Here is a 57671-nt window from a genome sequence, read left to right as displayed (position 1 = left end):
CGCGCCGATGAGCCAGCCCTGCCCGACGATATCGAGGCCGCCGACCTCGACGCCGACGTCCGTCGCGACCTGCGCAGCCTTGACAAGTCGAACGCGGAAACAGTCGCCAAGCACCTGGTCGCCGCCATGCACCTCGTCGACGACGACCCGCAGCTCGCTCTGGCGCACGGCCGCGCCGCCAAGAACCGCGCCGGCCGCATCGGCGTCGTCCGCGAGACCCTCGGCGTCCTGGCCTACCGTGCCGGCGAGTGGTCCGAGGCGCTCAGCGAGCTCCGGGCCGCCCGACGCATCTCCGGCGGGCCCGGTCTGCTCGCGATGATGGCCGACTGCGAGCGCGGGCTCGAGCGCCCGCAGCGCGCCATAGAACTCGCCCGCGGTGACGAGTCGCGGATGCTCGACGCCGACGAGCTGATCGAACTGCGCATCGTCGAGGCGGGAGCCCGTGTCGACATGGGCCAGCTCGACGCCGCCCTCGTGACCCTGCAGGACGCCGGCGTCGACGCCGACGCCCGCGGCGAGTCCGCCGCCCGGCTCGACTACGCCTACGCGGAGGTCCTCCTGGCCTCCGACCGCAGGGACGAGGCGGCGGAGTGGTTCCGCCACGCACTCTCCGCCGACCCCGAGGACGTCACCGGCGCCGCGCCTCGTCTGGCCGAACTGGAGGACTGATCGCGGTGAGCGTCACCACCCTGGCCGAGGCCCACGATGCACTCCTCGTGGACCTCGACGGCACACTGATCCGCGGCACTGAGCCGATCCCCGGCGCCGCCGACGCGCTCGAGCGGGCGGGCCTGCCCGTGGTGTACGTGACCAACAACGCTAGCCGGTCCCCGGAGGACACCGCCGCCCACCTCCGCGAACTGGGATTCACCACGCGGCCCGACGAGGTCATGACCAGCGCACAGGCCGCCGTGGTCATGCTGCGCGACCACGTCGCCCCGGGCTCGAGGGTCCTGGTCGTCGGTCACGATAGTTTCCGGGAACTCGCCCGGGAGGGCGGCTACGATGTCGTCCTCTCCGCCGACGACCGGCCCGACGCCGTGCTGCAGGGCCTGTCGCGAGAGTTGACCTGGGCCGACCTCGCGGAGGGCTGCCTCGCGATCCGCCGAGGCGTGCCCTGGATCGCCTCTAACGTCGACACGACCCTTCCGACCGAACGGGGTCTGCTCCCCGGCAACGGATCCCTCGTCGCTGCCTTGCGGGCCGCCACGGATCGCGAGCCCGTCGTCGCCGGGAAGCCCGCGGCTGGCGTGCTGCGTGCTGCCGCGGACCGCGTCGGGTCCACACGCCCCCTGGTGATAGGCGACCGACTCGACACGGACATTGAGGGAGCCGTCGCCGCCGGGATGCCCGCGCTGATGGTCCTCACCGGCGTCCACGACCAGACCCACCTGCTGTCGGCGGATCCGCACCGGCGCCCCACCCATCTCGCGCCCGACCTGTCGGCTCTCGCCGAGCCCGCCGACGCGTCCCGGATCCCGCACACCGCTGAGTTCGACGGCGCGGTCGAGGCCGGGGTGCTACACCTCTCCGTAGTCCCGGACCATCTGCACGGGTTGGATCTGGCCCGAGCCGTGATCGCACTGGCGTGGCGTCACGACGTGTCGCAGGTGTCCGCGGGCGGAGACGGCCTCCGATCCCGGCTCGCGGATGCGGGACTCGTCGTCGGCTAGCGTGTAGGCCGTGACCACCCCCGGACCCCATCCACGTCCCGGGCCCACGGGGCCCGACATCGACGAGCTCCGCTCGGCGTTCGACGACCTGCTCGGCGACTCGGTCGGCGCGCCGGGGACCGACGCCGGCGGCGGGGCGGTCCGCGACGACCAGGTCGCCGCGCTCGACGCCGCCCACGAGCTCCTCGCGCAGGCTCTCACGGCCCTGGACAACCGACGCTGATGGCGGCCAGACGCATGCGGCTCGACGCCGAACTGGTACGTCGCAAGATGTGCGACAGTCGCGAACGGGCGCGGGACCTCATCGACTCCGGGCGCGTCATCGTCAACGGGGTGGCCGCCACCAAACCCGCCACCCAGGTCGAACCCACCACCTCGATCGCGCTCACCGCATCCGACGAGCCGGACTGGGCGTCCCGCGGCGCCCACAAGCTGGTCGGCGCCCTCGACACCTTCGCCGGCGTGACCGTCGACGGGGCGCGCTGTCTCGACGCCGGAGCCTCCACCGGCGGCTTCACCGACGTGCTGTTGAGCCGGGGCGCAGCCCGTGTCGAAGCCGTCGACGTGGGGTACGGACAACTGGTGTGGCGACTGCGCAGCGACGAGCGCGTCGGCGTCCACGACAAGACCAACGTCCGGTCGCTCACCCCGGGGGACATCGGTGGGGAGGTCGATCTCGTGGTGTCCGACCTGTCGTTCATCTCCCTGCCGCTCGTGCTGCCGGCGCTCGCTCTGTGCACGCGGCCGGGCGGGCATCTCCTCCCGATGGTCAAGCCACAGTTCGAGGTGGGGCGCGACCGCGTCGGGCAGGGCGGCGTCGTCCGTGACCCCGAGCTGCGGATCGAGGCCGTCACCGGTGTCGCCCACGCGGCCGCGGGACTGGGGCTCGAACTCCTGGGCTGCGTGGCCAGTCCGCTTCCCGGCCCGTCCGGCAACGTCGAGTATTTCCTGCACCTGCGCAGGTCCGCATCGGGAGAGCCGGCGGACCTCACCGACGAGTCGCGACACGCGATCCGCACGGCAGTCGAGGAGGGCCCACGATGAATGACATCCCCGGATCCGAGCAGCCCCGGCGCATCCTGCTCGAACCCAACATCGCCCGACCGGACATCGTCGCGACGGTCGCGCAGGTGGTCGACGCGTGCGCGGAGCGGGGCATCGCCGTCCGGGTTCTCGAGGACACCCGGGACCGGGTCGCCACCGGCGGTGGAGTGGAGTGCGTCCCCGACACGCCCGCCGCCGCTGAGGGATGCGAGCTCGTCCTGGTCCTGGGCGGGGACGGGACGTTCCTGCGCGCCTGCCAGTACGCCCACGCAGCGGACGTGCCCGTGCTAGGGGTCAACCTCGGACACATCGGCTTCCTCGCCGAGTCCGAGGTCTCCTCTCTGAGCGGCGTCGTGGAGCAGATCGCCGCACGCGACTACCGCGTCGTGGAGAGGATGACGGTCGAGGCGACGGTCATCAACGGCGAGACCCGGCTCGCGCACGACTGGGCGCTCAACGAGGTCAGCATCGAGAAGGTGGCACGACAGGGCGTGCTCGAGGCCTCCGTCGAGATCGACGGCCGCCCCGTCAGCGACTACGGTTGCGACGGCATGTTGGTCTCCACCCCCACGGGATCCACCGCATACGCGTTCTCCGCCGGGGGCCCCATCGTCTGGCCCGAGCTCGACGCCATCCTCGTCGTGCCGAACAACGCCCACGCGCTCTTCGCCCGGCCCATGGTCGTGGCGCCCACCTCCAGGGTCGCGGTGGAGACCGGAGTGCACTCGGGCCCGGCCGTGGTCGTCCTCGACGGGCGGCGCCTGGTCGACGCACCGCCGGGTAGCCGCGTCGAAGTGGTCCGCGGTCGACGCCCGGTCAAGTGGGTGCGGCTCGACGATTCGCCGTTCACCGATCGCCTGGTCACCAAGTTCCAGTTGCCGGTGACCGGGTGGCGCGGACGATCGGGTGTCCGGCCGCTCACCTAGGGTGGGTGCGTGCTCACGGAACTCCGGATCAGCGGCCTCGGCGTCATCGACGAGGCCGTCGCCGACTTCTCGCCAGGACTGTCCGTCCTCACCGGAGAGACGGGCGCGGGCAAGACGATGGTCGTCACCGGTCTGAGGCTGCTGGCCGGGGGTCGCGCCGACCCCGGCCGTGTGCGCCGGGGAACGGACAAGGCGGTCGTCGAGGGGCGCTTCGACCTGTCCGCGACCGCCACGATGGACCCGGCCGATCGCCGGGATCTCGACGACCTCCTCGAGGACACCGACGTCGACCTCGACGAGGACGGCAGCGTGATAGCCGCCCGACGGGTCGGCGCGGACGGTCGCTCGCGCGCCCGGCTCGGCGGTCGTTCCGTCCCTGCCGGCACCCTCGCCCGCTTCTGCGCGCCGGTCCTCGCCGTACACGGACAGAACGACCAACTCCGTCTGCTGCGCCCGGACCGGCAGCGCGACGCCGTCGACGCGCACGGCGGTGACGACGCCCGCGCCGCGCTCGAGGCGTACCGCGAGACCTACAGGCGGTGGCGTCAGGCCGAACGCTCACTGGCCGAGCGCACCGGTAGGGCCCGCGAGCTCGCCCGCGAGGCGGACCTGCTGCGCATGGGGCTCGAGGAGATCGACTCCCTCGACCCACAGCCTGGCGAGGAGGCCGAACTCGATGCGCTCATCCGCCGCCTGACCGATTCCGAGGAGCTACGCGAGGTGGCCGGGCGGGCCCACGAGGCGCTCACCGGTGACGGCGAGACCACTGAGCCGATGGTGGGTGTGCTCGACCAGCTGCGGCAGCGGCTGGCAGGCGCCGGGGACCCTGCGCTCGACCCCATCGCCACGAGCATCGGACAGGCCGTCGCCGCGCTCGGGGACGCGGCCACCGAGCTCGGCCTGTACCTCGCCGAGCTGCCCGTCGACTCCGCCGACCTGGATTCGGCGATGGAGAGACGACACGATCTCCGCGCGCTGACGCGCAAGTACGGTACGGACGTCGACGACGTCATCGCCTGGGCCGCCAGAGCCCGGACCCGACTGGGGGAGGTCGACACCTCCGAGACCGCCGTCGCCGAGCTGCGCGCCACGGTGGAGCGGCTCGCGGCGGAACTGTGCGAACGCGGCGCCGCGCTGACCGCCGTCCGGCGCGCGGCGGGGGAGGACCTCGCCGCCCGGGTGACGGCCGAGCTCGCCGAGTTGTCGATGGGTGGCGCCCGCCTCACCGTCCGCGTCACCCCGTCGGGGGACGGGCTCGACGGCGCCACCGAGAGCGGGCTCGACGACGTCGAACTGGCGCTCGACGGGCCCTCGGGGCCGGTGCCTCTCGGCAAGGGCGCGTCAGGCGGCGAGCTGTCGAGGGTCATGCTCGCGCTCGAAGTGGTCCTGGCCGAACGCTCGGGCGGGGGCACGCTGGTGTTCGACGAGGTCGACGCCGGCGTCGGAGGCCGGGCCGCGTTGAGCATCGGCAAGCGACTGGCCCGCCTGGCGCGGACCCACCAGGTCATCGCCGTCACCCACCTCGCGCAGGTCGCGGCCTACGCCGATACCCACCTGGTCGTTCACAAGGACGCCGACCCCGCGGGCGCCGACACCGGGAGTTCCGGTGTCGTCGTCTCCGGGGTCACGGCGGTCGCGGACGCCGACCGCGTAACCGAACTGGCACGGATGCTCGCGGGACTCGAGGACACCGATACCGGACTCGCCCACGCGAGGGAGCTGCTGGAGAAGGCCCAGTACGAAAAGTCTCAAGCTGAGATCGACCGTTAAGGCGACACGCCGGGGTGACCTCCCTCGTCACTCGAATCACACGCGTGATACTCGTGCGCATGAAGATGTCGGGTCTGCTCAATCGTCGCTCCCAGGACCTCGCCGGTGTCGTGGGCACCGTGCGCCGGATCGAGCCGGGGACTCCGGTACCGAGGAGGCTCGGCGCCAAGGACGTCGCCGTCCTCGACCTCAACCGCACCACGGCGGAGACGGCCCACGCACTCGTCGAGGCGGAGGTGGCGGCCGTGGTGCACGTCCCCGCCGCGGGTGAGGAGATGCTGCCCCGGGCGGCCTTCCGCACCCTGGCCGCCTCGACGGTGCCCGTCATCGAGGACGCCGACCTGGCCGATGTCACCGACGGGACCCGGGTCCGCATCGACGACGGGGTCATCTACTCCGTCAAGTCCGAGGACGAACTCGCCGGTGGCCGCGAGGTCGACTCCGCGACCCTGCTCGCCGAGGTCGACCGCGCGGAGAAGAACTACGTCGAGTCGGCGCTGGCGCACCTGGCCAACGCGACCGAGTTCCTCAGCCTCGAGCATCCACTCCTGCTCGACGGCGAGGGGCTGCCCGAGATCGATGTCGAGTTCACCGACCGTCACGTCGTGGTGGTCACGGGCGACGCGTCCTCGCGTGCCCAGCTGGCCGAGCTCAAGCCGTTCATCCGGGAGTACCGCCCGCTCCTCGTGGGCGTCGACGGGGGCGCCGAGCTGCTGCGCTCGGCCCGGTTGGCGGCCGACGTCGTCGTCGCCACCCCCACCGAGGTCTCCGACGAGGTCCTCACCGACGGCGCCGTCCTCGTCGTGCCGGCGGATCGTGACGGCCGGGCCGAGGGGCTGGAGAAGATCACCGAGCTCGGGGTCGGCGCCACGACGTTCCCGGCCGCCGCGACGGCGCGGGACATGGCGCTCCTGCTGGCCTACCACGGCGGGGCGGAGATGATCGTGGTCACCGGGGACGACCGGGGCCTGGAGAACGTTTTCCGCCCGGCCTCCGCGCCGTCGTCGACCATGGTCGACACGACCGTCTCCTCGCGACTCGTGCACGCCCACGCCTGCGCCACCCTCTACCGCTCCCGCGGTTCGGGGATCGGCCTCGCGCTGATCGTGCTCGCCGCCCTGGTCGCTGTCGCCGCCGTCGTGGTGGCCCGCGACGCCGCCCAGGACCTCCTGCTCTGGGCCATCGAGACCTGGAACTCCTTCGCGCTGTGGGTCCAGGGGCTCGTCCGTTGATCTCGATGCGCCGCCATGTCCTGACGTTGGTGGCCGTTTTCCTCGCCCTCGCGGTGGGGGTCGTCCTCGGGTCCACGTCCGTCGCGACGTCGATCCGGGACGCGGTCGTCGACCGCGAGGAGACCACGGCGGCGCGGCTCGAGGCGGCGCAGGACGACCTCGCCGCCGAGCGCAGGGCGGTCGACCGGCTGGACGGCCTGGCGGCGGACCTGACGCCGGCCGTCCTGGACGGTCGGCTCGACGGTCGGCCGGTCCTCATCGTCGTGGCACCCGGTGCGGCCGAGGAGGACGTCACGGCGGCGGGTGACGTCATCGCCGCGGCGGGCGGCATCGACGCCGGCCGCGTGACCCTCACCGACAAGGCCGTGGACCCGGCCGCCGACTCGGAGCTGCAGGCACTCGTGGCCAACCTGCCGATCGGCACCGCCCCGGCCGCCGACGCCGACCTGGGCACCCAGCTCGGCACCGCGCTCGGCCGCGCGGGGCTGCTGCGCGCCGAGGACGCCGAGCCGCATCTGGGGGACGAGGACCGGGCGACCGTGCTCACCACCCTCGCGGACGCGGACGTCATCGACTTCGAACCCGGCACTCTCCGGCCCGGTCAGCTGGCGCTCGTCGTCACCGGCCCGCAGGAGCAGGAGTCGACCGCCGTCCGCGTGGCCGCCCTGGCCCGGACGCTCGACCGTGAAGGCGCGGGAACCGTGGTCTCCGCCCGCCTCGGAGAGGGCGCCGGCCACGACGCGGTGGGCGTGCTGCGATCCTCCGGCGAGGAGGACGTCTCGACCGTCGACGACGCGGGAACGGACGCCGGCCGGCTGGCGACGGCGTTAGCGCTGGCCGAACAACTCGCCCGTGAGCAGGGTCACTACGGTCTCGCGCCGGATGCGTCGGCCGCGGCGCCGCCGCTCCCCCCGACGCCGTAGCGGTGATAGCCTGAAGCCCCGTGGGGTGCACCGGAGCCGCACCAGCATTCATCCATTCCGGCGTATGGACACGGGAGTCCCCTTGGCACTGAATCGAGCCGCATCGCGGTCCGCGACCAAGCACATCTTCGTCACCGGCGGCGTGGCGTCGTCGCTGGGCAAGGGGCTGACCGCCTCGAGCCTCGGGCAGCTGCTCACCGCCCGCGGACTCCGCGTCACCATGCAGAAGCTCGACCCGTACATCAACGTCGACCCGGGCACGATGAACCCCTTCCAGCACGGTGAGGTGTTCGTCACCGAGGACGGCGCGGAGGCCGATCTCGACCTCGGCCACTACGAGCGGTTCCTCGACCGCGACCTCAACGCCAAGGCCAACGTCACCACCGGCCAGGTCTACTCGGCGGTCATCGCCAAGGAGCGGCGCGGCGAGTACCTCGGCGACACCGTCCAGGTGATCCCGCACATCACCGACGCCATCAAGGAACGCATCATCGCGATGGGGGACCCTGATGATCAGGGTCGCCGTCCCGACGTGGTGATCACCGAGGTCGGTGGCACCGTCGGAGACATCGAGTCGCAGCCCTTCCTCGAGGCCTGCCGACAGGTCCGCCACGAGGTCGGCCGGGAGAACATCTTCTTCCTCCACGTCTCCCTCGTGCCGTACCTGGCGCCCTCGGGCGAGCTCAAGACCAAGCCGACCCAGCACTCCGTCGCCGCGCTGCGGTCGATCGGCATCGTGCCCGACGGGCTGATCCTGCGCTCGGACCGGAACGTGCCGGACGGCCTCAAGGCCAAGATCGCGCTCATGTGCGACGTCGACCTCGAGGGCGTCGTGTCCACGCCGGACGCGCCGAGCATCTACGACATCCCCAAGGTGCTGTTCAACGAGCACCTCGACACCCACGTCATCCGCCGCCTCAACCTGCCGTTCCGTGACGTCGACTGGACCGTGTGGGGCGACCTGCTCACGCGCGTGCACGAGCCGCGCGAGGAGGTCGAGATCGCCCTCGTCGGCAAGTACATCGACCTGCCCGACGCCTACCTGTCCGTGACCGAGGCCCTGCGGGCGGGCGGCTTCGCCCACCACGCGCGGGTCAACATCCGGTGGGTCGAGTCGGACGCCTGCACGACCGAGGCCGGCGCGCGCGAGGCGCTGCACGGCGTCGACGGCATGCTCATCCCGGGTGGCTTCGGCATCCGCGGCATCGAGGGCAAGCTCGGGGCGATCTCCTGGTCGCGCAAGAACAAGATCCCGCTGCTCGGGCTGTGCCTCGGACTGCAGTGCTCGGTCATCGAGGCGGCCCGCTCGGTCGGCCTCGAGGGCGCCTCCTCCAGCGAGTTCGAGCCCGACGGCGCGCACCCGGTGATCTCGACCATGGCCGACCAGGTCGACGCGGTCGCCGGCAACGCCGACCTCGGCGGGACGATGCGCCTGGGGTCCTACCCGGCCGTCCTCGCCAAGGGGTCGATCGTCGCCGAGGCGTACGGGACCACCGAGATCACCGAGCGCCACCGGCACCGCTACGAGGTCAACAACGCCTACCGCGACACGATCGCCGAGTCCGGTCTGCAGTTCTCCGGCACCTCCCCGGACGGCCACCTGGTGGAGTTCGTCGAGTACCCGCGCGAGCAGCATCCGTTCTTCGTGGCCACCCAGGCGCACCCGGAGTACAAGTCGCGTCCGACCCGGCCGCACCCGCTGTTCGTGGCCTTCATCAAGGCGGCCCTGGACTACGAGAACGAGATGCGGCTGCCTGTCGAGCCGTGGCGCTCCGGTCAGGCGGGGGAGAACTCCGCCGGCGTCGTCGACGCCCCGGACGCCAAGACCTCGACGGTCCGCGCCGACGAGGTCGACTCCGAGTCGGCCGCCGGCGCCTCCGCGGACGGGAACTGAGCGCAGATGACCGACAGCGGTGCCCCCGGGTCCCACGACTACCGGACCGTCTCCAGCCGGGAGATCTTCGACGGTCGGGTGGTGCGCCTCCGTGTCGACACCCTGACCATGCCGGGCGGGGGCACCGCCGAGCGGGAGGTCTGCGGCCACGACGACGCGGTCGCGGTGGTGGCGCTGGACGACGAGCAGCGCATCACGCTGGTGCGGCAGTACCGTCACGCGGTGGGGGAGCGACTCTGGGAGCTTCCCGCCGGCCTGTGCGACGTCGAGGGTGAGGACCCCCTGGGGACCGCGCGCCGCGAGCTCGTCGAGGAGACCGGGCTCGAGGCCGAGCACTGGCGGCCGGTCATCGAGATGATCCCCTCGCCGGGGTTCTGCACCGAGCGCGTGCACGTGTACCTGGCCACGGGTCTGCGCGAGGTCGGGCGCCCTGAGGCCGAACACGAGGAGGCGGACATGGAGGTCGCGAGCATCCCGTTCGCGGAGGCCGTCGACTCCGTCCTCGACGGACGGATCGTCAACGGCATCGCGGTGGCCGGCATCCTCGCGGCCCGCGCGGTGATCGACCGGCCCTGACGCGGCGGGCATCGTCGATGACCTCCGGGGGCGGGGCGACCGCTCGGATCCGTGAGTACCTGGACCACCTCGCCGTCGAGAAGGGCGCGTCGGCCCACACCCTCGCCGCCTACCGTCGCGACCTGGACAGGTACCGCCGCCACCTCGCCGCGGTGGGCGTCGACGACCTCACCGCCGTCACGGAGGCGCACGTCGAGGACTTCCGCGCCCGGCTGGCCACCGGTGACCCGGACGAGGGCCGCCCCCCGCTGGCCCCGAGCTCGGTCGCGCGGACCCTCGCGGCGGTCCGCGGCTTGCACCGGTTCGCCACCCACGACGGAGTGACCGACACCGACGTCGCGGCGGCGGTCACCCCGCCCCGCCCGCCGCGCCGGCTGCCCAAGGCGCTGCCCGTCGATCGGATGATCGCCGTGATCGAGGCGGCGGGCGACACGGGCGTCGACACCGACCCGGCGCGACTGCGGGACCGGGCGATGCTCGAACTGCTCTACGCGACCGGGGCCCGGGCCGCCGAGCTGATCGGCCTGGACGTCGACGACCTCGACGGCCTGGACCACCCCGACGGCGGGACGGTGATCCTGCGCGGCAAGGGCGGCAAGGAGCGACTCGTCCCCGTGGGCCGCCCGGCGTGCGAGGCGGTGGGCGCCTACCTCACGCGCGCCCGGCCCGCGCTGGCGAAGCGAGGTGGACCCGCGTTGTTCCTCAACACGCGCGGCGGCCGGGTCTCGCGGCAGACCCTGTGGAACGTGGTCTCGGCGGCCGCGGCACGCGCGGGCGTGACGCAGGAGGTGTCCCCGCACTCGTTCCGGCACTCGTTCGCCACCCACCTGCTCGACGGCGGAGCGGACATCCGTGTGGTGCAGGAGCTGCTGGGACACGCCTCGGTCACCACCACGCAGGTGTACACCCTCGTCACGGTCGACACGCTCCGCGAGGTCTGGGCCGAGTGCCACCCCCGCGCACGGTAACGTGACCGTGGGTACGGCGCGGGCCGCGAGACAGGCGGGTCCGGGTGAGACGGTGACGAGAGGAGACGCGGGTGGCGCAGGACACTGGGGCGATGGATCCCGCGTTGTTCTCGCGCGCGGAGCTGCTGGGCGCGGACGACCCCGCCGCCGGTGAGGGCTTCTCCGCGATCCCCGAGCCCGAGCCCCTGACCTCGCACGGGCCCGCCGTGGTGGTGTCGATGTGCAACCAGAAGGGCGGCGTCGGGAAGACCACCAGCACCATCAACCTCGCCGCCGCGTTGGCCGAGTACGGGCGTCGCGTGCTCGTGGTGGACCTCGACCCGCAGGGCGCGCTGTCGGCCGGTCTGGGCATCCCGCACCACCAGCTCGACCTGACCGTCTACAACCTGCTCGTGGACAACTCCGTGTCCACCGAGGAGGTCCTGGTCCGGACGCGCGTCGAGGGCGTGGACCTCATCCCCGCGAACATCGACCTGTCGGCCGCGGAGATCCAGCTGGTCAACGAGGTGGGGCGCGAGCAGGCCCTGGGCCGGGCGCTGTACCCGGTTCTCGACCGCTACGACTACGTGCTGATCGACTGCCAGCCGTCGCTGGGCCTGCTCACGGTCAACGCGCTGGCCTGCTCGGACGGGGTGCTCATCCCCATGGAGTGCGAGTACTTCTCCCTGCGCGGGCTCGCGCTGCTGACGGACACGATCGACAAGGTCCGCGACCGGATCAACCCGCGGCTGCACCTGACCGGCATCCTCATCACGATGTTCGACCGGCGCACGGTCCACGCCCGCGACGTCCTGGGCCGGGTGGTCGAGGTGTTCGGCGACAAGGTCTTCGACACGCTCGTGACCCGCACGGTCCGCTTCCCGGAGACCACCGTCGCCGGGGAACCGATCACCACGTGGGCCCCGAGGTCCGCGGGTGCCCAGGCCTACCGTGCCCTGGCGCGCGAGGTCATCCAACGCGGCAGGTGAGCGCGCGGTGACCGGGGCGGGGGCGCGGTCCCCTGAGAGGGAAGGCGCCGGGGACATCACCGCCCCGGAGGCCGGCGACCCGCGGGCGTTCACCGTTCACCTCACGAACTTCACGGGCCCGTTCGACCTGCTGCTGGGGCTCATCGACTCGCGCAGGCTGGACGTCACCGAGGTCGCGCTCCACGCCGTGACCGACGAGTTCATCGCCCACACGCGCCGGCTGGGCGAGGAGGCGGGGCTGGAGGAGGTCACCGAGTTCCTCGTGGTGGCGGCGACGCTGTTGGACCTCAAGACCGCGCGGCTGGTGCCGTCGGGTGAGGTGCAGGACCCCGAGGACCTGGCGCTGCTGCAGGCCCGCGACCTGCTGTTCGCGCGGTTGCTGCAGTTCCGGGCGTTCAGACGGGTGGCGGAGCTGTTCGCCGAGCTCGACCGGACCGCGCGGCACTCGTATCCCCGGACCGCCGGGCCGGACGAGGAGTTCCTCGGACTGCTGCCCGAGGTCGAGCTCGGGGTGGATCCGGAGCAGTTCGCCACCATCGCCGCGGTGGCGTTCCGGCCGCGGCCGGTGGAGGAGGTGGGGGTGGGGCACGTCCACGCTCCCGTGGTCTCGGTCCCCGAGCAGGCTGCCCGCGTCCTCGAGCTGCTGCGGTTCCACGGCGAGGGCCGGTGGGTGGATTTCCGCGAACTGATCTCGGGTTGTGACGACTCCCTCGTCGTCGTCGCCAGGTTCCTCGCCTTGTTGGAGTTGTACCGGGCGCGCGCGGTCGCGCTCTCCCAGGACGAGGCGCTGGGGGAGTTGTCGGTGAGCTGGACCGGCGGCGAGGCCGACGAGGTGACGAGGGGGAGGGACGAGTGGACGTGAGTGGTGACGTGGGCGCTCCCGGCGACGTGGGTCGGGTGGGCGCGGTGGGACCGGACGGCGACGACGACGAGCCCGGTGGCCCCGGAACGGACGTCCCGCCCCTGCGGGCGCGGCTCGAGGCCCTGTTGCTCGTGGTGGACCAGCCGACGGCGGAGAACGCGCTGGCGGCGGCTGCCGGGTCCACGGTCACGGAGGTCGAGGCGGAGTTGCAGGCGTGGCGCGAGGAGCTCACCGCGGCGGGCAGTGGGATCGACCTGAGACGCACCGGTGACGGCTGGCGCCTCTACACGCGTCGCGAGCTGGCGCCGTACGTCGAGCGGCTCCTCACGGACGGGACGAGCTCGCGGCTGACCCGCGCCGCGTTGGAGACGCTCGCGGTGATCGCCTACCGCCAGCCGGTGACCCGCTCCCGCATCGCGGCGGTCCGCGGCGTCAACGTCGACGGCGTCATGCGGACCCTCGTGGCGCGCGGACTGGCGGTCGAATGCGGCACCGACGCCGACACCGGGGGCATGCTGTATAGGACGACGGAACTATTTCTGGAAAGATTGGGGCTCGCGTCGCTCGACGAGCTGCCGGACATCGCCCCGCTGCTACCGGATGTCGACCTGGTCGACGAGATGAGCGACGACCCCGCGGAGGATCCGCGGATCCCCCTGGGGCGGCGCCGCGCGGCGGCGCCCGAACCCACCCCCCGAGACGACGACGAAGAGATGTGACTCACCCATGACTGAATCCGCTGGCCGAGACGGCGCACCGGTCCGCCTGCAGAAGATCCTGGCGCAGGCCGGGGTCGCCTCCCGCCGGGCCTCCGAGGACCTCATCGCCCGTGGGCGGGTGGAGGTCGACGGGAAGATCGTGCGCGAGATGGGCGTCAAGGTGGATCCCGCCACCGCCGTGATCCGCGTCGACGGCACCCGCATCGTGCTCGACGACACCCTCGTGCACCTCGCGCTCAACAAGCCCCGCGGGTACCACACGACCATGTCCGATGAGATGGGTCGGCCCTGCGTGGGCGACCTCGTGGCCGACCGCATCGACGCGGGACAGCGGCTGTTCCATGTCGGCCGCCTCGACGCCGACACCGAGGGCCTGCTCCTGGTGACCAACGACGGCGAGCTGGCGCACCGCCTCATGCACCCGTCATATGAGGTGTCCAAGACGTACATGGCGACCGTCACCGGCGTGGTCGGCAAGGGCATCGGCAAGCAGCTGCGCGAGGGCGTCGAGCTCGAGGACGGTCCGGCGAAGGTCGACCAGTTCTCGCTCCTCGACGTCCACGACGGGCGGTCGCTGGTCAAGGTCGTGCTCCACGAGGGGCGCAAGCACATCGTCCGTCGGCTGCTCGCCGAGGTCGGCCACCCGGTCGAGTCACTCGTGCGGACCCGCTTCGGCTCGGTCGCGCTCGGCGACCAGCGCGCGGGCACCTTCCGCAAGCTCAACCGCAGAGAGGTCTCCGACCTCTACGAGGCGGTGGGCCTGTGAGCGCCGTCCCCGCCTCCGCCTCCGCGACGGGGCCCGCGCCCGCGCCGCGTCGCCGTATCGCCATCGACGGGCCGGCCGGTACCGGTAAGTCCACGCTCGCCCGGACGCTGGCGCGCCGGCTCGGCGGCGCCTACCTCGACACCGGCGCCATGTACCGGGTCGCCACCCTGCAGGTCCTGCGCGCCGGGATCGACCCCGAGGACTCCGCCGCCGTCATCGCCGCGACCGCGGATCTACCCCTGGAGATCGGCACCGACGCCGGCGCCGAGTGCGTCCTGCTCGGCGGCGAGGACGTGAGCGAGGAGATCCGCACCGCACGCGTCACCGCGGACGTCTCCGCGGTCTCCGCCGTGCCCGAGGTGCGCGAGAACCTCGTCCGGCTCCAACGGCGCCTGGCGTCCGACGGCGGCACGGTCGTCCTCGAGGGCCGGGACATCGGGACCGTCGTCCTGCCGGACGCCGAGGTGAAGATCTATCTCACCGCCAGCCCGGAGGTCCGCGCGCGCCGCCGTACCGACCAGGACCTGGCCGCCGGACGCGCGGCCGACTACGACGAGGTGCTCGCCGCCGTCATCGAGCGCGACCGCAAGGACTCCACGCGCGCCGCGAGCCCCCTGCGGCCGGCCGCCGACGCGGTCGTCATCGACACCTCCGACCTCACCCTCGACGAGGTGCTCGACCGGCTGGTCGCGCTCGCCGAGGGCACCCACGCGTCGCACGGCGCCACCGCAGAAGGGAACGCACAGTGACGAGCAACGAGGACACCACCGACTTCGACCTGCCGACCGGCCCCGGCGAGGAGACCGTCGAGGACGCCTGGAACGACGACACCGACTGGGACGCGGTCGCCGCGGAGTTCGCCGACGAGATCGGGGCGGTGACCGAGGGCGTGGAGATCCTCCCCACCGTCGCGATCGTCGGCCGCCCCAACGTCGGCAAGTCCACGCTGGTCAACCGGATCATCGGCCGCCGCGAGGCCGTGGTCGAGGACGTCCCGGGGGTCACGCGCGACCGCGTCTCCTACGAGGCGCTGTGGAACGGCCGGACCTTCATGGTCCAGGACACCGGCGGCTGGGAGCAGGACGCCAAGGGCATGCACCGCTCGATCGCCCAGCAGGCCGAGATCGCCATGGGGACCGCCGACCTCATCGTGCTGGTCTGTGACGGCACCGTGGGGATCACCGCGGCCGACGAGACGGTGGCCAGGAGTCTGCGCCGCGCCGAGACCCCGGTGATCCTCGCCGTCAACAAGGTCGACAGCGATAAGGCCGAGCTCGAGGCCGCCGAGTTCTGGGGGCTCGGGCTCGACCAGCCTTATGCCATCTCCGCGGCACACGGGCGCGGCACCGCCGACCTGCTCGACGAGATCCTGAGGCAGCTGCCCTCCAAGGCGAGGATGCGCGAGGCGGCCGACGTGCCGCGCCGGGTGGCCCTGGTGGGCAAGCCCAACGTGGGCAAGTCGAGCCTGCTCAACAAGCTCACGGGCGAGGACCGCGCCGTGGTCGACAACGTCGCCGGCACCACGGTCGACCCCGTCGACTCGCTGGTCGAGCTCGGGGGCCGCACGTGGCGGTTCGTCGACACGGCCGGGCTGCGGCGCAAGGTCAACCAGGCCTACGGGCACGAGTACTACGCCTCGCTGCGCACCCGCGGTGCGATCGAGGCCGCCGAGGTCGTGGTGCTGCTCCTCGACGCCTCCGAGCCCATCACCGAGCAGGACCTGCGGGTGATCTCCATGGTCGCCGACGCCGGGCGCGCGCTGGTGATCGCGTTCAACAAGTGGGATCTCGTCGACGAGGACCGCCGCTACGACCTGGACAAGGAGATCGACCGCGAGCTGTCACGGGTCCTCTCCTGGGCGCACCGTGTCAACATCTCCGCCAAGACGGGCCGTGCGCTGGCGAAGCTGGTGCCGGCGATGGAGACCGCGCTCGACTCGTGGGACAAGCGGATCCCCACCGGGCCGCTCAACACCTGGATGAACGAGGTCGTCGCGGCGACGCCGCCGCCCATGCGCGGCGGGCGTCTGCCCCGCATCCGGTTCTGCACGCAGGCCACCACCCGGCCGCCGACGTTCGTGTTCTTCTCCACGGGCTTCCTCGAGGCCGGGTACCGCCGGTTCCTCGAGCGTCGTCTGCGTGAGACGTTCGGTTTCGACGGCTCCCCGGTGCGGGTCAACGTCCGCGTCAAGGAGCGTCGACAGCGCAAGTGACCAGGCGATTTCGGTCCGGGCGAGGGGGTGCGCTAGTCTGATCCAGTCGCCGCGCGAGCCGCGGAGACGGTGACGGGCTGTGGCGCAGCTTGGTAGCGCACTTGACTGGGGGTCAAGGGGTCGCAGGTTCAAATCCTGTCAGCCCGACACAGAGTGGACGAGATCAGGGTCGGTTTCCCGAGCGGGGAGCCGGCCCTGAGTCCATTTCGGGGAGATGGACTCGCCTCGCGTGAACCGGGCGCCTCGCACGGAGCCGGGTGGGTTAGCCTTTCCTGGTCACGAAGCGGCGGCCCGGGTCGACCGTCGATCATCGATCCGGGAGTGGATGCGCGGTGGGAGAGCTACTCGTCATAGTGGGGTTGGTGGTCGCGGTGGTCGCGATCATCGGGATCATCGTCAAGGCCCGGGGCGGGACGAGGCCTGCCACGGCCGCGCCCCGCCGCGACCCGCTGGCCGCCGACCAGCCGATTCACGGATTCGGACCGCGTGAGCTCGGCCCCGGTGCGATCGTCGCCTACGGCGGTGTCGACTACGTGGTGCGTGGATCGATCACCCTGCGCCAGGGCCCGTACGTCTGGTGGGAGCACCTGCTCGAGGGCGGGGACGGTGCGCAGTGGCTCGGTGTGGAGGAGGACGAGGGGACCCTGGAGCTGACCTGGTGGACCACCCGCAAGGGCCTCGGCGTCAGCCCCGGGTCCGAGGTGATCGTCGACGATCGTGTGCACCGTCTCGAGGAGTCGGGCGAGGCGGAGTACTCGTGCGAGGGGACCACAGGTCTGCCCGAGCGCGGACGGATGCGGTATCAGGACATGCGCACGGGGGACGGTAGCTCGCTGCTGTCGTTCGAGAACTGGGACGGCGCCGGCTGGGAGGTCTCATCCGGCCGCCCGGTGTCCCGGGGCGAGCTGACGGTCTACCCGGCGCCGCCCGCGGCCGGCGACCCGGACTACAGGCGGTGACCGTGCACGATCTCGTCGCGGAGCCGAGTGACGTGGCGGCCGCGGCACTCGGCTACCGGATCGGCGTCACACCCGAGCGGGACGCCCTCGTCTCGACCGTTCTGGCGCACCCGACGCACGACATCGCTCTACGCCTGTCCATCCTCGGTGCGTCGCACGCGGTGACGCTCGTGATCGACGGTCGCGACGCGATGACCGAGGAGGTGTCCTGCCGGGCGACGGCCGCCGGGGGTGCACCGTTGCCGGCCGAGGTGTCCTGCCCCGGCCCGTGGGGCGCCCACCACCTTCGCGGGGCCACCGAGACCCTGCCCGCTGGTCCCTTCGTGGAGCTGGTAAATCGTCTGACCGCGCTCGCCGCGGCCGATCCCGCCGTTCTCGCGGGACGGTTCCCCGGTGCAGAGGGGGCGCTCACGGTGGTGGCCCCGACTCCCGACGACGCGGGCTGGTCGTGGGACACCTGGCATCTCTACCCGGCGGACGACCCCGCCGGGCGCGGAGGTGGCGACGTCGTCGCCACCTCGTCCCGACTCCGGGTCGCCGGGCTCGGCGCGCCGGCGGAGGTGGCTTAGTGAAGGCGTACCGCGGCTGGATCATCGCGCTGGCCGCCGGACTGTGCGCGGTCCTGCTGGGACTCGTCCTCGTGGGGACCGGTCAGAACGCGGTGCACTACGTCCGGGAGAACTACTCCCCGGTGGCGGGCGCCTCCCAGACCTACGAGTGTCGGGGCGACCGCGACGCCACGGCGAGGGACATCCGCGACCACGAGCGGCCGGACGCCGACCAGCTGAACGAGGACACCCGGTACCTGAGGTACGGGGACGACATGATCGTCGTCGGCCGGTCCGGCGATCTCCCGTGTCGCGTCCAGCTCGATGAGAACTCCCGCACGCTCCGCTCCGGGGGATTCATCTTCCTCGGTGGAGCCTTCGGACCCGGCAGCCCCGCCCGGTCCGCCGGAGGAAGCTCCGGCGGGGTCGGCGCGAAGTGACCCGCGAGACGCCCTCTCACTACCCGAAACCCGAGGAGACACGGTGACATTCGCCGCCGGACCCGCCGACCACGTACCCGAACTGTTGGACGGGATCGGGGTGTCGCTGGCCTACTTCGGCGTCGGCGCCCTGGTCCTCACGCTCGGGTTCGTCATGCTCGATCTGCTCACGCCCGGAAGCCTGCGACACCACGTGTTCGTCGACCACCGTCCCAACGCGGCCGCGCTGTTCGCGGCCTCGGCGATCTCCCTCGCGATCATCGTCGTCACGGTGATGACGAACGCGTCGGACTCTCTCGTGCTGGGGCTGATCGACGTCGCCGTCTACGGCCTGCTCGGGGTGATCTTCCAGGCCGTCACGCTGGTGATCCTGGAACTGCTGGTCCCCGGTCGATTCCGCGACCTCGTCAGCGCCCCACGGTTCAGCACCACCGTGCTCGCCGTCGCCGCCACGCTGCTCGCCGTCGCCGCCGTCAACGCGGCCGCCATTGCCTGACGAGGTCCGCACGGCGGACCCCGTGCGGACCGGGGCCGAGCCCGCCGGACGTCCCGCGCCGCGTGCGGGCCGCTGGTGGCGCCCGATCGTCCTGGCCTCCGTCGCCGCGTGCGCCGCCTGCGGGCTGATCTACGAACTCGCTCTCCTCACGCTCGCGACCACCGTCCAGGGCGGCGGGATCGTCGCCACGAGTCTCGTGGTGGCCGGGTACGTCGCGGCCCTCGGTCTCGGCGCGCTGCTGGCCAAGCCGTTCGTCGACCGCCCGGCGTCGAGTTTCATCGGCGTCGAGGCGACGCTGGGGCTCGTCGGAGGAGTATCGGCGACAGCCCTCTACGTGACGTTCACGACCCTCGGGTCGGACGCGGCATCTATGGTCACGCTCGTGGTGGCCACCGCCGCGATCGGGATGCTGGTGGGCGCAGAGGTCCCGCTGCTCATGTCCCTGCTGCAGACCGGTCGGCGGACCGGGTCGGCCGAAGCCGGTCGGGTGCTGGCCGATCTCAACGCCGCCGACTACCTGGGCGCGCTCGTCGGGGGACTGCTGTGGCCGTTCCTGCTCGTGCCGTCGTTAGGGATGCAGCAGGCCGCCGCCATCACGGGGTTGGTCAACGTCGCCGCCGCGGCGGTGTTGCTCACGCTCGCGTTACGGGGCCTGCTGTCCCGGGCGCAGACCGTCGTCGCGGCGCTGTCGCTGACACTGGTCGCGGCCCTGCTGGGCACGCTGGTCGTCGCTCTCGACGGCGTCACCGAGTGGTCGAGGGCCAAGCTCTACCCGGACCCGGTGCTCTCCCACACCCAGTCCGCGTACCAGGAGATCGTCGTCACCAGGGCGCGTTACAACGGGCGTACCGACCGCCGACTGTACCTCGACGGCACCCTCCAGTACTCGAGCCTCGACGAGTACCGGTACACCGAGGCGTTGGTCCAGCCCGCCGTGGCGAACCGGCCCGGCGACGTCCTGGTGCTCGGGGGCGGCGACGGTCTGGCGGCCCGGGACCTCCTGGCCGTGCCCGGGGTCCGGCGGGTGGTCCAGGTGGAGCTCGACCCGGCCGTTCTGGATATCGCCCGCACCGAACTGCTCCCGGACAACCGGGGGTCTCTCGACGACCCGCGGGTGGAGGTCGTGGTGGACGACGCCTTCGCGTGGCTGCGCCGGGGCGGCGACAGGGCGGTGCCGCCGGGCGGTTTCGGGGCGGTGCTCGTGGATCTGCCCGACCCGCGCAACGCCGCCCTGTCCCGCCTGTACTCCGAGGAGTTCTACGGCCTCGTACGCGGGGTGACCGGCGAGAACGGTCTGATGGTCGTCCAGTCGGGGAGCCCGTTCTCCACGCCGCGGCAGTTCTGGAGGACGGTGGCCACGGTGGGCTCGGCCGGGTGGGGGACGACCCCGTATCACGTCCATGTCCCGACGTTCGGGGACTGGGGCTTCGTCCTGGCCTCGGCCGACGGTGACGCCCCGGATCTCCGGCTACGCCCCGACGTCGGTGGACTGAGGTTCCTCGACCCCGGAACCCTCGAGGCCGCCGGCCGCTTCGGGCGCGACGTGGCGCCGATGCGGCTCGAGCCCTCCACACTCGACCGGCCACGGATCCTCGACGACGCCCGGCTGGGCTATGAACGGTGACCGACGCGGCGCCGGTGCGCGGCCCGCGGGGGAACACGGTGCGCGGCCCGCGGGGGAACACGGGGCGTGGCCCGCGGGGGAACACGGGGCGCGGCCCGACCGTTGTACCCCGATGAAGGCGGGCCGACAGAGTGGACACGGGCGAGGAGGGGCACATGGCGGATGAGCGCGGGCCACGGACCGCACGGGACCGGATCGTGTCCGATGTCGACCTCATGTGCCGGGGCGAGGGCCGACCACCGGTCGCCGAGCTGTCCGACCGGTCGGCGTTGCTCGTCGCCTGCGGCCTCGTCGAACCGCGGATCTGCGATGTGGTGCTGGCCCGGCTCCACCGCAACCTCCCGTTCCCCACGGTCGGTGGTTTCCACCAGGTGCGCATCATCGAGGAGCAACGGCACGATCTGAGGAGGACGATCGACAGCCCCGCGCCGTCGATGCTGCGGATGGCCCTCCGCACCCGCCTGGCCGACCTCGACCGCAGATACCTGGTGATGCGCACGGGCTTCACCCGGGGGACCGGGGTGTGGGCGTTCCGGGTCAAGGACATCCGCGCCGACCGCCGCCGCGGCGTGCATCTGGACACCGATGACCGCGGGCGGCTCTTCGACGCGCTGGCCTCGACGCCGACCATGGCGCCGGTGCCCCTGGTGCCCCGAACGCTCGGCGAACTGGGCACGGTCGCCGCGGCCTACGGCCAGCGCGAGATGGGCCGGGTGGTGCTGCCGCAGCGCGTGCAGAACGCAGTCGCGTCGCTACCGTCGCTGCCACGGATCCGCGCGGACCGTCGCCGGATCCCGGAGATGTACACCGCGATGTTGATGGAGGTGGGCGGGCTCTACGACCGGCTACAACGGGCGTACGGCCGGGGCGGACGCGCGGTGGAGGAGATCCGCCTGCAGTTCGACGCCGAGACCGAGGTCGTGGGACTCGCGGGTGATCTGTGCCGACTGCGCGAGGCCTCCGCCTCGGCGGGTGTGCCTCCGGCTCGCGACGGCTTCACCACGCTGACCGGACTCGGCGCCTCCATCGACGGAGTGTGGGCCGAGGTGGTCGATCGCGCGGTCGCGTTCCGTGAGCTCGTCGAGTCGGTGGAGACCCGCGCCGAGACCGCGGTGGCCGAGGCGGAGAGGCTCGCCGGAATCGCCCGCGACAACGGCGTCCGGCCCCCGACCGCAGCCCACCGCCCGACGCCCGCCGACCTCGCGGCCGAGCACCTCGCGGCGCGCGCGGGGGACCGGATGCTCTCGACCGAGGCCATGCGCCGACTACGGGGGCAGATCGACCCCGATCGCTGATGCGGCGACCGGCGGGCCGCGGCCCCGACGGTGCCGGGCCCTGCGTACGGTGGGGGCAACTGTTCGTGACCGGGAAGGACTCCACGCGTGGGACTGGCCAACCGCTTCTGGAAGCTGATGGGCTCCACCCAGGGACGCGACACGTCGCGCGCCCAGAGCGCGGTCGAGGCCTCGCACGGGTTGGACGACTGGGCGGCGGGACTCGACGACGGCGAGTTCGCGGACGCCGCCCACGGCCTGCGCCTCTTCGGTGATGCGCCGGAGGATCTCGCGCGGTTCCTCGCCCTGGCGAGGGAGGCGGCCGGCCGGGCCGTCGGCCTACGCCCGTTCGACGTACAGCTCCAGGGCGCTCTCCGGATGTTCGCCGGCGACGTCGTGGAGATGGCCACGGGCGAGGGCAAGACGCTGTCCGGCGCCGTGGCGGCGGCCGGGTACGCACTGCAGGGACACACCGTCCACGTCATCTCGGTCAACGACTACCTCGCGGCCCGCGACGCCCGGTGGATGGGACCGATGCTCGAGCTGCTGGGCCTGTCGGTCGGCCACGTCACGGAGTCGTCGACGCGTGACGAGCGCCGCGCGGCCTACGCCTGCGACATCACCTACGGTTCGGTGTCCGAGATCGGGTTCGACGTCCTGCGCGAGCAACTCGTGACCGATCCCGCCGACCTCATCTCGCCGACCACCGACGTCGCCCTCGTGGACGAGGCGGACTCCGTCCTGGTCGACGAGGCGTTGGTTCCCCTGGTGCTCGCGGGATCCACGTCCGGTGAGGCGCCGACGGGGGAGGTCCTGGCGGCGGTGCGGAAGCTACGACCCGGCCGCCACTACGAGACGGATTCAGAGCGTCGCAACATCTTCCTCACCGACGACGGGGCGGAGGCCATCGAAACCGAACTCGGGATCGAGGACCTCTACGACGCCGACCACGTCGGCACGACCCTGGTCCAGGTCAACGTCGCCCTGCACGCGTGCTTCCTGTTGCGCAGGGACGTCGACTACATCGTCCGCGAGGGCCGGGTCCAGCTCGTCAACGCCTCCCGTGGACGCGTGGCCGAACTCCAGCGATGGCCGGACGGGCTCCAGGCCGCGGTGGAGGCCAAGGAGGGCGTCGCGGTCTCCGAGGCGGGACAGATCCTCGACAGCCTCACGGTCCAGGCGTTCATCGGCCGATATGACAAGGTGTGCGGCATGACCGGCACCGCGCTGGCCGCAGGTGCGCAGCTGCGCGAGTTCTACTCCCTCGGGGTGTCCCAGATCGAGCCGAACACGCCCAACATCCGTGTCGACGAAGCCGACCGCACCTACATCGACAACGACAGCAAGAACCGCGCGCTGGTCGAGCACATCGCCGCCGTCCACGCCACCGGGCAGCCGGTGCTGGTCGGCACCCACGACGTGGCCGAGTCCGAGGCGTTGGCAGCCCGGCTCGCGGAAAAGGGCGTCCGGTGCTCGGTTCTCAACGCCAAGAACGACGAGGAGGAGGCGTCCATCATCGCGGAGGCCGGCGACGTCGGGCACGTCACCGTCTCCACGCAGATGGCCGGCCGCGGGACGGACATCCGGCTCGGCGGATCCGACGAGGCCCGGCGCGACGAGGTCGTCGCGCTCGGCGGACTCCACGTCGTGGGCACGGGCCGGCACCGCACCGAGCGGCTGGACAACCAACTGCGGGGCCGGGCCGGGCGTCAGGGCGATCCGGGCAGTTCTGTCTTCTTCGCAGCGATGGACGATCCGGTGGTGACGTCGGCGCTCGAGCCGGAGAAGATCCCCACCGCCCACGACAGGATCACCGGGCTGCTCAAGGGCAATCGGGGGCGGGACGCCGTCGACCACGCGCAGCGGGTCACCGAGGGGCAGATGCTGGAGATCCACGCCAACACCTGGCGGTACAGTCGGCTCCTCGCCGAGCAGCGCGAGATCCTCGCCGAGCGCAGGAGCGCTCTGCTCCGCACGGAGAAGGCGTTCGAGGAGCTCACCGCGCATGATCCCGAGCGGAGTGCGCGGCTGGTGGAGGCACACGGACGCGACGCGGTGGTCCGGGGGTGCCGCGAGATCATGCTGTGGCACCTCGACCGTGGCTGGGCTCGTCACCTGGAGACGATGACCGACGTCCGCGAGTCGATCCACCTCCGCGCCCTCGGCCGGGAGAACCCCCTCGACGAATTCCACCGCATCGCGATCGACCACTTCCGCGATCTCGCGGCAGACGCGGTCCGCGAGTCGGAGGCCACGTTCGCGGAGATCGAGTTCACTGCCGACGGAGTCGATCTGGAGGCCAATTCCATGGCGCGCCCCACGTCGACCTGGACGTACATGGTGCACGACAACCCGATGGCTGCCGGCGGTAGCGTCTTCTCCGGGATGATGTCGACGTTCCGATGAGTGCGGCACGCGAGGGAGGGCGCGAGACCGACCTGAGGGAGTGGCGAACCGGCGAGGCTCGGGTTCTGGGCGCCCGCATCCCGCCACCGCGGGGCGGGCATCTGTCCGCGGCGGTCCCGCCCGGCCTGGGGCCCGAGAGCCCATCGCGCGACCCGCGGGTCAGCGACCGCTTCTGGACCCTGCCCAACGCGATCTCGCTGGGTCGGATCGCCCTCATCCCCGTGCTGATCGTCAGCATCCTCGTGTGGGACGACGCGATGCTGGCGCTGTGGCTCCTCGGCGTCCTGGTCGTCTCGGACTGGCTGGACGGCAAGATCGCGCGACTGTGGAACATGCGCTCGACGTGGGGGGAGCGGCTCGACCCCATCGCCGACCGGATCCTCGTGGCGGCGGTTCCGGTCACGTTCGCGCTGGCGGGTTTCATCCCCGCGTGGATCGTCGTCGTGCTCGTCGCCCGCGACCTGCTGCTGGTGACCACCCTGCCGGTCTACCGCCGGCGCGGCCTCGACCCGGAGGTCACGTACCTCGGCAAGGCGGCGACGTTCGCGCTGTTCTGGTCGTTCCCCTTGCTGCTGGCCGGCTACGCGGACGCGCCCGGCGGCGAGGGGTTCCAGATCATCGGCGAGGCATGCCTCTACTGGGGTGTCGGTCTGTACGTCTGGAGCGGTGGCATCTACCTGTGGCAGGCACTGAACATCGTCCGCGCGGTTCCCCTCCGCCGGGCTCGATCGGCTGCTGTGGGCGGGCGCGACGGTGTGTAATGTCGCCAGATGGAATTCGTAGTGAGCCACTCGAGAAGGGCGCGTCAGTGAGCGATCAGAACATCCCCGACCAGCTCCGGTACACCGATGAGCACGAGTGGGTGGAACGGGTGTCGGACACGCGGGTGCGTATCGGCATCACCGAGTACGCGCAGTCGAAGCTCGGCGACATCGTGTTCGTCCAGCTGCCCGACGTCGGGGGCGAGACGGAGTCGGGTGAGCCGTTCGGCGAGGTCGAGTCACCCAAGAGCGTCTCCGACCTGTACGCGCCGCTCAGCGGCAAGGTCGTCGAGGTGAACACCGCGCTCGAGACGTCCCCCGAGCTGGTCAACTCCGACCCGTACGGGGAGGGATGGATCGTCGTTCTCGAGATCGCCGATATCGAGGACCTTGAGGCCCAGCTCGAGCAGACGCTGGACTCCGACGGGTACGCGAAGATCACGGAGAGCTGAGCGGATCGCCGACGCCCCCGGACCCCGCGGGCGACGACTCCGACATAGAATCAACTGCACCGTACGGTGAGCCCGCTGACGGGCTCGGACGAGGAGAGACCAACGTGACCGAGAACAAGAACATGCCCGAGGCGACCGCCGAGACCACCTCCGTGTTCCGTGCCGAACTCCTCAACGAGTCCGATCAGCAGTCGGCGCAGTCCGATTCCGCGGTGACGGGTGTCGAGGGTCTCCCCGAGGGGCAGGCCCTGCTCGTCGTCAAGCGCGGCCCCAACGCGGGTTCGCGGTTCCTTCTCGACCAGAGCACCACCTCCGCCGGTCGTCATCCGGACAGCGACATCTTCCTCGATGACGTGACCGTGAGCCGTCGGCATGCGGAGTTCCGCAGTGAGGGCGAGACCTTCACCGTCGTCGACGTGGGCTCGCTCAACGGCACCTATGTCAACCGTGAGCCCGTCGACTCCGCGTCGCTGTCCAATGGTGACGAGGTCCAGATCGGCAAGTTCCGCCTGGTGTTCCTGACGGGTACGCCCGGGCAGTGACAGCCGCCGGACAGGGCGCCCCGAAAGAGGAGGAGTTCCTCTCCATCGGAGGTGTCATCGCACTTCTGAGTCCGGAGTTCCCGGACCTCACGGTGTCGAAGGTCCGGTTCCTCGAGAACGAGGGGCTGGTCACCCCTGAGCGCACGGCGAGCGGTTACCGGCGCTTCAGCGTCGAGGATCGGGAGCGCCTGCGGTACGTCCTGACCGCCCAGCGCGACAGGTACCTGCCGTTGAAGGTGATCCGCCAGGAGCTCGACGCCCTCGACGCGGCGATCGCCGACGGGTCGACCACGGCGCTCCGGCCGCGGCCCGGCGCAGACGGCGTGCCCGGGTCGACGCCGGACGATTTCCGCAGCGACACCGTCAAGCGTCTCACCCGGGAGAACGTCATCGAACAGTCCGGCGTCGACGCCGGGCTCGTGGACGCTCTCGTCGACGCCGGCCTGATCGCCGCGGGGCCCGGTGGGTTCTATGATCCCGAGGCGGTCCTCATCGCCCGCACCGCGCACGATCTCGCCACCCACGGGGTGGACGTACGCCACCTGCGGAGCTTCAGGACCGCGGCCGATCGTCAGACCGGGCTGATCACCCAGATCGCCGGCCCGGTAGCCCGCCAGGGCGACGCGGACGCCCGGGACCGGGCCGCCGAGCTGGCGCGGGAGATCGCCGCACTGTCGGTGTCGTTGCACTCGACCCTGGTGACCGTGGCCGTGAGGCACGCACTGGAGCCCTGAGGGCCCCGCGTCCGCTCGCGCCGAACCGGATCAGGGCTACGCTGGTGACGTGGGAGAGGCGGAGAACATGGGGAAGAACATGCGAGAGGTCGACGTCGTCGGTATCCGTTTCGAGGAGCCGGAGTACGCGCCCGTACTGATCCTGCACGAGAAGGACGGTGGGCGGTACGTGCCGATCTGGATCGGCGCGTCCGAGGCCGCGGCGATCAGTCTCCAGCAGCAGGGGGTCCAGCCGAGCAGGCCGTTGACCCACGACCTGCTGGCCACGCTTCTCGAGACGTTCTCCCACCCTCTGGAGAAGGTCGAGATCATCGGGGTGTCGGAGGGGACGTTCTTCGCGGAACTGGTGTTCGCGAACACCCGTGTGTCGGCGCGCCCGTCCGACGCGGTCGCTGTCGCGCTCCGCACGGCCTCGCCCGTCCTGGTCAGTCCCGAGGTGCTCGACGAGGTCGGCATCTCGCTCGTCGAGCAGGGCGAGGAAGAGGTCGAGGCCTTCCGTGAGTTCCTGGACCAGGTGAGCCCGGACGACTTCCTCGGAGGCGGCGGGCCGGCCGAGAATCCCGGCGGATCCACCTCCTGAGCAGCGGATTCGGCGGTCCCTCCAGTCACTGCTGCACCAACTCGCAGGTGACGAATGAGCCTAAAGTTCAACTTGAGGTTGAGGTTTACCGCGTGTCCTATTGATAGTGGACCGCGGCGGGCATAGCGTTGCCCCCAGTGAACTACACCGATGGTGTTCACGCGTCCAGGATCCGGGTCTCGTCCCGGTACCGTGCCGCCCCGAACGAGGCGGCACCCGCAGCTTGAGGGAGCAATCGTGGCCGACCACACCCGGGTCTCGGAGCCGTCCGACGCCGTACCGAACACGCCGAGCCTCTTCGGTGACGCCGTCGAGGGGACGCAGGCGTCCTTCGACGAGGTGCAGCCCGGACTGTTCCCCGACGACGGGATCCCGGACGGCACCAGCGGGTACCGGGTGCCCATCGCGTGCCAGATCGCCGGTATCACCTACCGTCAGCTCGACTACTGGGCACGCACCGACCTCGTCGTGCCGTCGATCCGGAACGCCGCCGGATCGGGCAGCCAGCGCCTCTACTCGTTCAAGGACATCCTGGTCCTCAAGATCGTCAAGCAGCTGCTGGACACCGGGATCTCCCTGCAGAACATCCGCAAGGCCGTCGATCAGATCAGGTCGCGGGGTGTGGAGGACCTGGCCACCATCACCCTGTTCTCCGACGGCCGGACCGTATTCGAGTGCACGTCCAAGGAGGAGGTCTTCGACCTGCTCCAGGGCGGCCAGGGGGTGTTCGGCATCGGGATCGGCGGCGCGATGCGTGAGCTCGCCGGCTCGATCTCCGAGTTCCCCGCGGAGACGGTGACCGAGGACGACATCGTCGCGCCCGTGGAGGACGAGCTCGCCGCTCGCCGCCGGGCCCGCGCCTCACGCCGTACCGGCTAGTCGGCCGTCGTCGTCTAGACTCGGCGGTGCGTTCACGCGTCCCACGGGAGAGCTCCGCGGCCATGGCCGCGGGCGCCGAAGGAGCAACTCCTCTCCGAGAATCTCTCAGGCACCCGGACCGTGCGGTCGTCGAACGCCTCTGGAGAGCGGTGGAACAGACCACCCGCCCACGGGGAAAGCGGGGGTCCGTCGTGAGGGTCCCGCGAATCTCTCAGGCGCCGGCACCCGTCCGGCAGGGGACAGAGCGGAGAGGGAGCACCGGCCCGCAGGCCGCCTGTCCGGGCGGCCCCGCCACCTGAGGAGCACCTGTGACGACGACCCCCCACACTGCCCGGACCGGAGGCGAGTTCGTCGCCCGCCATCTGGGCCCCGATGCCGACGGACTCGCGCGGATCCTGGACACCATCGGCGTCGGCTCCCTGGACGAGCTCGCCGAGCGCGCCGTCCCCTCGGTCATCCTCGACGAGGTCGGCTCGGACGGACGGGCGGCAGGCATCAACGCGCTCCCGGAGCCGCTGTCGGAAGCCGACACCCTCGCGGCGCTGCGGGCGCTGGCCGACCGCAACACCGTCGCGGTGTCCATGATCGGGCAGGGCTACTACGACACCCTCACGCCGCCGGTGCTGATTCGCAACATCATCGAGAGCCCGGCCTGGTACACCGGCTACACCCCGTACCAGCCGGAGATCAGCCAGGGCCGTCTCGAGGCGCTGCTGAACTTCCAGACGATGGTCTCGGACCTGACCGGCATGGACATGGCCAACGCCTCCATGCTCGACGAGGGGACCGCCGCGGCCGAGGCCATGACGATGCTGCGACGGGCCAACCGCTCGTCCAAGAGCCCCCGCTTCGCCGTCGACGCCGACATCTTCCCCCAGACCGCGGCGATCCTCGCCACCCGCGCCGAGCCCCTCGGCATCGAACTGGTCACGGCGAACCTCGTCGACGACGGGCTCCCGGACGGCGAGTTCTTCGGGGCCCTGGTCCAGACCCCCGGTGCCTCCGGCCGCGTCGCCGACGTGGCGCCCCTCATCGAGAAGTGCCACGAGCGCGGCGTCATGGTCGCCGCGGGCGTCGACCTGCTGGCCGCGACGGTCCACACGCCGGCGGGGGAGAAGGGCGCGGACGCGTGCTTCGGCACCACGCAGCGGTTCGGCGTCCCCATGGGTTTCGGCGGGCCCCACGCCGGGTTCCTGGCGTGTCGCTCCGCGCACGCACGCAATCTCCCCGGCCGGCTGGTCGGTGTCTCGACGGACGAGGACGGGCGCGTCGCCTACCGACTGGCCCTGCAGACGCGGGAGCAGCACATCCGTCGCGAGAAGGCCACGTCCAACATCTGTACCGCGCAGGTCCTGCTGGCCGTCCTCGCGGCGATGTACGCCTCCTACCACGGCGCGGAGGGCCTCACGGCCATCGCCCGGCGCGTCCACGCCCATGCCGCCGCGCTCGCCGACGGACTCCGCGCCGCCGGGGTGGAGGTGCTGCACGACGCGTTCTTCGACACCGTCCGCGCCCGCGTGCCGGGCCGCGCCGACGAGGTGCTCGGCGCTGCCGCCGCGCGCGGCGTGAACCTGTGGAAGGTCGACGACGACACGGTGTCCGTCTCGTGTGACGAGGCCACCACCGCCGAGCACGTGGGGATCGTCCTCGACGCGTTCGGTGCCGACGCCGCCCGCACCGAGATCACGGTCGACCCGACCCACGGTGACCGCACGAGCGAGTTCCTGCAGCACGAGGCGTTCGTCCGCTACCGCACCGAGACGGCCATGCTGCGGTACCTCAGGGCGCTGTCCGATAAGGACATGGCGCTGGACCGGACCATGATCCCGCTCGGTTCGTGCACCATGAAGCTCAACGCCACCACCGAGATGGAACCGATCACGTGGCCGGAGTTCAACCGGCTCCACCCCTTCGCTCCGGCCGAGCAGACCGCCGGGATCCGCGAGCTGATCGGAGACGTCGAGCAGTGGCTGGTCGACATCACCGGTTACGCCGCCGTCAGCCTCCAGCCCAACGCCGGCAGCCAGGGCGAGTACGCGGGCCTGCTGGCCATCCGCGAGTACCACCGCTCCCGCGGCGACGACGACCGGACGGTCTGCCTCATCCCGTCCTCGGCGCACGGGACGAACGCGGCGTCGGCCGTGATGGCCGGCATGAAGGTGGTCGTGGTGGCCTGCCGCGAGAACGGCGACGTGGACGTCGACGACCTGCGGGCGAAGGTCGACAAGCACGGTTCCGAGCTGGCGGCGATCATGATCACCTACCCGTCGACCCACGGCGTGTACGAGCACGACATCGAGGACATCTGCGCGATCGTCCACGACGCGGGCGGCCAGGTCTACATCGACGGCGCGAACCTCAACGCGCTCGTGGGCGTCGCGCGTCCGGGCCGGTTCGGCGGCGACGTGAGCCACCTGAACCTGCACAAGACCTTTTGCATCCCGCACGGTGGCGGCGGACCGGGCGTCGGTCCGGTGGCTGTAGCCGAGCACCTGCGCGAGTTCCTCCCCGGCCATCCGCACGAGTCCGGGCTGGGCTCGGGCGGCGCGGTCTCGGCGGCGGCCTTCGGCTCCGCGTCGATCTTGCCGATCACCTGGGCCTACATCCGGATGATGGGCGCAGACGGCCTGCGCACGGCCACGCTGACCGCGATAGCGAGCGCCAACTACCTGGCCCGACGCATCGGCGAGCAATTCCCGGTCCTGTACTCCGGCGAGGGGGGCTGGGTCGCGCACGAGTGCATCCTCGACCTGCGCCCGCTCATCGACTCGGTCGGCATCTCGATCGACGACGTCGCCAAGAGGCTTGCCGACTACGGGTTCCACGCGCCCACCATGAGCTTCCCGGTGCCCAACACCCTGATGGTGGAGCCGACGGAGAGCGAGGACCTGGCCGAGCTCGACGCGTTCTGCGAGGCGATGGCGGCCATCCGCGCGGAGATCGACCGCGTCGCCGCCGGCGAGTGGACCGTGGAGGACAACCCGCTGCGCGGTGCGCCCCACACGGCCGAGAGCGTCTCCACCGACGAGTGGGACCACGCGTACCCGCGCAGTGTCGCCGGCTATCCCCTCGGTTCGGCCTGGCGGCCGAAGGTCTGGCCCGCCGTCCGCCGGATCGACGGCGCGCACGGAGACCGGAACCTCGTCTGCTCCTGCCCGCCCCTCGAGGCGTTCGCGCAGGACTGAGCGGCGGCCGCGGCCGGGCTCGGGGTCCGGGAAGTGTCGTACCCGTATGACACCGTGCGGGGCATGACCACCACCGGACCCCGCCTCGCGCCCGAACTACCCGCGGACTGTCTCGACTGGTGCCGCGCCCAGCCGCCCGCCCTGCTCGTCGCGGACGAGTACGTGGAGATCGACCTCGACCGCTGGAACCTCCGGCTCGCGGAGAGGGGGATCGACCTTCGTCTCGTCGCGGGAGGGCCCGACGGCGGGATCGTGCAGTCCGGGTCGGGCTACCTGCGCAGGAGTGATCTGTGGGCGGCGGGCCGCCGCGCCCGCGGTAGCCTGGAGGAATCCGTGGTGACGCTCTACATGTGCGCGGCCTGGCTATCCGCCCACCCGCTGCGGTCCGGCGTGAGGCGGGGGCTACCCGACTTCCGTGTCCCCGCCAGGGACCGTGCCGGGTGGCGTTCGGTGTCACCCCATGGTTTTCCCCTGGTGCTGCACGAGGTCGTGGACTGGCTCGACGCGCCGGTGGAGGCCATGAACCTGCTGCGTCACGGCGCGCCCGGGGGCGCGGGCCGCGGCGTCCCGGACCTGGGGTATCCGCTCGCCTCGCTCTACCTGTCCTCATTGGGCATGGCGTGGTCTGCGGAGAGCATCGTGCCGGTCGACCCCGCCGGGATCGGGACTCTGGTGCACGCCGGGTGGACCGAGATCGAGTCCTCCGCGCGGCTGACGCCCCGGCGCTACCAGCGTTACCTCGACGTGGTCGCCACGTGGGCGAGCGAGGCCGCGGTCGATCCGCTGGTAGTGGAGATGTGGCTGGTCCACGACTGGAACGAACGGCGCGCCCGGGAAGTCGCCCGCGGTGAGCCCCGGACCGGTTAGGGTCCGCGTATGGAACCACGCACAGTCTCAGTGGACGTCCCGGTCGGCGCGCTCGACGTGCTGGTCTGGGAGGGGAACGGCGGGGCGCCGGCCGAGGAGCCGGCGCGCACGGTGCTGGCACTGCACGGTTTCCCCGAATCGGCGTGGGAGTGGAAGGGTGTCGCGGAGAGTCTCGCCGGGCAGGGCGTGCGGGTGATCGCCCCGATGCAGCGCGGGTACTCACCCGATGCCCGGCCGGAAGGCGTCGATGCGTACGCGATCGAGCACCTGGCCGACGACGCGCTGGCGGTGATGGACCGCTTCGGGCTGGAGCGCGGGCACGTCCTCGGGCACGACTGGGGCGCGTGCGTCGCGTGGTGGCTGGCCGCCCACCACGCGAGCCGGGTCGCGAGCCTCACGGCCATCTCCGTGCCGCATCTCGGGGCGTTCGGCCACGCGATCAAGTCCGATCCCGACCAGCAGGCGCGGTCGGCCTACTTCGGACTGTTCCGGCAGGAGGGCAAGGCCGAGGACGTGCTGCTCGAAGGCGGGGCCCGCCGCCTGCGCGCCATGTTCGACGGGCAGGTCCCGGACGATCTCGTGGGCCGACACCTCGAGGTGCTCGGGGACCGGTCCGCCCTGACGGGAGCGCTCAACTGGTACCGCGCGATGAGACGCTACGAGCTGCCCGACGTCTCCGTCCCCACCACCTATCTGTGGGGCGGGCAGGATCCGGCGATCGCGCGGAGCGGGGCCGAGGCGACGGCGGCCAGGATGACGGGGGAGTACCGGTTCGTCCCGCTCACCGACCGGGGCCACTGGCTGCCCGAGGAGGACCCCGCGCTGGTCGCGCGCGAGGTCCTGGAACGGCTCGGCTGACCGCCGCCCGCCCGGCTCACCCCTGCCGGAGTTCGCGCTTGAGCAACTTGCCGGACTGGTTGCGGGGCAACTCGTCGACGAACACGACGCGCTTGGGCACCTTGAACGGTGCCAGGTACTCTCGCGCGCCCGCGATGATCTCGTCCTCAGTGGCCTCCGCGCCGTCCTTGAGGACCACGACGGCGGTCACCGCTTCGATCCACTTCGGGTCGGGCGTACCGATGACCGCCACCTCCGCGACCCGCTCGTCCTGGTACACGGCGTCCTCGACCTCGCGGGAGGCCACCAGGACACCGCCGGTGTTGATGACGTCCTTGATGCGGTCGACGACCTCGATGTACCCCCCGGCGTCCCGCACGACCAGGTCCCCGGAGTGGAACCACCCGTCACGGAACGCCTCGCGGGTGGAGTCGGGCTTGTTCCAGTAGCCTCTGCACAGCTGCGGGGAGCGGTAGACCACCTCGCCCCGCTCGCCGTCGGCGACCTCGAGTCCCGACTCGTCGACCACCCGGGCCTCGACGAAGAAGACCGGTCGACCCGCGCTGGCCGGCCTGTCGTCGTGCTCCTCGGGGCGCAGGACGCAGGCGAGCGGGCCGATCTCGGACTGGCCGAAACAGTTGTAGAACCCCAGTTCCGGGTACCTGGCCCGCAGGCGCTGCAGAACGGTCACGGGCATGATCGAGGCGCCGTACTGGGCCTTGCGGAGGCTCGACAGGTCGCGACGCTCGAGGTCCGGGTGGGACGCGAGGGGGACCCAGACGGTGGGTGCGAGGAACAGGGAGCCGATCCCGTCCTCTTCGATGCGGCGCAGGATCTCGGGGACGTCAGGGGCGGCCATCAGGTGCACGGTCGCGCCCAGTGACAGATACGGCATCGCGAACACGTGCATCGCCGCGGAGTGGTAGAGCGGCATGGTCACGAGCGGCTCATCGTCGGCGGTCAGATCAAGGGACAAGATGCAGCTGAGGTACTCGTGGACCAGCGCGGAGTGGGTCATCATCGCGCCCTTGGGCCGCGAGGTGGTACCCGAGGTGTACAGCAGCTGGGCGAGGTCGTCGCCGGAGGCGAGCGAGTCGACGGGCGTGACGTCGCCGGTCTCGAGTGCGGTACCCAACACGGTGCCGTCAGGTGCCTCGCCGGCGGCGGGCTGCAGCGCGAGGGGTGTCAGGGCGGGCAGGCTGTCGAGGACCGCATCGAGAGTGGGCGCCTGGGCGGGGTCGACCAGGACGAGCGAGGCCCCCGAGTCGGTGAGCAGGTACTCGAGCTCACCCCCCGTGAGGGCGTAGTTCACGGGTACGTGGATGTAACCCGCCCGCGAGGTCGCGAGGAAGGCGATGAGGTAGGCGTCCGAGTTGACGCCGTATGCCGCGATGCGGGCGCCGTCCTCGAGACCGTGCCCGGCGAGCAGGGTGGCGACGCGGTCGACGGCGGCGTCGAGGGCGGCGTAGGTCCAGCGACGATCCGCGAAGGTCAGGGCGACGCGGTCGGGGAACCGGGACGCCGATCGGCGCAGGGTGGCGTCAATGGTGTCGGAGGCGGCGGTGGAGGGGGCGAGTGAGGGGGTGTCGGTCATGGTCTGACCTTATAGCGGCGTGCGGCGGCCGGGTCGTGAAGTCAGTCGTCCGAGCGGAGCAGCTCGAGGACGGCCGGTGGGATGGCGCCGTCGGCCTCGCGCGGCGTCCACTGCTCGCTGGGGACCCACTGGGAGCCGCAGCCCCGGCACGCGAACAGGGGCTCGCCGCGGCGCTCGACGGGCGTGCGGTTCCAGTTGCACAGGTCGCGGCAGGACCGTACCCGCAGGGCGGCGAGGTCCGGGTCGGCGCGGCGCCGCGCGAGGGAACGGAGGGAGGCTAGTCCAGACATGTCACCGTTCACGATAGTCCGGCGGGGGCAGCGGGGTCCGCGTCGCGGGGGTCGGCAGGGGTGGCCTCGTGCGTCGGTAACCTGGGCGGATCATCGGGGAACGGAGCAGACGGATGAGTGCGTGCCCGTGTGGCAGTGGGATCGATCTCGGGGCGTGTTGCGGCCCGCTCGTGGAGGACGGGGTGCCCGCGCGGACGGCGGAGGAGCTGATGCGCTCGCGCTATACGGCGTTCGCGCTCGGACGGACGGACCACCTCTGGCGCACGTGGCATCCGCGGACGCGTCCGCCGGTCGTGGAGGCGTCGGGTGTGGAGTGGACCGGGCTCACCGTCCTGGAGGTGGTCGCCGGGGGCGAGGGTGACGACGACGGGGTGGTCGAGTTCGAGGCGAGGTACGTCGAGCCCGGCGACCGGGGGGTGATGCGTGAGCGTTCCCTGTTCGAGCGCAGGGGAGGGCGGTGGACGTACGTCGCGGCGGATCCGGCGGGAGCGGGCCCGGCGGGTGCCTAGGACGGCGTCGGATCGACGGGCTGTCGCGTCACCGTGATCGATCCGATCGTGGACGGGCTCGTCAGGTCGATGCGGCCGACCCTGGCTCCACGGGGCACGGTCCACGCCACCATGCCGTTGATCTCCTGCCCGGGGGTCGTCATCACCGACGGGACGAGCGGGTCGGGCACTGTCCCGGAGGGGTCGGTGATCCGCTCGAACGGCCGGCCCGACGGGTCATAGGCGGTGAGGTCCTCGGGGCCGATCTCCGGTTGGCCGGCGGACTGGACCGCGCGCACGTCCACCACGAGGACGGGGTCCGGGTACGAGTAGGACTGCACGAACCGCAGGTTCGACACCGTGACGGTGGCGTCCCAGTTCTCGGCGGACACCGGGAACGGCCGGTCGAACTGCTGGGAAGTGGGCAGCGGCCCGCTCGGTGCGGCGGCTGGGGCGGGTACTCCGCGTCGTTCGTCGCCTCCGACGAGCGAACAGGAACTGGTGAGCATGGTCGCTGCGGTGACCACGGCGACGAGGGCGGCGCGACGCATGGGCACTCCTGTGGCGGGATCGGGCGCCGGGCCCTTCCCGGCGGTGCCGATCCTACGTCTCACCGGTGCCGGGATCGTCGGAGGCGCGCAGGTCGCGGGAGTTCCCGCCGGCGACTCGTCGCGCGAGATCGGGGTAGACGTCGTCGAGTTCGGCGGTGATCTCGGCGAGGTGGATCTTGAAGTTGACGGGGACGAACACCCTGTCGACGAACTCCGACTCGGCCGTGATGGTCGAGCCGTCGAACACGTACCGGCACCACAGTGAGTCGCGGTTGAGGATCGCGACCTCGGTCTCGGCCGCCGCCGCGTCCTGCACCCCGGTCACCAGCGGGCTGCGGAACACGATGAGGGGGAGGGAGCGGTGTGCGCGCACGAAGAGCAGGACACAGCCTGCGGGAACGGTGAACACGTCGTGCTCGTCGGGGTGCATGCGCCTGCGGTAGACCGCGGCGAGCGCCGCGCCCACCGCCCTGGTCGCCTGGTCGGGGTCGGTGATGGGTTGCGGGCGGAAGTCGTCCTCGTCGCCGCTCCCGTGTGGTTCCGTGGGGCCGCCGGGGCGTGCCGCGCTCGCGTCCGCGGGATCCGGGCCGGACGCCGCAGCCCGGGCGTCCGGGTCGTCGACGTCGGCCACGTCGTGGAGGAAGACCGGATGTCGGATTCCGAAGACCTGCTCGAGCGTGCCGGCGACGAGGTGGGTGAGTTCGGTGGCCCGGTCCGTGGGCAGGGCGACCTGGGGCCCGGGTGTCGGCATCGCCGTCGCCTCGGCGTCCGCGGCCCGCCAGCCGAGCGCGGCCAGTTGCGCGAGTTGCGCGGGTCGCAGCGGGGCGGGGGCGTCGTCCGATCCACCCCCGGAGACCTCGGCCTCGAGTCGCCGCTGTCCCACCGCGGTGAAGCGGATGAACGGCGTGAGGGGCGACGGCGCGCCGAAGACGGGCACCGCCAGGTCGAAGGTGGCACCGGGGATCAGGTCACGCAGGAGATCCGCCAGGCGGGAGGCGAACCGGTCCCACCCGGCGGCGATCGACGCGTCCACGTCGAACTCGAATGCCGGCATGCTTGGCAGTCAACCATCGAGTCACCGCGCCCGTCAGCGGTTCGGGCGGTGTCCGACCCACAGGGGCCAGGGATCGTCGGCGCCCGGTCAGGCGTTCTCGCGCGCGTGCCCCGCCTGGTGGTCCGCCCAGTACTCGTCGGAACCGTCGAAGCCCACCCGGATGCCGCCGCGGTGCTCGATGATCTCCGGCTCGATCGGTGAGATCGTGCGTTCCGCCGCCAGGGCGGCGGCGACGTCCGGGAACTCCGACAGGTGACGGAGCTGGGTCCAGGTGGGCGGGAGGAGCATGGAGCGCCCCGCGCGGAAGTCGGCGAGCAGGTCGACCGGGCGCGCCCACATGGTGAGGTCGACCTCGGTGGTCTGGTCGTCGGGTTCCTGACCCACGGGCAACGCGGCGAGGAAGAACCGGGTGTCGTACCGGCGGGGCTCGACCGACGGGGTGATCCAGTGGTCGAACGGGCGCAGGCGATCCGCGGCGAGGGACAGCTCCTCGCGGGCCAGAAAGGCACTGAACGACAGCTCGTGGGCCTCGAGCTCGGTGCGCGCCGCGTGGTACCGCCCCGCGTCGGAGACGGGCGCGCCGTCCCGGTGGTCGGCGAGGAGGACGCCGCACTCCTCGAAGGTCTCGCGGGCCGCGGCGCAGACCAGCCGCCGTGCGCGCGGTTCGTCGCAGCCGAGGCGCTCGGCCCACCACGCGGGGGAGGGGCCGGTCCAGGCGAGGTCAGGGTCGTCGTCGGCGGCGTCGACGCCACCCCCGGGGAACACGGTCATCCCGCCGGCGAAGGCCATGCCCTTGACGCGGCGCGCGACGAACACCTCCGGGCCGGCATCGGAGTCGCGGATCACCATCACGGTGGAGGCGTCCTTGACGGGGCGGGCGGTGGTCTGGTCAACCTCGGTCATGAGGTCAGTCTCGCCCGCCGCATAGTGACACGCGCCACCGGGGTCCGCTCACGGCGCCGTCAGACCGTCGAGCCGACGCCGTCGCCGGGGTCCGACGTGGTGCCGCCCTCGGGGCGGTCGGTCAGTACGCCGTAGAGGACCCGCCGGACGTGCACCTCGAGTTCCCTGCGTCCCTCGCTGGCGGAGGAGCGCTCGACGCCGCACCGCACGATGGTCATGTAGAGGACGTCGAACACGGTCTGGGCGGCGCCGGCCATGTCCGCGGGCGTCACCGCGCCGCCCGCGTACCCCGCGAGTACGGCGGCGATGAGCTCCCGCAGCTCGCCGAGGATGCGTTGCGCTTCGGCCCGGTGGGGGCCGGCCTCTCCGAACAACGTCTCGCGGTGATAGGCGGCGATGTTCTCGGGCTGCCTGTCGAGCGCCACCAGCAGGGGCTCGCACAGGACGACCAGGTCCTCGACCGCGTCCCCGGTCTCGGGAACGGTCTCGACCATCGCGCGGAACTCCTCGTTGGCGACCATGCACAGGAGTTCGCCCTTGGACTGGGCGTAGCGGAAGAGCGTCCCCGTTCCGACCTCGGCGCGGTCGGCCACCTGCTGGGTGGTGACGGTCGAGTACCCGTGCCGGGAGAACAGTTCGAGGGCGGCGGCGTGGATGCGCCGCTGTTTGTCGGCCTTGTTGAGCTCGCGGCGGCCCGGCTCTCGGGTCTGACTCACGAGAACCACTCGGTGGGCGGGCCGGCGGTGACCAGTAGCGAGAACACGATCGCCACCACGATCAGGGTGACCACCAGCGCCACGACGGGCGAGCGCAGTGCGAAGGCGAGGACCCGGTCCGCCGGGCCGTCGGGCCGGTCGCCGCCCGGGCCGAGCCGCCACGGGCCCTCGAGCAGGCCACGTCGCTCGACCGACCGCTCGAACGGGACCGTGGCGTACGGGATCACCGCCGAGGCCAGACCGAGGATCCCGGTGCCGGCGGACCAGCGCTTGTCCGTCCACACCGCCAGGGTCGCCACGACGTAGCACAGGAACACGAATCCGTGGATGCCGCCACCCACCGAGGTGGCCCAGTCCTGCCCGAAGCCGTATTTGCCGATCATCCCCAGAATCAGGAGAGTCCAGGTGACCACCTCCGCCAGAGCGAGTCGCTTGTAGAGAACGCGGGGGGTCACGGCAGGCCTCCAGTCATCGGGTGGGGTTCGTCGGACATCGTACGGTCCCCGGCCCGGTGGGCGGCCCCCCGGTCGGCGACGACTCACCCGTGGAGTGCGAGCGAGGCGAAGCGGACCTCCCCGGCCTCGTCACTGGCGGCGAGATCCACCACCCCCTCGATCGCCCAGCCGTGGTCGCCCTCGGGGTCGTCGAGCACCTGGCGCACCCGCCACGTCCCCGGAGACACCGCGGGGCCCGACTCGCTCACGGTGAACAGCGCCGGGCCCCGCGCGGCGGGCCCGGTCCCGATCTCGTCGTATTCGTCCCAGTAGGCGTCGATCTCCGAGTCCCAGTCGGGGTGCTCGGGCACGTCGGTGTCCAGCTCGGCGAGCCGTTCGATGTCGTCGCGGGCGAGCAGTTCGACGCGGCGGAACATCGCGTTGCGCACCATCACCCGGAACGCACGCCGGTTCGCCGTCACCGGGCGGGCCGCGCCCGCGCTCTCGCCGAAGGCCAGTTCGGCGACCTGCTCAGCGGATACGTCGGGATCGGTGAGCAGCTCCCACTCGTCGAGCAGGCTGGAGTCGACCTGCCGGACCAGTTCGCCCAGCCACTCCACGAGGTCGTCGAACTCCTCGGAACGGCGGTCGGCGGGGACGGTCTGACGCAGCGCGCGGTAGGCGTCGGTGAGGTAGCGCAGGACGGCGCCCTCGGACCGGCCGAGGCCGTAGGCCGAGACGAGGTCCGAGAAGGTCATCCCGCGCTCGACCATCTCGCGGATGACCGACTTGGGGGACGGCTCGATCCCCGACACCCACGGGTGCCCTGCGCGGTAGGCGTCGTACGCGTCGGCGAGGAGGTCGGACAGGGGCTTGGGCCAGGAGATGTCCTCGACCAGCTCCATCCGTTCGGAGTACTCCACGCCGTCGGCCTTGAGGGCGGCGATCGCCTCGCCGCGGGCCTCGCGCTGCTGTGCGTAGAGGATCGGGCGCGGGTCGTCGAGCACCGCCTCGATGACGGAGACCAGGTCCAGCTCGGGGGTCGGGGAGTCGGGGTCGAGGACCTCCATCGCGGCGATCGCGAACGGGGCCAGCGGTTGGTTCAGGGCGAAGTCCCGTTGGAGATCCACGGTCAGCCGTACGTGGCGCCCGTCGTCGTCGGGCTCGGCCAGTCGTTCGACGATCCCGGCGGCCTCCAGCCCCCGGAACAGCTCGATCGCGCGCAGGACGTGGTGGCGCACCCGCGCGCGGGTCTCGTGCGAGGACAGCAGGAGGTGCCGCATGTGGGTGTAGCAGCTGCCGGGTCGGGAGATGATGTTGAGCAGCATCGAGTTGCTCACCTCGAAGCGGCTCGTGAGCTGCTCGGGCTGGGCGCCGACGAGCTTGTCGAAGGTGGAGCGCGACCAGTTGACGAAGCCCTCCGGGGGCTTCTTCTTGGCGGCCTTGGCCTTCTTCTTGGGGCTCGCGGCGGCCTTCGCGGCGGCCTTGGCGTTCTCGATCTCGTGCTCGGGGGCGAGCACCACGACGAATCCCTCGGTGTCGAAGCCTGCGCGGCCCGCACGGCCAGCGATCTGGTGGAACTCGCGCGCCTTGAGCACGCGCTGTCGGCGGCCGTCGAACTTGGTGAGGCCGGTGAACAGGACGGTGCGGATGGGGACGTTGATGCCCACGCCGAGGGTGTCGGTGCCGCAGATGACGGTGAGCAGGCCGTCCTGGGCCAGCCTCTCGACGAGCCGGCGGTACTTGGGCAGCATCCCGGCGTGGTGGACGCCGATGCCGTGGAGGAGGAGCTTGCGGAGCGTCCTACCGAAGTTCGTGGTGAAGCGGAAGCCGCCGATCTCGGTGGCGATGGCGGCTTTCCGATCCTTGTCGGCCACGGCGAGCGAGGTCAGGGCCTGGGCCTGTTCGAGCGCGGCGGCCTGGGTGAAGTGGACGATGTAGACGGGGGCTTTGCCGTCGCGCAGCAGCAGCTCGACCGACTCGTGGACGCCGGACAGCGCGTACTCGAACGAGAGCGGCACCGGGCGCTCGGTGCCGCCGATGTAGACGCACTGCCGACCGGTGCGCCGGTGCAGGTCCTCCTGCAGCCAGTCCACGTCGCCGAGCGTGGCGGACATGAGCAGGAACTGGGTGTCGGGCAGCTCGATGAGCGGGACCTGCCACGCCCAGCCCCGGTCGGGCTCCGAGTAGTAGTGGAACTCGTCCATCACCACCTGCCCGATCTCGGCGCCCGCCCCTTCGCGCAGCGCGATGTTGGCGACGATCTCGGCCGTCGCGCAGACGATGGGGGCGTCGGCGTTGACGGCGGCGTCGCCGGTGAGCATGCCGACGTTCTCGGCCCCGAACACCTCGCACAGCGCGAAGAACTTCTCGCTCACGAGCGCCTTGATAGGCGCGGTGTAGTAACTGCGCTGACCGCGGGCCATCGCGGCGAAGTGGGCGCCGAGGGCGACCAGGGACTTGCCTGACCCGGTGGGGGTGGCGAGCACGACGTGGCTCCCGGCGGCCATCTCGAGTACGGCCTCCTCCTGGGCCGGGTACAGCGTCAGACCCCGGTCCGCGGCCCAGGCCACGAACGCGTCGAACACCGCCTCCTCGTGGAGGTCGGCGGGGACGTCGTCGAGATCGGTGAGGAGTTGGGGCAGCTGCACCCGGCCGAGCCTAGTCGCCGGCGGGCGTCACCCGTCGCGTTGCGGGTCGTCGCCCTGCCCGCCGTCGCCCGTCTGCTGGGCGAGGAACCGCTCGAACTCCGCTCCGATCTCGTCGCCCGACGGCAGTGGCTTGCCGCCCGGGTTGAGGGAGTCGGAACCGAGGCGCGTCTCCATGAACTCGTCGTACTGCTTCTCCATGAGCTCCACGGCGGTGAGGATCTCGGGGCTCTGCGCGATCTGCGCGTTGACCTGGGCGGTGAACTCCTCGGCGGCCTTCTCCAGCTCGGCGGTGGGCAGCTCGAGGTCGGCGATCTCGGCGATGCTGCCGACCAGGTGCAGCACGGCTGCCGGGTAGGCCGTCTGCGACAGGTACTGCGGCACGTGCACGGTGAAGCCCGCGGAGGGAATCCCGTGTTCGGCCATCCGCAGCTCGAGCAGGGAGGTCACGTTGCCGGGCACCGAGAACTCGCCGGGCCAGGCGGAGAACCCCTTGATGAGGTCCACATCGCTGGCGTGGGCGCTCGAGTTGGTGGGCCGGGTGTGGGGGACGCCGAGGGGCATCGCTCCCAGCCCGATCGACATCCGGACCCCGAAGGACCCGGCGAGGTCGATCACGGACTCGGTGAAGCCGTCCCACTTGAGATCCGGCTCGAGCCCGGACAGGAGCAGGAAGGACGTTCCGTCGGAGGCCTTGACCGCGTGCATCTGGATGGTCGGCTCGTTGTAGTCCGCGAAGCGGTCGAACGAGTACTTGAGATGCGGGCGGCGCGAGCGGTAGTCCACGAGCTCGTCGACGTCGAACTCGACGATGAGCTGGGAGTCCAGGCTCTCGCGGAGATGCTCGGACACGCCCTGGATCGCCAGTCCGGCATCGGAGAAGCCCTCCAGTCCGTGCACGAGGACCGGCCCGCGGCCGTCCTCGGAACGCAGGTCGGGAACGGGTTCGATCAGTCGGTACAGATCGCTGTGCCTGGCCATGTCGACTCCTCTCGTCACCACACCCCGTCCGTCGGTGGCGGGGCTCGCCCGGTCGTCCATCCGGGACGGGGGGTTCACCACTGTCACAACGTCACCACCCGCGAGATGATTCCCGCGCGATCCCCACAGGCCCCGTCTCCCTCCACAGGCGGCGGTCGGTCCGGCGTCCCGGGGCGGGGAGCGGCCGCCGGGGTGGCCGATGGTGGGTCCGGTGCACGACACCCGCGGACCACGCCACGACGGGGCGTGGACGCGCGAGACGAACGGGCGGCGAGCGATGACGACGGGCGAGTTGAAGGACGAGGGCGGCACGGACGGGCGGGCGACGGTGGTGATCACCTCGCCGGAGGAGCTGATCGCCTCGATACCGGCGATGCTCGGCTTCCCGCCGGGGCCGGGGTCGGTGGTGATCCTGTGCGGTCGCACCGCGGACGGTGGACAGGGGCCGGTGGTGCGGATGGACGTCGACCGGCTGCTGGACGACGGCCGTGGATTCCCCGGGGCCGACGACCTCCTCGACGACCCAGACGACCCCGACGACCTCGCCGACCTCGACGATCCGTTAGTCGAGGACCCGCTGGACGGCCTCCCCGGTGACGCGGGCGACCCCGGCGACGCCGCGATCGGTCGTGCCCGTCCGGCGATCGACCCCGGCCCGGCGCGGGGACTCGCGCGGTTCTGCGCGCGGGAGGGCATCGACTCGGTGCACCTGGTGGTGGTCCACGAGAACTGTGCGGACGGGTATCTGGCGGGGCTGCGTGCGGAGGACGCCGCGTCGGCGTTCGAATACTGGCTGGGCGAGGCGGGCACCGGGGTGGAGGCGGCCTACGGGGTCGGTGAGTTCGCCGAGGGGGAGCCGTGGGTGGATCTGTTCGGGATGACCCGGGGTGTGCAGATCGACCCGGACACGACGCAGATCGCCGCGGTACACGCGTACGACGGCCGCGTCCGGGCCGGCTCGAGGGACGAGATCGACCGGCTGTACCTCGTCCGCGACCCCGACGCGTGCGACGAGGACCGCCCGGATGACGCCGTCGTGGGCGGTGCGGGAGAGGTGGACGCGGCCGACCCGGGTGGCGGGTCCGCAGGGGGACGCGACCGGCGCGCGGAGCGGGCGCGCGCGGTCGCGGCGGCGGTGGAGCGCCATGACGACGCCGCGCGTCGGCTGGGAGTGGGGGAGGAGGTCGACGACGACGAGCTCGCCGCCATCGGGCGGGACCTGCTGGTGATCGCCGTTCGTGACGAGATCTACCGACGTCTCGCGCAGCGGGGGCTGGGCGATCGCGACGGTCGGCGGCTCGTGTGGTGGGCGGTCGCGCGTCGTCGGCCCGCGCGCGAACGCTCGGTGGCGCTGTTGCTGTTGGGTGCGGCGTCGTACTTCGCGGGCAGCGGGGTGCACGCGTGGTCGGCGCTGTCGGCCGCCGTCGACGCCGACCCGGGGAACAACCTGGCCCGGCTGCTGCTCCAGGGGCTGCACCACGGGATGGCGCCCGAGCGGCTCAGGAGGGTGGCGGCGACCGCGTGAGCCGTGTCCGCGGCGGGAGGCCGCCCGTCAGCGGGGGGCCGAGTGGGCGCGGTCGCCGAGCGCCCCGGTGAACGCCCAGGCGTCCTCGACCACCGTGCGCAGGTCCGTCCGGGTGGGGTTCCAACCGAGCTCGGCGATCGCCCGGGCGCTCGAGGCCACGAGGACCGCGGGGTCGCCGGCGCGCCGGGGGGCGACGACGTCCGGGATCGGGTGCCCGGTGACCTCGCGGCACACGTCGATCACCTCGCGGACGGAGAATCCCTCGCCGCTGCCGAGATTGAGCACACGGTGGACCCCCGGGGCGTTGGACTCCAGGGCCAGCAGGTGGGCGTCCGCGAGGTCCGCGACGTGGATGTAGTCGCGGATGCAGGTGCCGTCGGGGGTGGGCCAGTCGTCGCCGAAGACCTTGATGTGGTCCCGGTGACCCAGGGCGACCTGGAGCACCAGCGGGATGAGGTGGGTCTCCACGACCCGGTTCTCACCCGCGCCGTGGTAGGCGCCGGCGACGTTGAAGTAGCGCAGGCTGGTCGCGGCGAGTCCGTGCGCGACCGCGTACGAGGTGATGGCGTGGTCGATCGCCAGCTTGGTCGCCCCGTAGGTGTTGGTCGGCCGGGTGGGCATGTCCTCGGTGATGGGCACCTGCTCGGGCTCGCCGTAGGTGGCCGCGGTGGAGGAGAACACGAGGTTCCCGACACCGGCCGCCCGCATGGCGTCCAACAGGGCCAGCGACGTGACCACGTTGCCCTGCCAGTACTCCTCGGGCTTCTCGACGGACTCGCCGACGAGCGAGCGCGCGGCGAAGTGCAGCACGCCGTCGAAGGACGGGTCGAGGACCTCGCCCGCGCGGGCGGCGACGTCACCCTCGAGGAAGGTCGCCCCCTCGGGGACGCCGTCCCGGTTACCGGTGGACAGGTCGTCGAGGATCACCACCTCGTGCCCGCGCTCGATGAGGACGGTGGCGCACACTCCGCCGACGTACCCGGCCCCGCCGGTGACGAGGAGTTTCACGACAGGATCTCGACCTGGATGGCGTGGGCGTGGTCGCCGTCGAGTTCGACGGTGCGGCCGTCCCCCGAGTCGAGTTCGACGAGGTGCCCGCGGCGGGTCGCGGTGACGGTCTTGAGCGGCTCCACGCCGGCGGCGCGGAACTCGGAGATCAGGTCCGTGTCGATCTGCACGTTCTCGCCGATCGCCCGGATGCGCACGGTGTGCGGTGTGTCGGTGGGCAGCGCGGATAGCCGGACGTGGTCGCCGTGGTCGAGCGTCGACTCGGCGTAGCCGATGCGGTCCAGACCGGGGATCGGATTGCCGTAGGGCGACGTCCGGGGGTCGTCGAGCACCTCGATGAGACGCCGTTCGACGTCGTCGCTCATCACGTGCTCCCACCGGCACGCCTCGGCGTGGACCTTCTCGAGCTCGAGCCCGATCACGTCCACCAGGAGCCGCTCGGCCAGGCGGTGCTTGCGCATCACGTCCACCGCGAGCTCGCGCCCGGTGGCGGTGAGCTGGAGGTGCCGGTCGGGTGCGACGAGCACCAGCCCGTCGCGCTCCATCCGGGCCACCGTCTGGCTCACGGTCGGGCCGCTCTGCTCGAGGCGCTCCGCGATCCGCGCCCGCAGCGGGATCACGCCCTCCTCCTCGAGTTCGTAGATGGTGCGGAGGTACATCTCGGTGGTGTCCACCAGGTCCTTCACGCTGCAGTCCTCCACGTCTGGATTCGAATCGACATCCCGGTGGGTGACGACACCGACCGGGTTCTCACACCGAGACTACCGTCGGGCCACCGACCGGGGTGGGGAGCCGACGTTCATCGGCCGCCCCCGTCGTCGCCGCGTAGATTGTTGAGGTGATGTACCCCACGGATCTGGCGGGGTGCGCGGGCCGGGAGAGACCCGGTCCGACGAGAGGGCGGTGGCCATGGCCGGGATCGCGGACGGCGTCGAGGCGAAGGTGGTGTGGAGCCCGTCGCTGCTCGAGTACCGACACTCCGCCGATCACCCCATGAGTCCGAGGCGCCTCGACCTGACCATGTCGCTGGCCACCGAACTCGGCGTGCTGCAGGGGGTGGAGTTGCTCGATCCCGGCACGGCCGGTGACGACGAGCTGCTGCGGGTGCACACCTCGCGCTACATCGACGCCGTGAAGGCGGCCGGCGACCTGTCGCCGGGGGAGCACGTCGGGATGAGCCACGGTCTGGGCACGGCCGACAACCCGACGTTCCCGGCGATGCACGAGGCCAGCGCGGCGGTCGCCGGCGGCACGCTGACGGCCGCCCGCGCGGTGGCCAGCGGGGCCGCGACGCGCGCGGTCTCCGTCGCCGGCGGGATGCATCACGCGATGCCCGCGGCCGCCGCCGGATTCTGCGTGTACAACGACGCGGCCGTGGCGATCAGCTGGCTGCTGGACAACGGTTTCGACCGCATCGCCTACGTCGACCTCGACGTCCACCACGGCGACGGCGTCCAGACCGCGTTCTACGAGGATCCCCGCGTCCTCACGGTCTCACTGCACCAGCACCCCGCGACCCTCTGGCCGTCGACGGGCTGGGCGTCCGAGGCCGGCGTGGGCCGCGCGGAGGGCACGGCCGTCAACCTCGCGTTCCTGCCCGCGGTCACCGACGACCTCTGGCTCCGCGGTTTCCACGCCGTGGTCCCGGGCGTCCTGCGCGCGTTCGAACCGCAGATCATCGTCCTGCAGGCGGGGTGCGACTCGCACCGCGAGGACCCCCTCGCCGATCTGTCGTTGACCGTCGACGGACACCGGCGTTCATACCTTGACGTCATCGCCCTGGCCGACGAGCTCTGCGAGGGGCGCCTCATCGCGGTCGGCGGCGGTGGCTACGAGCTGGTGCGGGTGGTCCCGCGCTCGTGGACCCACCTCATCGCGGCGGTTCTCGGGGCGCCGGTCGACCCGGGCACGGCGATCCCGGAGGGGTGGCGGTCCGCCGCCGGTCGGCTCACCGTTCCCGATCGGGTCCCGAAGGTGATGGGCGACGGCGAGATGCCGACGTTCGCACCGTGGGAGCCGGCGGGCGCCGACCGCGGGGTCGAGATGGACCGCTCGCTGGCCCGGCTGGACCAGTCGATCCTCGACACCCGTCGCACGGTCTACCCCCTGCTGGGGCTCGATCCCGACGACCCCCGGGACTGACCGCTTCTCGAGCCCCGTCCGGCACGACCTCGCATTGGAGGACCCCATGGCGCACCCCGGCGACCCCGCGACCGGCCCCACCGCAACCGAGACCCCGGAACCCGGCGGGCGTCCGGGCGATCCGCCCCCCGCGGTCGATCCGCCCGAGCACGCCTCGACCGACACCTCGGTCGACGAGTACCCCGAGGGCTACCCGCACGAGTGGGCCGCGGACGTCCTCGGCTCGGACGGCCGGGCGGTGCGGATCCGCCCGATCCTGCCCAACGACGCCGAGAAGATCGCCCGCTTCCACACCAGCCTGTCCGAACGCACCCGTTACCTGCGCTATTTCGGATCCCGGGACGTCCTGAGCGATCGGGAACTACGGCGGATGACCCACGTCGACTACCGCGACCGGATGGCGTTCGTCGCCGAGTTGGGCGCGGAGATCATCGGGATGGCGATCTACGAACGGCTGCCGGACTCCACGTTCGCGGAGGTCGCCTTCACGATCTCCGATCAGCACCAGGGCCGGGGGCTGGGCTCGATCTTCCTCGAGCACCTGGCCGGCGCGGCGGCCGAGTGCGGGATCGACCACTTCGAGGCTGAGGTCCTCTCCGAGAACCGGTCGATGATCCAGGTGTTCCGCCGAGCCGGGTACGAGATCTCACGGTCCTTCGACGGCTCCACGCTGCACCTCGAGTTCGCCATCGATCCCACCGAGGCGCTGACGAACGTCCGGAACTCGCGGGAGGCCGCGGCGGAGGCCCGGAGCCTGGCGCGGGTGCTGAACCCGGGATCGGTCGCCGTGATCGGCGCGTCCGACCAGGTGGGCAAGATCGGCCACACCGTCATGCGCAACCTCATCGGCAACGGGTTCGCCGGCCCCGTCTACCCCGTCAACTCGGACGCCACCTCGGTGCAGTCGGTCCGCGCGTACGCGAGCGTCCGGCACATCCCGGATCCTGTCGACCTCGCCGTCGTCGCCGTGCCCGCCGCCTCGATGTCGGAGGTCCTCGACGACTGCCTGTCCAAGGAGGTGTCGACGCTCGTCGTCATCTCCGCCGGGTTCTCCGACGTGGGGAGCGCGGGAGTCGTCTCGGAGCGACGACTGGTCAGCGAGGCCAGGGCGCACGGGATGCGCGTCGTCGGCCCCAACGCGCTCGGTGTGATCAACACCTCCGCCGACGTCAAGCTCAACGCCACGCTGGCCGAGGTCGTCCCCGGCCCGGGCCGGGCCGGATTCTTCTGCCAGTCCGGTGCGCTCGGCATCGCGATCCTCGCCGCCGCGGCGCGGCGCGGGCTCGGGCTGTCGACGTTCGTCTCCGCCGGCAACCGCGCGGACGTGTCCGGTAACGACCTGCTGCAGTACTGGGACACGGACACCTCGACCGAGGTGGTCCTGCTCTACCTTGAAAGCTTCGGTAACGCCCGCAAGTTCTCGCGGATCGCGCGGCGCGTGGCCCGCAACAAGCCGGTCGTGGTCGTGCGGCGGGCCGTGGACGACCTGGAGTCCGGCGTGGAGGGGCTTACCGCGAACGCGATCGGGGGACTGTTCCGCGACTCCGGCCTCATCCAGGTGGACTCCATCACCGACATGTTCGACACCGCCACCCTGCTCGCCTACCAACCGCTGCCCACCGGCGGTCGCCTGGGGATCGTGGGCAACTCCTCGGCCGTCGGCAGGCTCGGCGCGGACTCCGCCCGCCAGCAGGGGTTCACCGTCTCCCACGCCGTGGACCTGGGTGCCGGGGCGTCGCCCGAACAGTTCCGCGAGGCCATCGCGGACGCGCTCGCGCGAGACGAGGTCGACTCGGTTCTCACGGTGTTCGTCCCGCCGGTCGCCACGGATCCGGACTCTTATGCCGAGGCGATCCGCGCGGCGGCGGCGGAGAGCGCCAAGCCGGTGGTGAGTACGTTCCTCGCCGGCGAGGGCCTGCCCGAGGGGTTGACCGTGACGGACGAGTCGGGCGTGGCGGCCCGCGGTTCGATCCCGTCCTACCCCTACCCGGAACGCGCGGTGTCGGCGCTCGTGCGGGCCCGGCGGTACGCCGAGTGGCTCGACCGGCCGGCCGAGGAGCCCGCCGAATACTCCGATATCGACCGCGCTCGGGCCCGCGAGCTCGTGGACTCGCTGTCCCAGCTCCACGCCGGGACCGAGTCGTTCGAGCTCACGCAGGGCCAGGTCCGGGCCCTGCTCGAGTGCTACGGGATCGACATCGTCGACTACCGCGTCGTCACCGACGTCGATCAGGCCGTGATGGCGGCCGACGAGCTGGGCTACCCGGTAGCGGTCAAGGCGATGAGTGACCGGTGGCGCACCCGCAGCGACCAGTCGGGGGTCCGCCTCGACCTCGCCGACTCCGCGGCGGTGCGGCACGCCTTCGCGTTGCTCCAGTCCACGACCGGGTCGCGGTCGCTGCACGTGCAGAAGATGGCCACGAAGGGCGTCGCGGTGACCATCCGCGTCGCGGACCACCCGATCTTCGGCTCGTTGATCTCGTTCGGACTGTCCGGGATGCTCTCCGACCTGCTCGCCGACCGGGCGTTCAGCACACTGCCCATCTCCCCCTCCGAGGCGTCGGCGCTCCTCGGCAGACCGCGGGCGGCGCCGATCCTCGACGGCTACGCGGGGGACGCGCCGGTCGACCGCGACGCACTTGTGGAACTCATGGGGCGGGTGTCATGTCTGGTGGAGGACGTCCCCGAACTGCGCCGCCTGGCGATCGACCCCGGACTGGCCGCACCCGACGGGCTCTCCGTGCTCTACGCCACTGTGCGGCTCGGTCCGCCGCCCCGCTTCAGCGGGAACGAGGGGCCCCGCAGGCTCCGCTGACGCCGGTGCCCGGTGCCCGGTGCCCGGTGGCCGCGGCGACGACCACGCGGGCACCGGCACAGACGAGCGGCGGCCCCGCCCTTCGTGGGCGGGGCCGCCGGAGTGTGACCGGGGTCGGGGAGGATCAGACCGCGTAGGACCGCAGCTTGTCGGCGCGACGGCCCTCACGGAGCTTGGCCATGACCTCACGCTCGATCTGGCGGACGCGCTCACGGGACAGGCCGAAGCGCTTGCCGATCTGGTCGAGGGTGCGGGGCTGCCCGTCGTCGAGCCCGAACCGCAGGGTGATGACCTGCTGCTCACGCTCCTCGAGAGTGGCCAGCACGGCGCGCACGTCCGAGTGCATGACGTTGGACACCACCGTGTTCTCGGCGCTGGTGGCCTCGGCGTCCTCGATGAAATCGCCGAGCGGGGCCTCCTCGTCCGCGCCGACCGGCATGTCCAGGCTCACCGGGTCGCGCGAGTGGTCGAGGAGCTCCTCGATCTTGTGAGCGGGGATCCCCGACTCCTCGGCCAGTTCCTCGAGTGTGGCCTCGCGGCCCAGCTGCTGGTGCAGCTCACGCTTGATGCGCGCGAGCTTGTTGACCTGCTCGACCAGGTGGACCGGGAGACGGATCGTGCGCGACTGGTCGGCCATGCCGCGCGTGATGGCCTGGCGGATCCACCACGTGGCGTAGGTCGAGAACTTGAAGCCCTTGGCGTAGTCGAACTTCTCCATCGCACGGATCAGGCCCAGGTTGCCCTCCTGGATGAGATCCAGCAGCGGCATCCCCCGGCCCGTGTAGCGCTTGGCCAGCGAGACCACCAGACGCAGGTTGGCCTCGAGGAGGTGGGCGCGGGCGGCCTCGCCCTCGGCGACGATCGTCTTGAGATCCGCCTTCTTCACCGGGCCGAGACGCTTCTTGGTCTCCAACAGGTGCTTGGCATAGAGACCGGCCTCGATCCGCTTGGACAGCTCCACCTCGTCCTCGGCGTTCAACAGAGCCGTCTTGCCGATCCCGTTGAGGTAGACACGGACCAGGTCAGCGCTCGGGCTCTGGCCTTCCGGATCCGCCTCCGTCCGACGGTCCGATCGGGTGATGGCTGACGTCATGTCTCCTCCTCCTGCCTGGCCTTGTGACGAGGCCGGCGTTCGGTTGCTGGTGGACGGATCAGGCGCGTGCCCGGGTCACGGTCACGTACACCTACAACGACGGGGGTGCCGGCAATGTTCCCCGACCGATGATTTCGGTCACGGACCGTGCCGTAAAGGCCGTCACCCTGCCGCGTCGGCGGCTCAGGCCGAGCCCGGCGTCTCCACCAACACCGTGAACGGGCCGTCGTTGACGGAGTGGACCTGCATCATCGCGCCGAACACGCCCGTGGACACCTCGAGTCCCCGCTCACGCAGACCGGCCACCACCGCCCGGACCACGGGCTCGGCCCTGTCCCCGGGAGCCGCCCTCGCCCACGACGGTCGCCTGCCCTTGGCGGTCGAGCCCATCAGCGTGAACTGACTGACGACCAACACCGGGGCGCCCACCTCCGCGACGCTGCGCTCCTCCCGCAGGATCCGGAGTTCCGAGATCTTGCGGACCATCGTCGCGACGTCCGCCTCGTCGTCGTCGTTCGAGACCCCCAGCAATACCAGGAGGCCGGGCGCCGACAATGACCCGACGAGCTCTCCGTCGACGGTCACCGACGCCTCGGTGACGCGCGAGATGACCGCCCTCACCCGCGCGGCCCCCCGGGCGCGGCGGCGACGGCCCCCGGCGGCAGGAGGCCCGGCACACCGACCGGCACCACGAACCCGTGCACGAACAGGTCCGCGATCACCCGTCGGACGGGTGCGGCCAGCTCGTCCGGATCCTCACCGGCGCCGGCCGCGGCGAGCACCACCAGGTCCTCCAACGGAAGCGCGCCTGTCCGGGCGCCCTTCAGCACCGCCGCGGTGAGAGGGTCGATCTCGTGGCGCCAGCGGGCGCCGGTCACGCGCTCCACCACCACGGTCGACGCGCCCGGCGCGCCCGCCCCCTCCGGGTCGGTCGGTGCGAGGGATTCCGAGACGTGCAGGTGGACGTCGGGCGAGACCGTGAACACGGTCGCGTCCAGTGCGCGGTCCTGCCCGCCGTGGCGCCCGGCGGCCGCGCGCAGCCACGCGGTGCGCGCGAAATACGCCTCCGCCTCGTCCCCGAGGCCTTCGCCGAACGGATGGGTGAGGTCCTCGCACAACACCGACGACGGTCCCTCGACGCGGCGGAGATACACGTAGCCGAACCCGACCCCGGCGACGTCCTCGGCCTCGAAGTGGTCCAGCCAGCGGTCCGTCGCCCGCCACGTGGACTCGTCCCGCGGATCCATGCCCTCGTCCGTGAGCCACGTCCACACATACAGTCCCGGCTCGGAGACGTCCCGGCGGAGGATCCAGGCGTCCACGCCCTCGGACGGCACCCACGACGCCACCCGGCTCCGCCAATCGGTGTCCTCGCGCTCCACCCAGGACGCCAACATGACGGCCGTCCCGCCGTCCGCCAGATGGTCGGCGGCGCCGGACACCACCGTCCGACTCGCACCATCGAGCGCCAGGCCCGACTCGCGGTACGAATGCCCGGTCTCCGGCGGCCCCACCACGAACGGGGGATTGGCGACGATCCGGTCGAATCGACGGCCCGCCACCGGCTCGAACCACGAGCCCCGCAGTAGCTCGGCCCGCAGGTCGTTGATCGCCAGCGTCGCGGCGGCCAGTTCGAGGCACCGCGGGGTGATGTCGGTCCCGGTGGCGGATCCGGCGGTGTCCAACGCGTGGACCATCTGGATGCCGCACCCGGTGCCCACGTCCAGAACCGACCCGGTCGGCGAGGTGGGCGTGACCCGCAGCAGCGAGAGCGTCGCCTGGCCGACCCCCAGCACGTGGTCCGGCCGGGTGACGGTCCGCACCATCGACCCGTCGGGATCCGCGAACACCCACCGCGTCCCGTGGCCGGTGTCCACCGGGCGCAGGTCGACCACCGCGCGCAGTGCCGCACCGCCGTCGGCCGGCTCCCACAGGCCGGCGTCCACGCCTGCGCGCGGCTCGACGCCGGGGAGCGCGTCCGTCACCGCGGACGTCGGCAGCGGATCACCCAGCGCGAACAGGCGCACCAGCAGCCCGGCCGGACCTGCCGAGCACGCGTATCGGCGCACCGTCGCGGCGTCCGACCTGCCCAGCGCCGCGACCGCCTCCGGCCCGAGCCTGCGCTCGAGGCCCTCGACCGTGTAGTCGTGCCGGCGGAAGGCGTCCGCGAGCGCGGGCGCGAGATCGGCGAGGGTAGGGGGCGGGCTCGTCACTGGTCGGAGTCGCTCTCGTCGGGGGTGGGGTGGCTGCGGGGTGACCCGGAGCCGGGGGAGTCGGGCCCGGGGTCGGTCCGGTCGTGGGGGGCGCTGTCGGTCCGGGTCGAATCGGGCCCACGTTCGGTCCGGCCGTGGGGGCCGCCGTCCTGGCCGGTCGCACCCGGCGGCGGGCCGATCGCGCGGCGGCCCCCGGTGTCGGCATCCGGACCGGAGCCGCCCGCGGCGCCGGTGAGGCTGGACGGCAACGCGTAGGGGGCGTTCGAGGGCAGGCTCCCGGCGGTGTACTTCCGGGCCTGCCCTTTGGGCAGGGGCGGTCGGTCGTTGGCCCCGATGACGGCGATCCACGGGATCGGGATGGACCCCGCCACGATCGCCAACGCGATCCACGGGTTGTTCCAGAGGGCGAGCGACCCCGCGGCCAGGAGCAGCGCGGGGATCCGCACGCTCATCAGCACGAAGTAGCGCTTCTTCCGGGCCGCGAGCTCGTCCCTGTAGGACTCACGCGCGCCCGTGATGAGCACGGGGCTCGAGGTGTCGTCCCGTTCGCCGGATCGATGACGGCGGAAGTCGGGTGCCATGGGGCCCAAGGTACTCCGGCGTTGGCGCGGCGACGCCCGGGTGCGGCATCATGAGGGGGTGAGCACCACCCGGACCAAGACACTCGAGCGCCCCGAGGTCACCACGACCGAGGAGACGCAGGACGACGCGCCCAAGTTCTTCCACTACGTGGACAAGAGCAAGATCGCGGAGAGCGCGGTCATGGGCACCTATGTGATCGCCCTGTGTGGTGAGGTCTTCCCGGTCACCCGCTCCGCCAAGCCCGGCTCGCCGGTGTGCCCGGAGTGCAAGCGCGTCTACGAGACTCTGAAGCCTGGTGAGTGACCCCGGCGCGGTCCCGGGCCCAGACGAGACGACCGCAGAATCCGCCCCCCGCCCCGCCGGGGGTGGTTCGCTGCGCGCCTGGCAGCGGACCGCTCTGCGCAAGTACCTCATGGCGCGGCCGAAGGACTTCCTGGCCGTGGCAACGCCGGGCGCCGGTAAGACGACCTTCGGTCTGCGGGTCGCCTCCGAGCTCCTCGCCGACCGCACAGTCGACGCCATCACCGTCGTCGCCCCCACCGAGCACCTCAAGTACCAGTGGGCTGCGTCAGCCGCGCGATCCGGCATCGCGCTCGACCCCGAGCACTCCAACTCCTCGGGCGCCCTGGCTCCCGAGTACCACGGGGTGGTGGTGACGTACGCCCAGGTGGCCGCGCACCCATTCAAACACCGCGAACGCACCGCCTCGAGGCGGACACTGGTGATCCTCGACGAGATCCACCACGGCGGCGACGCGAAGAGCTGGGGTGACGCGATCCGCGAGGCGTTCGAGGACGCCGAGCGGCGCCTGTCGCTGACGGGTACCCCCTTCCGTTCCGACGACAGCCCGATCCCGTTCGTCACCTACGAACCCGACGGGCAGGGGCACCAGCGCTCCAAGGCCGACCACTCGTACGGCTACGCCGACGCCCTGGCCGACGGCGTCGTCCGGCCGGTCGTCTTCCTCGCCTACTCGGGCGAGGCCCGCTGGCGGAGCAACGCCGGGGAGGAGTTCTCGGCCCGCCTCGGCGAGCCCCTGAGCGCCGACCAGATGTCCCGCGCCTGGCGCGTCGCGCTGGACCCCCACGGCGACTGGATGCCGGCCGTCCTGCAGGCCGCCCACACGCGCCTGCGGCAGATCCGTGCGGGCGGGGTGCCCGACGCCGGCGGCCTGGTGATCGCGACCGACCAGGAACGCGCGCGCGACTACGCGGCGCTGCTCACCGAGATCACGGGCACGCCGCCGACGCTCGTCCTGTCCGACGACCCCACGGCCTCCAGCCGGATCGGCACCTTCTCCGACTCGACCGACGAGTGGATGGTCGCCGTGCGGATGGTGTCCGAGGGCGTCGACGTCCCCCGGCTGTGCGTGGGCGTCTACGCCACCAGCGCCTCCACGCCCCTGTACTTCGCCCAGGCCATCGGCCGTTTCGTGCGCTCCCGCCGGCCGGGGGAGACCGCCTCGGTGTTCCTGCCGTCCGTGCCTGTACTCCTGCAGCTGGCCTCGCAGATGGAGGCCCAGCGCGACCACGTCCTGGGCAAGCCACACCGGGAGGAGGGGCTGGAGGACCAGCTCCTCGCCCAGGCGAACCAGCAGCAGGACGAGAACACCGAGGACGAGGAGGACCGAGGTTACATCTCCCTCGGCGCCGACGCGGAACTCGACCAGATCGTGTACGAAGGGTCCTCCTACGGGACCGCGACCTTCGCCGGCAGCGAGGAGGAGGCCGACTATATCGGCCTGCCCGGACTGCTGGGAGCCGACGACGTCAAGGCGCTCCTGCGGCAGCGGGAGAAGGAGCAGATCAAGCGGGCGTCCGCGGAGTCTTCCTCCGGACCCGGCGCGGTCGCCGTCGTGGGCTCCGACCCGTCGGTGGCAGGCACGACGCTTCCCGGGAACGCGGCCGGGCCCGGTGCCCATGCCGGGGCCGCCGCGGACCGGGTGGCCTCCGCCGCCGAACTCAAGGACCTGCGACGCCAGCTCAACACCCTCGTGTCGGTGTACTCAGGCCGGCTGGGCAAGTCGCACGGCGCGATCCACACCCAGCTGCGCAACGCGTGTGGTGGCCCGCCCGTGCCGATGGCCTCCGCCGAGCAGATCCGGGAACGGATCAGCCTGCTCCGCAGCTGGTGAACGCCCCTACTCCGGGGTCGGGTGCCGCGCCGGAGGACGCGCGATGGCAGAGGGCGGTGTACACGGAAGGCACACCTGAGCCGGTCCGCACAGACGAGAACGGGCCCCCGCCGGTCGTCCGGCGAAGGCCCGCTGCAGCGGTCTTGTCAGTCCAGTCAGTCCAGGTAGTCCCGCAGGACCTGCGAGCGCGACGGGTGCCGCAGCTTGGACATGGTCTTGGACTCGATCTGACGGATGCGCTCACGGGTGACCCCGTAGACCTGGCCGATCTCGTCGAGCGTGCGCGGCAGACCGTCGGTGAGGCCGAAGCGCAACCGGACGACGCCGGCCTCACGCTCGGAGAGCGTGTCGAGCACGGAGCGGAGCTGGTCCTGCAGCAGGGTGAAGCTCACGGCGTCCACGGCCACCACGGCCTCGGAGTCTTCGATGAAGTCGCCGAGCTGCGAGTCGCCCTCGTCGCCGATGGTCTGGTCCAGCGAGATGGGCTCCCGGGCGTACTGCTGGATCTCCAGCACCTTCTCCGGGGTGATGTCCATCTCCTTGGCCAGCTCCTCCGGGGTGGGCTCGCGGCCCAGGTCCTGGAGCAGCTCGCGCTGGATGCGGCCGAGCTTGTTGATGACCTCGACCATGTGCACCGGGATGCGGATGGTGCGGGCCTGGTCGGCCATCGCGCGGGTGATGGCCTGACGGATCCACCACGTGGCGTACGTGGAGAACTTGTAGCCCTTGGTGTAGTCGAACTTCTCGACGGCGCGGATGAGGCCGAGGTTGCCCTCCTGGATGAGGTCCAAGAACGCCATGCCGCGGCCGGTGTAGCGCTTGGCCAGCGACACGACGAGGCGGAGGTTGGCCTCGAGGAGGTGGTTCTTGGCGCGCACACCGTCCCGCTCGATCCACTTGAAGTCGCGGCGCTGCGCGGTGGTGAGCTTCTCGCCGCGCTCGATGACCTGTGCCATGTACCAGGTGGCGTATAGGCCGGCCTCGATGCGCTTGGCGAGCTCGACCTCCTCCTCGGCGTTGAGGAGGGCGACCTTGCCGATCTGCTTGAGATAGGCGCGGACGGAGTCGGCGGAGGCGGTGAGCTCGGCGTCCTTGCGGGCCTGGCGGAGGGCCTCGGACTCGTCCTCGTCCCAGACGAAGTCGCCCGACGCCTTGTCCTTGGCGCTGGGCTCCGCCTTGGTCTCCTCGTCGGCCTGCTCGTCTTCGACGCTCTCGACATCCACCTCGACGTCTTCGAGCTCGGACGTGTCGGGCTCGACCTCGATAGAATCCCCGGCGTCCTCCAACTGGTCGTCCTCGACCACGTCGGCGCCCGCGGGGGAGGCGGTCTTCTTGGCGGCCGTCTTCTTGGCCGCGGTCTTCTTGGCGGCGGTCTTCTTGGCC

Annotated in this window: 55 protein-coding genes, 1 tRNA gene and 1 riboswitch (1 of these 57 running past the window's edge); of the genes, 40 read left to right on the top strand and 16 right to left on the bottom strand. The window is 71.7% G+C overall.

Annotated features, from left to right (window positions below):
• The 34 genes from DCI01S_RS08695 to DCI01S_RS08530 all read left to right on the top strand — a co-directional run.
• Positions 1 to 669: the 3' portion of a tetratricopeptide repeat protein gene (locus DCI01S_RS08695; RefSeq protein WP_311199451.1), read on the top strand. 54 nt of this gene lie to the left of the window's left edge; the window shows 669 of its 723 coding nt (coding positions 55-723); its start codon lies off the left edge, out of view; it ends in the stop codon at positions 667 to 669.
• Positions 670 to 674: 5 nt separating this feature from the next.
• Positions 675 to 1673 (top strand): HAD-IIA family hydrolase, encoded by a 999-nt coding sequence (locus DCI01S_RS08690; RefSeq protein ID WP_061228843.1) that lies wholly within the window; start codon positions 675 to 677, stop codon positions 1671 to 1673.
• 10 nt (positions 1674 to 1683) lie between these two features.
• Positions 1684 to 1896: a hypothetical protein gene (locus DCI01S_RS08685; protein ID WP_007629074.1), complete on the top strand. Its 213-nt coding sequence runs from the start codon at positions 1684 to 1686 to the stop codon at positions 1894 to 1896.
• On the top strand, positions 1896 to 2717 hold the full coding sequence (locus tag DCI01S_RS08680; protein WP_061228842.1) for a TlyA family RNA methyltransferase: 822 nt from the start codon (positions 1896 to 1898) through the stop codon (positions 2715 to 2717). Before DCI01S_RS08685 ends, DCI01S_RS08680 begins: the two co-directional genes overlap by 1 nt.
• Positions 2714 to 3643, top strand: a complete 930-nt coding sequence (locus DCI01S_RS08675; protein ID WP_061228841.1) for an NAD kinase — start codon at positions 2714 to 2716, stop codon at positions 3641 to 3643. The genes DCI01S_RS08680 and DCI01S_RS08675 overlap by 4 nt, the downstream gene beginning before the upstream one ends.
• Before the next feature lie 9 nt (positions 3644 to 3652).
• Complete coding sequence (gene recN / locus DCI01S_RS08670; protein ID WP_061228840.1) at positions 3653 to 5413, top strand: DNA repair protein RecN; 1761 nt, start codon at positions 3653 to 3655, stop codon at positions 5411 to 5413.
• A gap of 59 nt (positions 5414 to 5472) precedes the next feature.
• On the top strand, positions 5473 to 6645 hold the full coding sequence (gene steA / locus DCI01S_RS08665; RefSeq protein WP_061228854.1) for a putative cytokinetic ring protein SteA: 1173 nt from the start codon (positions 5473 to 5475) through the stop codon (positions 6643 to 6645).
• 5 nt (positions 6646 to 6650) lie between these two features.
• Complete coding sequence (locus tag DCI01S_RS08660) at positions 6651 to 7568, top strand: copper transporter (protein WP_061228855.1); 918 nt, start codon at positions 6651 to 6653, stop codon at positions 7566 to 7568.
• Positions 7569 to 7632: 64 nt separating this feature from the next.
• Entirely contained in the window at positions 7633 to 9462 is a 1830-nt protein-coding gene (gene pyrG, locus DCI01S_RS08655) for a CTP synthase (RefSeq protein WP_061228839.1), read from the top strand.
• A 6-nt stretch (positions 9463 to 9468) separates the two neighbouring features.
• Positions 9469 to 10038, top strand: a complete 570-nt coding sequence (locus tag DCI01S_RS08650) for an NUDIX domain-containing protein (RefSeq protein WP_061228838.1) — start codon at positions 9469 to 9471, stop codon at positions 10036 to 10038.
• A 17-nt stretch (positions 10039 to 10055) separates the two neighbouring features.
• The gene (locus DCI01S_RS08645) at positions 10056 to 11006 is read left to right on the top strand and encodes a tyrosine recombinase (RefSeq protein WP_061228837.1); all 951 of its coding nucleotides are present in this window, start codon (positions 10056 to 10058) and stop codon (positions 11004 to 11006) included.
• Between the two features lie 92 nt (positions 11007 to 11098).
• A complete protein-coding gene (locus tag DCI01S_RS08640) occupies positions 11099 to 11974 on the top strand; it encodes a ParA family protein (protein ID WP_007629053.1) in 876 nt (291 codons plus the stop codon).
• A gap of 7 nt (positions 11975 to 11981) precedes the next feature.
• Positions 11982 to 12836 carry a segregation and condensation protein A gene (locus DCI01S_RS08635; RefSeq protein ID WP_131886352.1) on the top strand — a complete coding sequence of 285 codons (855 nt, stop codon included), beginning with the start codon at positions 11982 to 11984 and terminating at the stop codon, positions 12834 to 12836.
• Positions 12827 to 13555 carry an SMC-Scp complex subunit ScpB gene (gene scpB, locus DCI01S_RS08630; RefSeq protein ID WP_061228836.1) on the top strand — a complete coding sequence of 243 codons (729 nt, stop codon included), beginning with the start codon at positions 12827 to 12829 and terminating at the stop codon, positions 13553 to 13555. The genes DCI01S_RS08635 and scpB overlap by 10 nt, the downstream gene beginning before the upstream one ends.
• Before the next feature lie 7 nt (positions 13556 to 13562).
• Positions 13563 to 14321, top strand: a complete 759-nt coding sequence (locus tag DCI01S_RS08625; RefSeq protein WP_007629048.1) for a pseudouridine synthase — start codon at positions 13563 to 13565, stop codon at positions 14319 to 14321.
• Positions 14318 to 15070 carry a (d)CMP kinase gene (cmk, locus tag DCI01S_RS08620; protein WP_109148746.1) on the top strand — a complete coding sequence of 251 codons (753 nt, stop codon included), beginning with the start codon at positions 14318 to 14320 and terminating at the stop codon, positions 15068 to 15070. Before DCI01S_RS08625 ends, cmk begins: the two co-directional genes overlap by 4 nt.
• Positions 15067 to 16533 carry a ribosome biogenesis GTPase Der gene (gene der, locus DCI01S_RS08615; RefSeq protein ID WP_375545295.1) on the top strand — a complete coding sequence of 489 codons (1467 nt, stop codon included), beginning with the start codon at positions 15067 to 15069 and terminating at the stop codon, positions 16531 to 16533. Before cmk ends, der begins: the two co-directional genes overlap by 4 nt.
• A 73-nt stretch (positions 16534 to 16606) precedes the next feature.
• Positions 16607 to 16680, top strand: a tRNA-Pro gene (locus tag DCI01S_RS08610).
• Positions 16681 to 16865: 185 nt separating this feature from the next.
• Complete coding sequence (locus tag DCI01S_RS08605; protein ID WP_061228835.1) at positions 16866 to 17492, top strand: DUF4178 domain-containing protein; 627 nt, start codon at positions 16866 to 16868, stop codon at positions 17490 to 17492.
• Positions 17489 to 18061: a DUF2617 family protein gene (locus DCI01S_RS08600; RefSeq protein WP_061228834.1), complete on the top strand. Its 573-nt coding sequence runs from the start codon at positions 17489 to 17491 to the stop codon at positions 18059 to 18061. Before DCI01S_RS08605 ends, DCI01S_RS08600 begins: the two co-directional genes overlap by 4 nt.
• Complete coding sequence (locus tag DCI01S_RS17555; RefSeq protein ID WP_061228833.1) at positions 18061 to 18480, top strand: DUF4247 domain-containing protein; 420 nt, start codon at positions 18061 to 18063, stop codon at positions 18478 to 18480. The genes DCI01S_RS08600 and DCI01S_RS17555 overlap by 1 nt, the downstream gene beginning before the upstream one ends.
• A 43-nt stretch (positions 18481 to 18523) precedes the next feature.
• Complete coding sequence (locus DCI01S_RS08590) at positions 18524 to 18976, top strand: DUF350 domain-containing protein (protein ID WP_061228832.1); 453 nt, start codon at positions 18524 to 18526, stop codon at positions 18974 to 18976.
• Positions 18969 to 20600, top strand: coding sequence for a polyamine aminopropyltransferase (locus DCI01S_RS08585; protein WP_375545252.1), 1632 nt, complete (start codon positions 18969 to 18971; stop codon positions 20598 to 20600). Before DCI01S_RS08590 ends, DCI01S_RS08585 begins: the two co-directional genes overlap by 8 nt.
• Before the next feature lie 155 nt (positions 20601 to 20755).
• Complete coding sequence (locus tag DCI01S_RS08580) at positions 20756 to 21895, top strand: hypothetical protein (RefSeq protein ID WP_061228850.1); 1140 nt, start codon at positions 20756 to 20758, stop codon at positions 21893 to 21895.
• Positions 21896 to 22012: 117 nt separating this feature from the next.
• Positions 22013 to 24280, top strand: a complete 2268-nt coding sequence (secA2, locus tag DCI01S_RS08575) for an accessory Sec system translocase SecA2 (RefSeq protein WP_232303043.1) — start codon at positions 22013 to 22015, stop codon at positions 24278 to 24280.
• Entirely contained in the window at positions 24277 to 25041 is a 765-nt protein-coding gene (locus DCI01S_RS08570; protein WP_007629038.1) for a CDP-alcohol phosphatidyltransferase family protein, read from the top strand. Before secA2 ends, DCI01S_RS08570 begins: the two co-directional genes overlap by 4 nt.
• Positions 25042 to 25088: 47 nt before the next feature.
• Positions 25089 to 25493, top strand: a complete 405-nt coding sequence (gcvH, locus tag DCI01S_RS08565; protein ID WP_061228829.1) for a glycine cleavage system protein GcvH — start codon at positions 25089 to 25091, stop codon at positions 25491 to 25493.
• A 122-nt stretch (positions 25494 to 25615) separates the two neighbouring features.
• Positions 25616 to 26035 carry an oxoglutarate dehydrogenase inhibitor Odhl gene (odhI, locus tag DCI01S_RS08560; RefSeq protein WP_174521542.1) on the top strand — a complete coding sequence of 140 codons (420 nt, stop codon included), beginning with the start codon at positions 25616 to 25618 and terminating at the stop codon, positions 26033 to 26035.
• Positions 26032 to 26769, top strand: coding sequence for a transcriptional regulator FtsR (ftsR, locus tag DCI01S_RS08555; protein ID WP_061228828.1), 738 nt, complete (start codon positions 26032 to 26034; stop codon positions 26767 to 26769). Before odhI ends, ftsR begins: the two co-directional genes overlap by 4 nt.
• Positions 26770 to 26848: 79 nt before the next feature.
• On the top strand, positions 26849 to 27349 hold the full coding sequence (locus DCI01S_RS08550; RefSeq protein WP_061228849.1) for a bifunctional nuclease family protein: 501 nt from the start codon (positions 26849 to 26851) through the stop codon (positions 27347 to 27349).
• A 237-nt stretch (positions 27350 to 27586) separates the two neighbouring features.
• Positions 27587 to 28228: a MerR family transcriptional regulator gene (locus DCI01S_RS08545; RefSeq protein ID WP_061228827.1), complete on the top strand. Its 642-nt coding sequence runs from the start codon at positions 27587 to 27589 to the stop codon at positions 28226 to 28228.
• A 34-nt stretch (positions 28229 to 28262) separates the two neighbouring features.
• A riboswitch (glycine riboswitch) is annotated at positions 28263 to 28359 on the top strand.
• A gap of 177 nt (positions 28360 to 28536) precedes the next feature.
• Entirely contained in the window at positions 28537 to 31413 is a 2877-nt protein-coding gene (gene gcvP / locus DCI01S_RS08540) for an aminomethyl-transferring glycine dehydrogenase (RefSeq protein ID WP_061228826.1), read from the top strand.
• Between the two features lie 63 nt (positions 31414 to 31476).
• Positions 31477 to 32280 carry an 8-oxoguanine DNA glycosylase OGG fold protein gene (locus DCI01S_RS08535; RefSeq protein WP_061228825.1) on the top strand — a complete coding sequence of 268 codons (804 nt, stop codon included), beginning with the start codon at positions 31477 to 31479 and terminating at the stop codon, positions 32278 to 32280.
• A 9-nt stretch (positions 32281 to 32289) separates the two neighbouring features.
• On the top strand, positions 32290 to 33138 hold the full coding sequence (locus tag DCI01S_RS08530; RefSeq protein WP_061228824.1) for an alpha/beta fold hydrolase: 849 nt from the start codon (positions 32290 to 32292) through the stop codon (positions 33136 to 33138).
• Positions 33139 to 33154: 16 nt separating this feature from the next.
• Here DCI01S_RS08530 and DCI01S_RS08525 read toward each other — a convergent pair whose 3' ends face one another.
• Together DCI01S_RS08525 and DCI01S_RS08520 are read right to left on the bottom strand one after the other, a co-directional pair.
• Positions 33155 to 34711: a fatty acyl-CoA synthetase gene (locus DCI01S_RS08525; protein ID WP_061228823.1), complete on the bottom strand. Its 1557-nt coding sequence runs from the start codon at positions 34709 to 34711 to the stop codon at positions 33155 to 33157.
• A gap of 41 nt (positions 34712 to 34752) precedes the next feature.
• A complete protein-coding gene (locus DCI01S_RS08520) occupies positions 34753 to 35001 on the bottom strand; it encodes a hypothetical protein (protein WP_197471380.1) in 249 nt (82 codons plus the stop codon).
• Between the two features lie 113 nt (positions 35002 to 35114).
• Here DCI01S_RS08520 and DCI01S_RS08515 point away from each other — a divergent pair, with 113 nt between their 5' ends.
• Positions 35115 to 35510, top strand: coding sequence for a YchJ family protein (locus tag DCI01S_RS08515; protein WP_082767698.1), 396 nt, complete (start codon positions 35115 to 35117; stop codon positions 35508 to 35510).
• Here DCI01S_RS08515 and DCI01S_RS08510 read toward each other — a convergent pair.
• The 7 genes from DCI01S_RS08510 to DCI01S_RS08480 all read right to left on the bottom strand — a co-directional run bounded on the left by DCI01S_RS08510 (position 35507) and on the right by DCI01S_RS08480 (position 42776).
• On the bottom strand, positions 35507 to 36040 hold the full coding sequence (locus tag DCI01S_RS08510; protein ID WP_061228822.1) for a hypothetical protein: 534 nt from the start codon (positions 36038 to 36040) through the stop codon (positions 35507 to 35509). The two genes, DCI01S_RS08515 and DCI01S_RS08510, sit on opposite strands and share 4 nt — an antisense overlap.
• Positions 36041 to 36092: 52 nt before the next feature.
• Positions 36093 to 37094, bottom strand: coding sequence for a TY-Chap domain-containing protein (locus DCI01S_RS08505; RefSeq protein WP_061228821.1), 1002 nt, complete (start codon positions 37092 to 37094; stop codon positions 36093 to 36095).
• A gap of 87 nt (positions 37095 to 37181) precedes the next feature.
• A complete protein-coding gene (locus tag DCI01S_RS08500; protein ID WP_061228820.1) occupies positions 37182 to 37997 on the bottom strand; it encodes an NUDIX hydrolase in 816 nt (271 codons plus the stop codon).
• Between the two features lie 59 nt (positions 37998 to 38056).
• Positions 38057 to 38713: a TetR/AcrR family transcriptional regulator gene (locus DCI01S_RS08495; protein ID WP_061228819.1), complete on the bottom strand. Its 657-nt coding sequence runs from the start codon at positions 38711 to 38713 to the stop codon at positions 38057 to 38059.
• On the bottom strand, positions 38710 to 39168 hold the full coding sequence (locus DCI01S_RS08490; RefSeq protein ID WP_061228818.1) for a DUF3817 domain-containing protein: 459 nt from the start codon (positions 39166 to 39168) through the stop codon (positions 38710 to 38712). Before DCI01S_RS08490 ends, DCI01S_RS08495 begins: the two co-directional genes overlap by 4 nt.
• A gap of 83 nt (positions 39169 to 39251) precedes the next feature.
• Positions 39252 to 41798, bottom strand: a complete 2547-nt coding sequence (locus tag DCI01S_RS08485; protein WP_061228817.1) for a DEAD/DEAH box helicase — start codon at positions 41796 to 41798, stop codon at positions 39252 to 39254.
• 27 nt (positions 41799 to 41825) lie between these two features.
• Positions 41826 to 42776 carry a proteasome assembly chaperone family protein gene (locus DCI01S_RS08480; RefSeq protein WP_061228816.1) on the bottom strand — a complete coding sequence of 317 codons (951 nt, stop codon included), beginning with the start codon at positions 42774 to 42776 and terminating at the stop codon, positions 41826 to 41828.
• A 211-nt stretch (positions 42777 to 42987) separates the two neighbouring features.
• On the opposite strand from DCI01S_RS08480, the gene DCI01S_RS08475 reads away from it, so the two are divergent.
• Positions 42988 to 44301: a DUF4192 domain-containing protein gene (locus DCI01S_RS08475; RefSeq protein ID WP_232303040.1), complete on the top strand. Its 1314-nt coding sequence runs from the start codon at positions 42988 to 42990 to the stop codon at positions 44299 to 44301.
• Between the two features lie 27 nt (positions 44302 to 44328).
• Here DCI01S_RS08475 and galE read toward each other — a convergent pair whose 3' ends face one another.
• Together galE and DCI01S_RS08465 are read right to left on the bottom strand one after the other, a co-directional pair.
• Positions 44329 to 45309, bottom strand: coding sequence for a UDP-glucose 4-epimerase GalE (galE, locus tag DCI01S_RS08470; RefSeq protein ID WP_007627545.1), 981 nt, complete (start codon positions 45307 to 45309; stop codon positions 44329 to 44331).
• Positions 45306 to 45995, bottom strand: a complete 690-nt coding sequence (locus DCI01S_RS08465; protein ID WP_007627547.1) for an iron-dependent transcriptional repressor DtxR — start codon at positions 45993 to 45995, stop codon at positions 45306 to 45308. The genes galE and DCI01S_RS08465 overlap by 4 nt, the downstream gene beginning before the upstream one ends.
• Before the next feature lie 223 nt (positions 45996 to 46218).
• Here DCI01S_RS08465 and DCI01S_RS08460 point away from each other — a divergent pair, with 223 nt between their 5' ends.
• Positions 46219 to 47451: an acetoin utilization protein AcuC gene (locus DCI01S_RS08460; RefSeq protein WP_061228846.1), complete on the top strand. Its 1233-nt coding sequence runs from the start codon at positions 46219 to 46221 to the stop codon at positions 47449 to 47451.
• Positions 47452 to 47497: 46 nt separating this feature from the next.
• Complete coding sequence (locus DCI01S_RS08455) at positions 47498 to 50266, top strand: bifunctional acetate--CoA ligase family protein/GNAT family N-acetyltransferase (protein WP_061228815.1); 2769 nt, start codon at positions 47498 to 47500, stop codon at positions 50264 to 50266.
• A 124-nt stretch (positions 50267 to 50390) separates the two neighbouring features.
• Here the strand turns inward: DCI01S_RS08455 and DCI01S_RS08450 are convergent, their stop codons facing one another.
• From DCI01S_RS08450 to DCI01S_RS17855, 4 genes are all read right to left on the bottom strand, one after another.
• Positions 50391 to 51359, bottom strand: coding sequence for a sigma-70 family RNA polymerase sigma factor (locus DCI01S_RS08450; RefSeq protein ID WP_061228814.1), 969 nt, complete (start codon positions 51357 to 51359; stop codon positions 50391 to 50393).
• A gap of 183 nt (positions 51360 to 51542) precedes the next feature.
• On the bottom strand, positions 51543 to 51980 hold the full coding sequence (gene dtd, locus DCI01S_RS08445) for a D-aminoacyl-tRNA deacylase (protein ID WP_061228813.1): 438 nt from the start codon (positions 51978 to 51980) through the stop codon (positions 51543 to 51545).
• A complete protein-coding gene (locus DCI01S_RS08440) occupies positions 51977 to 53572 on the bottom strand; it encodes a DUF7782 domain-containing protein (RefSeq protein ID WP_061228812.1) in 1596 nt (531 codons plus the stop codon). The genes dtd and DCI01S_RS08440 overlap by 4 nt, the downstream gene beginning before the upstream one ends.
• Positions 53569 to 54153, bottom strand: coding sequence for a DUF3099 domain-containing protein (locus DCI01S_RS17855; protein ID WP_082767697.1), 585 nt, complete (start codon positions 54151 to 54153; stop codon positions 53569 to 53571). The genes DCI01S_RS08440 and DCI01S_RS17855 overlap by 4 nt, the downstream gene beginning before the upstream one ends.
• 58 nt (positions 54154 to 54211) lie before the next feature.
• Between DCI01S_RS17855 and DCI01S_RS08430 the strand changes: the two genes are divergently transcribed.
• A complete protein-coding gene (locus DCI01S_RS08430; RefSeq protein WP_007628744.1) occupies positions 54212 to 54457 on the top strand; it encodes a DUF3039 domain-containing protein in 246 nt (81 codons plus the stop codon).
• Entirely contained in the window at positions 54450 to 56288 is a 1839-nt protein-coding gene (locus tag DCI01S_RS08425) for a DEAD/DEAH box helicase (protein ID WP_153038667.1), read from the top strand. The genes DCI01S_RS08430 and DCI01S_RS08425 overlap by 8 nt, the downstream gene beginning before the upstream one ends.
• 155 nt (positions 56289 to 56443) lie before the next feature.
• Here DCI01S_RS08425 and DCI01S_RS08420 read toward each other — a convergent pair.
• Positions 56444 to 57671: RNA polymerase sigma factor (locus DCI01S_RS08420; protein ID WP_061228810.1), on the bottom strand; the 1228-nt coding region annotated here is incomplete at its 5' end.

This window comes from Dietzia cinnamea NBRC 102147, from assembly GCF_001571065.1.
Lineage (GTDB): Bacteria > Actinomycetota > Actinomycetes > Mycobacteriales > Mycobacteriaceae > Dietzia > Dietzia cinnamea.
This window is presented reverse-complemented; position numbering and strand designations above follow the sequence as displayed.

What these genes read in the sequence shown, in the direction of transcription:
- DCI01S_RS08460 (WP_061228846.1), top strand. Translation starts at nt 46,219, where the DNA reads ATGGCCGGGATCGCGGACGGCGTCGAGGCGAAGGTGGTGTGGAGCCCG.
- odhI (WP_174521542.1), top strand. Translation starts at nt 25,616, where the DNA reads ATGCCCGAGGCGACCGCCGAGACCACCTCCGTGTTCCGTGCCGAACTC.
- DCI01S_RS08640 (WP_007629053.1), top strand. Translation starts at nt 11,099, where the DNA reads ATGGATCCCGCGTTGTTCTCGCGCGCGGAGCTGCTGGGCGCGGACGAC.
- DCI01S_RS08570 (WP_007629038.1), top strand. Translation starts at nt 24,277, where the DNA reads ATGAGTGCGGCACGCGAGGGAGGGCGCGAGACCGACCTGAGGGAGTGG.
- DCI01S_RS08510 (WP_061228822.1), bottom strand. Translation starts at nt 36,040, where the DNA reads ATGCGTCGCGCCGCCCTCGTCGCCGTGGTCACCGCAGCGACCATGCTC.
- DCI01S_RS08520 (WP_197471380.1), bottom strand. Translation starts at nt 35,001, where the DNA reads ATGTCTGGACTAGCCTCCCTCCGTTCCCTCGCGCGGCGCCGCGCCGAC.
- DCI01S_RS08535 (WP_061228825.1), top strand. Translation starts at nt 31,477, where the DNA reads ATGACCACCACCGGACCCCGCCTCGCGCCCGAACTACCCGCGGACTGT.
- DCI01S_RS08645 (WP_061228837.1), top strand. Translation starts at nt 10,056, where the DNA reads ATGACCTCCGGGGGCGGGGCGACCGCTCGGATCCGTGAGTACCTGGAC.
- DCI01S_RS08530 (WP_061228824.1), top strand. Translation starts at nt 32,290, where the DNA reads ATGGAACCACGCACAGTCTCAGTGGACGTCCCGGTCGGCGCGCTCGAC.
- steA (WP_061228854.1), top strand. Translation starts at nt 5,473, where the DNA reads ATGAAGATGTCGGGTCTGCTCAATCGTCGCTCCCAGGACCTCGCCGGT.
- pyrG (WP_061228839.1), top strand. Translation starts at nt 7,633, where the DNA reads ATGGACACGGGAGTCCCCTTGGCACTGAATCGAGCCGCATCGCGGTCC.
- DCI01S_RS08500 (WP_061228820.1), bottom strand. Translation starts at nt 37,997, where the DNA reads ATGACCGAGGTTGACCAGACCACCGCCCGCCCCGTCAAGGACGCCTCC.
- DCI01S_RS08505 (WP_061228821.1), bottom strand. Translation starts at nt 37,094, where the DNA reads ATGCCGGCATTCGAGTTCGACGTGGACGCGTCGATCGCCGCCGGGTGG.
- DCI01S_RS08625 (WP_007629048.1), top strand. Translation starts at nt 13,563, where the DNA reads ATGACTGAATCCGCTGGCCGAGACGGCGCACCGGTCCGCCTGCAGAAG.
- DCI01S_RS08660 (WP_061228855.1), top strand. Translation starts at nt 6,651, where the DNA reads ATGCGCCGCCATGTCCTGACGTTGGTGGCCGTTTTCCTCGCCCTCGCG.
- DCI01S_RS08680 (WP_061228842.1), top strand. Translation starts at nt 1,896, where the DNA reads ATGGCGGCCAGACGCATGCGGCTCGACGCCGAACTGGTACGTCGCAAG.
- DCI01S_RS08455 (WP_061228815.1), top strand. Translation starts at nt 47,498, where the DNA reads ATGGCGCACCCCGGCGACCCCGCGACCGGCCCCACCGCAACCGAGACC.
- DCI01S_RS08580 (WP_061228850.1), top strand. Translation starts at nt 20,756, where the DNA reads ATGGCGGATGAGCGCGGGCCACGGACCGCACGGGACCGGATCGTGTCC.
- DCI01S_RS08480 (WP_061228816.1), bottom strand. Translation starts at nt 42,776, where the DNA reads ATGGCCAGGCACAGCGATCTGTACCGACTGATCGAACCCGTTCCCGAC.
- DCI01S_RS08515 (WP_082767698.1), top strand. Translation starts at nt 35,115, where the DNA reads ATGAGTGCGTGCCCGTGTGGCAGTGGGATCGATCTCGGGGCGTGTTGC.
- DCI01S_RS08650 (WP_061228838.1), top strand. Translation starts at nt 9,469, where the DNA reads ATGACCGACAGCGGTGCCCCCGGGTCCCACGACTACCGGACCGTCTCC.
- DCI01S_RS17855 (WP_082767697.1), bottom strand. Translation starts at nt 54,153, where the DNA reads ATGGCACCCGACTTCCGCCGTCATCGATCCGGCGAACGGGACGACACC.
- secA2 (WP_232303043.1), top strand. Translation starts at nt 22,013, where the DNA reads ATGGGCTCCACCCAGGGACGCGACACGTCGCGCGCCCAGAGCGCGGTC.
- DCI01S_RS08675 (WP_061228841.1), top strand. Translation starts at nt 2,714, where the DNA reads ATGAATGACATCCCCGGATCCGAGCAGCCCCGGCGCATCCTGCTCGAA.
- DCI01S_RS08450 (WP_061228814.1), bottom strand. Translation starts at nt 51,359, where the DNA reads ATGACGTCAGCCATCACCCGATCGGACCGTCGGACGGAGGCGGATCCG.
- DCI01S_RS08525 (WP_061228823.1), bottom strand. Translation starts at nt 34,711, where the DNA reads ATGACCGACACCCCCTCACTCGCCCCCTCCACCGCCGCCTCCGACACC.
- DCI01S_RS08550 (WP_061228849.1), top strand. Translation starts at nt 26,849, where the DNA reads ATGCGAGAGGTCGACGTCGTCGGTATCCGTTTCGAGGAGCCGGAGTAC.